Consider the following 57,671-nt stretch of genomic DNA (forward strand, 5'->3'; position numbering starts at 1 on the left):
CGCGAGCACAACAATGAAAACCTGTTCTCGATCGCCGACATCTTCAACGATCGCGGCTACCAGTCGGACTTCGTCTACGGTGGCTACGGCTACTTCGACAACATGAATTACTTCTTCAGCCACAACGGCTACAAAACGGTGGATCGTGGCGACATCCCGAAGGACGCGGTGATCCACAGCCAGAACGTGTGGGGTGTCTCCGACGAGGATCTGTACACGCTGGCGTTGAAGCAGATGGATGACGCGCAGGCCGCCGGCAAGCCGTTCTTCCTGCACATCATGACCACCTCGAACCATCGGCCGTATACCTACCCGGCCGGCCGGGTGTCGCAGATCGCGCCGTCACGTCCCGGCGCGGTGGCGTACACCGACTGGTCGATCAAGGACTTCATCCAGCGCGCGCGCAGCAAGCCGTATTTCGACAACACCGTGTTCGTGATCACCGCCGACCACTGCGCCTCCAGTGCCGGCAAGACTGCCATCCCGATCAACCATTACCATATCCCGCTGTGGATCTATTCACCGAAGAACTTCCCGCCGCAGCGTGTGCACACCTTGATGGGCCAGTTGGACATCCCGCCGACCCTGCTCGGCATGCTCAACTTCAGCTATCGCACGCGCTTCTTCGGCCAGGACGTGTTCCAGCTGCCAACAGGCGGCGGCCATGCCCTGCCCGGCACCTACGAGAAGCTCGGCTACCTGCGTGACAACGTGCTCACCGTGCTGGAACCACGCCGCAAGCTGGAGCAGTTCACGCCCGATTACACCACCGGGGATGCCACGCCGATCCAGCCGGTGAACCAGGCGATGGTCGATCAGGCGATCGCCTACTACCAGGTCTCCAGCGACCTGTTCAAACGTGGTCAGTTGGTGCGCCGCCCCAGCGACGCGACGCCGGTGCAGCCATTGCCGCTGCCGGCGCCTGCCGCGTCGGTACCGGCATCCGCCACTTCGGCACCAGCACCTAGGGGCTCGACAGCAGCGCCGGCAACGGCCGGCACAGCGGCAATCGCGCACTGAGCGAGTCTCTACCCGATGTCGTCAGCCGACGGCATCGGGTTACCAAGGACAGCTACAACCGGCCACCTTGGTCAGCAGCGAGCAGTTCCGCCGGAAGCGGCAACACGTCTAGGCCGCGGGCCAGCAACATCGCCTGGAAGCGTTCGCCCATCTGGTCGGGCAGCATCAAACGCTTCACCTGCTGCGCCAGCCGGTAACGGCTGTGCTCGTCGGCGATCTTCGCCTGCTCGCATTCGAAGATGTCCTGCAAGCCGGCACCGATCAGAAACTGCGCCTGCGGCAGATACGCGGCCACGCCGAAGCCCGCACTGTTGCCTGCTTCGGCCAGCGCGGTGAAATCGACCGAGGCGGTGAGGTCGTTCAGACCCGGCAGGTACAGTGGGTCGTTGTGTGCGTGATGACGGTAATGCGCCATCAAGGTGCCATCGTCGCGCTCGGGCAGATAGAACTCGCGGCGCACGTAACCGTAGTCGACGAACAGCATCAGGCCAGCGACCAGCGAACCGGCTATCGCCTGAATCCAGTACGGCAGCTGCGGCAGGATTTCCGAGCGGTAGCCCTCGCTGAAGTCGCTGCCGAGGTCGCGCTCGACATGACGCACCGCGCCGGCCACCAGCGCATCAGCCGGGCGATCGACGCGCATCAAACGACCTTCGCCATCCAGCGCCACATACTCCTCGTAGACCTCGCCGGCGCGCATCGCGAAGCGCGTGGCCGGCAACGCATCGATCACCTCGTTGGCAAACAGCACACCGCGCCAGTCCTGCTCGGGCGGGCGATCCAGCCATTGCACGCGGGCGTTGAGCTCGGCCGGGAGATTCGCGCGCAGGCGCTCGCGCTGACGTTCGCGCAGGTCGGCGCTGGGTTCGAGAATCAGGTACTGCCGCGGCAGCATGCCGCCAGCCGCCAGCGCCTTGAGCGCCACCTCGGCGAACGCGCCACTGCCGCCGCCAAGCTCCAGAAAATCCGCGTCGTCGCCCAGCATCGCCAGTACCGGCTGCACCGCATTGATCACGCAGCGCGCGAACAATTCGCCCAGTTCCGGCGCGGTGACGAAATCACCGGCTGCACCAAACTTGGTCTTGCCCGCGCTGTAGTAGCCGAGTCCCGGTGCGTACAGGCAACGCTCCATGTATTGCGAAAAAGGCAATGGCCCGTGCGAGGCGATCTGTTCGCGCAGCAACTGCAACAGGTGGTCGGAATGTGCGCGTTCGTCAGCGCTCGGTTCGGGGAGTTGCGATCGCATGGGTCTTGCCGGCAGCAAAAAATCGCCGCAAGCATAGCGGAAGGGACGCATCACGCGTCCCTCGCCGTGTTCCCGCAGAAGCGAACCGTGTTTCGATCAGAAATCTTTCTGCAGGCTCAGGTACAGGCCGCGGCGCGGGCCGTACTGCGGCGCGCCGACGCCGATGCCGGTGCCGTCACGCAGCTCGTAGGTGCGGTCCAATGCATTGATCAGCGCCAGTTGCGTGTGAAGCTGGCCGAAATGATCGAACGTGAAGTCGTGCGAGACGTTGAGGTTGAGCTGGAAGTAGTCCGGCAAGGTGCCACCGTTCGGCACGGTACCGTCCTTGCGCAGGCCGGTACCGAACAGGTAGTCGGCGCCCAGCTTGGTGGTATCGCCCAGCGCGTAATTGAAGCCGCCGGACGAGGTGTATTTCTGGTCGTGGTCGAGGTAGATGTAGTTGTTGGCGATGTAGGCCAGATCTTCCGGACTGAAATTGTACTGGCTGGTCATCACGTCCTTGCCCATCGCCTTGGTGTAGGAGAAGTTGAAATAGGCCGAGAACGGACCAGAGGTGTAGTTCGCCGTGAACTCGGCGCCACCGACACGGCCGTACTTGTAGTTGAAGGTGGAGTACACGAGTGCCGCGCCGAACTGGCCTTCGTCCTGCAGACGGCTCACCTTGCGGTAGTAGGTGTCCAGGCCCAGCGTCCAGTCGCTGCCGATGTTCTGCGAGACGCCGGCATCGAAGTAATTCGAGCGCTCGGCCAGCGGCGTGTTGTCGCCATAGTTCTTCACCGCGTTGGTGGTGCCGGCAAACGCAGCGAGATCCGTGGTGGAAATCAGCTCAGTGGCAGGCGGCGTGAAGTAGCGCGAGTAGCCGGCGTGCACGGTGGTGGTGCTGGTTGCCTGCCACACCATGCCCAGGCGCGGGCTCAACTGGCTGGCGGTGGTATTGAACGCCTGGTACTGGTCGCCGCGCAGGCCATAGTTCACCGTCCAGTTCTGGCCGATGTTCCACTCATCCTGCACATAGGCCGACCAGGTCCTGGCGGTGATCTGATCGCCGGTGAAGATGTTGAACGGCACCGTGCTGGCCTGAGTGCCGTCCGGATTGGCCGGGAACACCAGCGAATTAGTGTTCGTGGCAGCCTGGTCGAAAGAACCATAGAGACCGTAGCGCAAAGTATGGTTCTCGCCCCACGGCATCGAGAAGTCCGCCTGCAAGGTGCTGGCGCGATCGCTCTGGTTGATCGCGCCGGCGACACCGTTGAACATCAGGTCGCCGATGTCGTCCGGCAGGTATTGCAGGCCACTGAAGCGCTGGCCCAGCGAGACCTGGTAGTCGGTACTGCCGAACTTGCCCTGCAGCGCCAGCACGCCGAAGCGGGTCTGCTCGTTCTGGCGCTCGTCCAGGTTGGCGGAGTTGAAGTCGACCGTGTCCAGATAGCCGAACTGCGGTGTCTGATCCGGGTTGTTGGGGATCTGGAAGCGGTTGTTGGCCATGCCGAACAGGAAGCTCAGGCGCGTGTCGCTGTCGATCAGGTAACTGATGTCGCCAAACGCCTTGGTCTGGTTGGTGTGATCGTGGATCGGCGTGCGGCTGGCCGTCGGGTTCTCGATGCCGACATCGTTCTGCGTGTAGTTCGCCGTGAAGAACGCGCTCCACGGGCCGCTGCTGCCCCACAGCGAAACGTTGGGATTGAACGTGCCGAACGAACCGGCGGTCACGCCGACGCTGCCGCCATTGCCCAGTGCGCTGCCGCTCTTGGTGGTGATGTCGACCACCGCCGCGGTGCGCAGACCGTACTGTGCCGGCAGCGCGCCATCGAGCAGGCTGACACTCTGGATCGTGCGCGCGTCCAGGCTCTGGCCAAAGCCCGAGATCGACTCGGGAATGATCACGCCGTCGATGCGGTACTGCAGGTTGGCGTGGTCGCCGCGCACGTGCAGGCCGCCGTAGGAATCCTGCACCACGCCCGGCGCCTGCAACAGCACCTGGTTCATCGGCGTGGAGGCGCCCAGCGGCAAGGCCTGGATCGCCTTCTGGTCGATCACGTACTGGCTGCTGCCGGTATCCGGCGACAACGCGTTGCGCGCCTTGTCCAGCTTGGCCGACACCTCGATGGTGCTGAGATCCTTGGTCGTGGGCTGTGGGTTGCCGGTACCGTTATCCGCCGGCTCGTCCATGGCAGCAGTGGCCGTGGTCGCCGAGGGGGACGTATCGGTGGCATGAACGGCGGTCGTGGCCAGCGCAACGGCAAGACTCAGTGCAAGCAGGGAGGGTTTCATCATGAATTCCAGCAGGGACAAGAGAGGAATGGTCTATTTCGTAATGTTATAACATTACCAAGCATTCGTCTCGCCCACCTGCGCCAGAAGTCATGCCTGCAGACGTGGCATACCGGGGACCAGTTGTCGCCGGCCATTGAGTCCGGCTTCACACCGCTCCTCTAGACTGCGGACATACGCCTATTCACGGCGCGATCCTCTTACGGAGCCCCGCATGGCCAAGCACAGTGAGAACGTTCCGGCCGTCATCGCACCGGCCGATCACAACCGGGTGACCCAGGCCATCCTCGATTTCGTCAGCCGGGTGCCGGACAGCAAGGTCGGCAGCAGCAAGGATCCCGCCACCGAGGCGCGCCGGCTGGCCCAGCGCGCGGCCCAGCGCGCAGCACTCACCGCCGGTTCGCTGGCACTGCCGCCGGGACCGCTGGGCTGGCTGACCCTGCTGCCGGAGCTGATCGCGATCTGGAAGATCCAGGGCCAGATGGTCAGCGACATCGCCGCCGCCTACGGCCGCAATCACACCTTGGGCCGCGAACAGATGCTGTGGTGCCTGTTCCGGCATACCGCCGCGCAGGCCTTCCGCGACCTGGTCGTGCAGATGGGTGACCGCCTGGTATTCCGCCGCATGTCCTACACCGTCGCGCAACGCGTGGCCAAGCAGGTCGGCGTCAAGCTCACCCAGCGCACGGTGAGCGAAGGCCTGTCGCGCTGGCTGCCGGTGATCGGCGCGCTCGGCGTCGGCGCCTATGCGTATTACGACACCGGGCAAGTCGCCAGTACCGCGATTGCCCTGTTCAGCGGCGATGTCGTGATGACCGACGAGGGCAACGAAGAGGCCGCGGAAACCGTCAAACCGGTACCACGCAAAAAGGCTTCCACAGTGCGCCGCGCGATGGACAAACTGGTCGACAAAGCGATGACCGGCGCCGCGCGCAAGGTCGCCAGTGCTGCACGCAAGGCCGCCAGCAGGAAACCGCGCTCGCCGAAGGCGGACTGATCGCCTGCCAGCGGATGACGCACCGCATGCTTTGCGGCAAGCTGTCCGCTGGATTGCCGCAGGAGCCGATGCATGAAGCCACACCATGAGCGACCCGTCGCGCTGATCACCGGTACGGGGCGGCGTGTGGGCGCGGTGATCGCACGCACGCTGCACGCGGCTGGCTACGACCTGGCGCTGCACTACCGCCACTCCGTCGATGACGCTCGCACCCTGGCTGATGAACTGGAACAGAAGCGCACTGGCAGCACGTTGCTTTTGCAAGCCGAACTGGCCGACATCCCTGCTCTACCCGCGTTGATCGAGCAACTATTGGCGCATTACGGCCGGCTCGATGCGCTGGTCAACAATGCCTCTGCGTTCTATCCCACACCACTGGGCACGGCGACGCCAACGCAATGGAAGGAGTTGTTCGCCTCCAACGCGCAGGCACCGTTCTTCCTCTGCCAGGCGGCGATTCCCGCACTGCGCGAAGCACGCGGCGGCATCGTCAACCTGCTGGACATCTACGCCGAGCGTCCTTTGGCGCAGCACACGCTGTACTGCATGGCGAAGGCTGCACAGGCCGCGATGACGCGCTCGCTGGCACTGGAACTGGGCCCCGAGATACGCGTCAACGGTGTGGCTCCAGGCGCTGTGCTGTGGCCCAGCGACGGCAAACCCTATGCCGACCAGCAGGCGATGCTGGCGCGCACGCCATTGCAACGGGTCGGCACACCGGACGATGTCGCAGGCGCGGTGCTGTGGCTGCTGCGTGACGCGCCGTTCGTTACCGGCCAGACCATCCGCGTGGACGGCGGCCGCACGCTTTCCGTATGAGTGACCATCCCCGTACGCAAGGACGGTCACGGCATCACGCTTATTTCTGCTTGCTGCGGAAGGCCTGCTCCAGCAAGGCCGGATCGAAACCCACACTGGCTTCACCAGACTCCACGTAGCGATACAGCGCAGCGGCATAAATGCCGTGCAGGGAAGACTGGACCAGCCCGAGCAGGATGAAGCCAAGCACCACCACAACCACGGCAAACACGATCGCCACGATGGATTGCGATGCGACCGCGCCACCGATCAGCACGGCAGCCACCAGCGCGGCCAGCAACATCAGCAGGCTGAACACCACGCCGATGCCGCCATTGCCGATCAGGTTCTCGCCCCAGCTGCGCTTGAGCAGTTCCACGCTGCGCTTGACCGCATCCACCGGCCCCACGTCCTGGCTGGCCAGGATCGGCACCACCAGAAACGTCGCCACCGTCCAGGCCAACCCAAGGAACCCGATCACCAGCCGTCCGATCAGGCCGAGCCGTTCCTGGACCATCCGCAGTACCAGACCAACGGTGGCCGCAATCAGCGCATAACCGAAGATGTGCGGCAGCCGCGCACGTGCCAGCGCAAAACCCGCCGCCACGCTGGTAGGCTCACCACGCAGATGCATCAGCGCCACGCCGGTCAGTGCGGTCTGGAAGAAGATGATCACGAAGTACTGCACCAGATAGAACGCGAACATCAGCAGATACGCACCCAACGACATGCGCTGATGGAAATCCTGCCCGACATGTTCGCCACCGATCGCCATCACTGCGACCGGGATCAGGAAACTCGCGGCCACCAGCAGCGTGCACAGCCCCGACAGCATCGGAAACACCAGCAATGACTTGTCAGAGCGCAATACCGTCGCGCTCGCCTTCATCAAGGCCCAACTGCGTGCAAATTTTCCAGCCATGTACGTCGCCCCCGCGTCCGTGGATTGTGAAGGTGCCTTTCTAACACCAGTCATCAACGCGCGACAGTGCGGACACTCAGTCCGGCAACGACTCGACAATCAGTGGCTCGTGTTCCGCCGGAAACGCCGCCCACAGCTCGGTCATGCTGAGGCCGCTCAGCGGATGCCGGAACGTCGGCGCGATATCCGCGATCGGTCGCAGCACGAAGGCGTGCCTCAGCTCCTTGCGCGGAATCTGCAGATGCCCCGGTCCGTCGAGCACGAGTGCGCCATAGAACACGATGTCGATATCCAGCGTGCGGTCGGAATAGCGTGGTACATCCCGACGGCGACCGTGACGATCCTCCAGCGCATGCAACCAGTCGTTCAGCGCTTCGGGCGACAAGTCGGTATCCAGTCCCACCGCCAGATTGATGAAATCCGCGCCGTCGAAACCCACCGACTTGCTACGATACGCCGGCGATACCGAGATCGCGCCGAAGCGATCACGCAACGCAGTGATAGCCGCAGGCAGGTAGCGTCGCGGTTCGAGGTTGGAGCCCAGACTCAGGTAAACCTGCGCCATCAGTCCGGCCGCGTGCCGCGTTCGATCCGCACGCCGACCGCCTTCGCGCCGCGCACCGCACCGGGCTTGGACAGCTTCAGCCGCACCCAGCTGACCCCGAACTCCTCGCGAATGATAGCCACGCAACGCTCGGCCAGCGTCTCGACCAGACCGAAGCTCGATTCGCTCACATAGCCGATCAGGCGCTTGGAGACGTCCTTGTAGTTCAACGTGAGCGCGATGTCGTCGCCGGCTGCCGGAACCGTATTGTCGAACGCCATCTCGATATCGAACGACAGCGTCTGGCGTATGCGGCGCTCCCAGTCGTAGATGCCGATGACGGTTTCGATGCGCAGGTCTTCGATGAAAACGATATCCATGAGGCTGATCACTCGGGCTGTAACTGCACAGGGTCGACGGACTGGCACGCGGATGCAAGTCTTAGGGTCATGTGACGGCAATCACGCGGCACGCATAGATGGACGCCCCATTGCATTCAATGCTCAAACGCGTCTTGTCGAATCAATCAAACGCTAAGGTGAGCTTGCATCACTCGGCTGCGAGTTTCTTGCAAAGACTGGACCCATCAATAACCATGAGGTCCTGCTGTCACAAAATCCGGCACCACCACGGCAAAGTGAAGAAACCCTGATCTCCGGTGCTGCAGTCGTGCCCGCAAATACATAATGCACCGCCATGGCGTATTCCGAATCCATATCGGCAAATAACCACCATTCACGAACTATTCCTTGATTGTCGCGAATGGGGAAATTCTGGATTTTTCCACTCGGACTAAACCCTATCGGTTCGCGCAAGGCTGTCGATACAGCCAGCAGGGCATCATCAACCGAGGAATATGGTATTGCGTGAATGTCCAGTACAGAGCGCGCATGTATGTAGTTCGCTGGCCAATCCTTTGGCACCAGCCATTTGTCCACACTGAAGTTGACTGGGATGCGCGCGTAGCCCGACACCGCTAATCCATTCTTGCGCCCTGGAATGAAGTGCCACTGGCGCACTGCATTGATTGCAGCGTCATCAAGCTCGGGGTAGGCCGCATATTTATCGACCCTTGCATGTGCCACCTGACCGTCTGACTTCACCAATACCATTACAACAACGGTGCCCTGGATGCCGTAAATGGTATCAAATCCCGGGTACACCGGCTGAACCCGAGTACTCATGTCATAGGTTATGGCTCGGGTTGTCGGTTGCGTTTGCACCTGCTGTGTCATGGAAACAACTACCGGCTTGGCCGTATTGCTTACGGTATTCGTCGCGCAGTCAGATAGTGCCAACGCACTCATAACAGCCACGATCAGATTACGCATTGATCCCCCTTGATCAAATATTCACATAAGAGCATTGATTAACGTCGAACGAACAGGCACTAGCGAGCCCCGGACCGACCCTTTTTCCCGCAAGGTGTCGTGCGATGATATTGCATGACCGCCTTCAGCTCGCTCCCGCTCAAACCCGCCCTGCTCACCAGCATCGAGACGCTCGGCTACGCCACGATGACGCCGGTGCAGGCGCAGAGCCTGCCGCCGATGCTGGCAGGGCGTGACGTGATCGCGCAGGCGCAGACCGGCAGCGGCAAGACCGCGGCGTTCGGGCTGAGCCTGCTGCAGTCGCTGGATGTCGACACGATCCGGCTGCAGGCGCTGGTGCTGTGCCCGACCCGCGAGCTGGCCGACCAGGTCAGCAAGGCGATCCGCAAGCTCGCAGCGAACATCCCCAATGTGAAGCTGCTGACCCTGTGCGGCGGCATGCCGCTGGGGCCGCAGCTGGCCTCGCTCACGCACGATCCGCACATCGTGGTGGGCACGCCCGGTCGTGTGCAGGAGCATCTGAAGCGGGAAAGCCTGCACGGCGGCGGCATCAAGGTGCTGGTGCTGGACGAGGCCGACCGCATGCTCGATATGGGTTTCAGCGAGGCGATCGACGACATCGTCGGGCGCATCGCGAAACATCACCAGACGCTGCTGTTCTCGGCGACGTATCCGGACGAGATCCGCGCGGTGAGCCAGCGCGTGCAGAAGAATCCGGTCGTGGTCACGGTGGAGGCGCCAATCGAAGCTAAATCGGCGATCGAGCAGCAGTTCATCGAAGTGGAGCCGGCACAGAAGCCCGATGCGCTGGCCCAGTTGCTGAGCAGCGAACGCGGCGAGCACGCACTGGTGTTCTGCAATATGCGCCGCGAAGTGGACGCGGTGGCGCAGGAACTCGACCGCCGCGGCTTTTCGGCGCTGGCCCTGCATGGCGACATGGAGCAGCGTGATCGCGACGAAGTGCTGGTGCGCTTCGCCAACCGCAGCTGCGCGGTCCTGGTCGCCACCGACGTGGCCGCGCGCGGCCTCGACATCGCCGCATTGCCGCTGGTGGTGAGTTACGACATCGCGCACGACCCGGAGACGCATACGCACCGGATCGGCCGCACCGGCCGGGCCGGACAATCGGGCCTGGCGATCACGCTGTGCTCGTCGCGCGAGCGGTCGAAGGCCGCCAACATCGAGGAGTTGAGCGGCACGCCGTTGCCGTGGCGCCCGCTGAAGATCGCGCCGCAACGTGGCAAGACCCTGCACCTCGCGCCAATGAAGACCGTGGTGATCGACGCCGGTCGGCAGGACAAACTGCGCCCCGGTGACATCCTTGGCGCACTCACCGGCGACGCCGGACTGGAGGCCAAGGACATCGGCAAGATCGACGTGTTCGCCACCCGCGCCTACGTGGCGATCAGCCGCGCACTGGCGAACAAGGCGCTTGAGCGACTGCGCGCCGGCAAGATCAAGGGGCGCAACTTCCGCGTGCGCCCGCTAGGCTGACGCCGACCCGCTTTCCGCACATGTCGCCAGGGACTTCCATGTCAGACGATGAGAGGACACCGCAGCCTGATGCGCCGACGGTCATGATCGACTCACCCCGCCGGCAGGACATGGATGCGCTGGTCGAGCTCATCAACCAACACCATCACGCTGAGGCCGAGGCGCTGGCTCGCAGCCTGCTCGTCCGCTTTCCGGACAGCGGTTTCATCTGGAAGGCGCTGGGCGCATCGCTCAAACCGCAGGGCCGCATCGCCGACGCCGCAGTCGCCCAGCAACGAGCCGTCGCGCTGTTGCCGGGCGATGCCGGCGCGCATTTCAACCTGGGCAACAGCCTGATGGCATTGGGACGCCACGCCGATGCCGCCGACAGCTACCGGCATGCCACCATGCTCAAGCCGGACTCCGCCGAAGCCCACTGCAACCTTGGCCATGCGCTAGGCGCGCAGGAGCGACTGGCGGATGCCGCGAACAGCTACCGGAATGCATTGGCACTGCGCCCGGATTTCATCGAAGCACGCGCCACGCTAGGCCATATCCTGATGGCGATCGACCAAGCCAGTGAGGCCGAAACACATTTCCTGCGCGTGCTGGCGACACGACCGGACGACGCACAGGTGCACAACAGCCTGGGCATCGTGTATCGCAGTCAGGGGCGCATGGCAGAGGCGGAGGCCTGCCATCGCCGCGCGCTGGCGATCACCCCGGACTCCGCCGAGACACATGGCAATCTCGGCAATGTGCTGCACGAGCAGGGACGCATCGACGAAGCGGAGGCCAGCTATCGTCAGGCGCTCGCGCTCAATGGCGAACTGGCCGAAGCGCATTTCAATCTCGGCAACATCCTGCGTCACCGGCACCGGCAACTCGACGCCGAGCGCAGCTACCGACATGCGCTGGCGATCGAGCCAGCTCACCTGATGGCGCTCAACAACCTCGGCCTGTGCCTGAAGAAACAGGGCCGGCTGGAGGAAGCCAGCCAGTGTTTCGAGGCCGCGATAGCTATCAAGCCGGATTTCCTACAATCGCATTGCAACCTGGCGCCATTCAGGACGTATGCGTCCGACGACGCCCACCTCAACCTGTTCGAAGGCCAGCAACACCAGCTCCCGGCGTTGCCATTGAACGGGCGCATCAGCTACTGGTTCGCGCTGGGCAAGATGCGCGAGGATGCCGGCCGTTACGACGATGCGTTTGCCGCCTACGCGGAAGGCAATCGCCTCCAACAGGCGCAATTTCCGCACGACGAGGCACGCGAGGTCGCGCTGGTCGAGCGCCTGCAATCGGTGTTCAGCACGACCTTCTTCGCAAACCGGTCACGGACGAGCCATGCCGGCAAGGCACCGATCTTCATCGTCGGCATGCCGCGTTCGGGTACCACGCTGATCGAACAGATCCTGTCCACGCATCCGGGTATCTATGGCGCCGGCGAATTGACCGACCTGGACGAGGTAATTCACTCGCTCGACGCAAAATCAGGCGAACGCACAAGCGTCTATCCGGAGGTCGTCACCACGCTGTCGGCCGATGAATTCCACCGCCTCGGCGAAGCGTACGCGGAGCGCGCATGGCGACTGGCGCCGGAAGCCGAACGCATCACCGACAAGTTGCCGGCCAACTACCTGCACGTGGGCATGATCCACCTGATGCTGCCGCAGGCGAAGATCATCCATGCCATGCGCGACCCGATGGACTCGTGCTTCTCGTGCTACGCGCGCCTGTTCGAGGGCAATCATCTCGATTTCACCTATGACCTCGGCACCGTCGGTCGTTACTACCTGCGCTACATCCAGCTGATGCGGCACTGGCATCGCGTGCTACCGGCCGGCACCATGCTGGACCTGCGTTACGAAGACATGGTTGCCGATACCGAGGGCCAGGCGCGGCGCCTGCTCGATTATCTCGGGCTGCCCTGGGACGAACGCTGCCTCGACTTCCACCGGAACAAACGCGTTGTCAGGACCGCCAGCATCGCCCAGGTGCGCAAGCCGATTTACCGATCGTCGATTGCACGCTGGAAGCACTTCGAGGCACAGCTGGCGCCTCTGCTGGATATCGTGCGGGACTATCGATGAGTACGTGCAAAATATCCTTTCCTCCACTCTCACCAAGCATGCGCCCATGACCCGATGGCTCGCCTGGACACTCGCATTCGCCCTGCTCGCCTGCTCGCACACGACACGGGCGGCGGACATACCGGTCTACGGCTACAGGATCGTGCAGGTCTATCCGCACGATACCGGCGCCTATACCGAGGGCCTGTTCTACAAGGACGGCTATCTCTACGAGAGCACCGGCGAAACCGGCCAGTCGACCGTGCGCAAGGTGGAACTGAAGACCGGTGAAGTGGTGCAGCGCTACAACGTGCCGTCAGAGTATTTCGGCGAAGGGATCGTGGACTGGAAGGACAGGCTGGTGCAGCTCACCTGGCAAACCCAGATCGGCTTCGTCTACGACCTGGCCAGCTTCAAGCTGCAGCACACCTTCACCTATCCCGGCGAAGGCTGGGCACTCACCCGCGACAACCGGCATCTGTACATGAGCGACGGCTCGGCGGTGATACGCATCCTCGACCCGGAAACCCTGGCCACCACCGGCAGCATCATGGTGATGGCCGATGGCCAGCCGGTGACCAATCTCAACGAGCTGGAATGGGTCAAGGGCGAGATCTACGCCAACGTCTGGCTGACCAACCGGATCGCCAGGATCGATCCCGCCACCGGCCACGTGGTCGGCTGGATCGACCTGACCGGTCTGCTCGATATCAGCAAGCTGCCCGACCCTGGCAATGACGTGCTCAACGGCATCGCCTATGACGCCACGCACGACCGGCTGTTCGTCACCGGCAAGCGCTGGCCGAAGCTGTTCGAGATCCGGCTGGTGAAACAGCCGGCACGGTGACGCCGACGCAGCCGAGCATGCCGCCGGGATTCATCGGCAAGCGCCCGTGCTCAACGTTGAGCCGTCGATTTCCCCGAATCATCGAGTTCGCTGGCCGACCAGCCGCCGCCGATGTCACCGATCAGTGACACTGCATCGAGCAGGCGCTGCTGCTGCACGTTGAGCGCGCTCTCCTGTGTGCTCAACTCGGTAGCCCGGGCGGTGGCTGCGGTGGTGTAGTCGACGGTGCCGGCCTGGTATTCGTTGAACGCGATCTCGGCGCCACGGGTGGCGTCATGCACGGCGGCGTCCAGCACCTCGGCCTGCCGGGCCAGGATGCGCAGGCCGGAAAGGTCATCCTCCACGTTCTGGAACGCGGTCAGCACGGTGCCGCGGTAATTGGCGACCGTCGCCTCGTAGGTTGCCCTGGCAGCAGCAACCTCGCCATGGCGTGCGCCGAAGTCGAGCACGGTTTCGCTGACGTCGGCACCCAGCGACCAGACATGGTTGGCGATGTGCAGCAGGCCGGTGAGCGGCGATTGCGAGAAGCCATCTGCCGCCGACAGTGAAAGGCTTGGGTAATAAGCGGCGATGGCAACGCCGACGGCGGCGTTCTGCGCAGCCATCTGGCGCTCGGCGACGGCAATATCCGGTCGACGCTGCAGCAGGCTGGACGGTACCCCTGCTGGAACCGTGGGCAACGCCGGCAGCGTCGTGCTGTGCGGGATGTCGAGCTCTTCCGGGTTCTTGCCAACCAGCACCGCAATCGCGTGGGCATACTGCGCACGGGCGACGCCAAGGGCAAGCAGGCTGGACTGTGCGTTCTCCAGCTGGGTCCGCGCACTGATGACATCGGAGGGCGCGATGGTACCGGCGGTGTCCTGGTTGGAAATCACGCGCAGATATTCCTTGTATGCCGCGACGGTCTTCTGCAGCAGGTCGATGTTGGCATCGCTCACGCGCAATTCGATGACCGCGGTGGCCAAGGCGGTCTGCTCGGACAGGGTAGCGTTGGCGAGGGTCGCTGCGCCGGCCTGGGCAGTCGCCTTGTTTTCCTCGATCGTGCGGCGGACCTTGCCCCACAGATCCGGCGCCCAGCTCACGTTGCCCTCGAGTGAGCTCGCGGTGCTGATCGATGGCTTGCTGCCAAGGCTAAGTCCGCTGTTTCCGGCTGCGCTGCGCTCCTTGGTTGCCGAACCGGTGATGCCGATCGTGGGGAACAAGCTGCTGCGCGCCACCTGCACTTCGGCCAGCGCGGCCTGGTAATTGGCGTAATCCTGCCGCACGGTCTGGTTCGAGACGGACACCATTGGTTCGAGCTGGTTGAGCAGCGGATCGTTGAAACCGGTCCACCAGTCGCCTTTTGGCGCCTCGGCCGCCGGCGCTGCTGCCGTCCAGCCGGGCAGCTCCTTGTATTGCGGCGGTGTCGCCACCTGCGGGCGGTGGTAGTCGGGGCCGACCATGCAGCCGCCGAGCAACAGTGCCAAGGAGGCAGCCAGGGTGGTGTGGAGAATCTTCATGTTCATGCGCTCGCGTCCGATCTGTTCCACGGCAGGGTGGCGGACCACTTGGCGAGTCTGGCGCGCAAGCGGTCGAGATAGAGGTAGATCACTGGCGTGGTGTACAGCGTGAAGACCTGGCTGAAAATCAGGCCGCCCATGACGGTGATGCCCAGTGGCTGACGCAGCGACGCGCCCTGGCCGATGCCGATGGCCAGCGGCACTGCACCGAGCACGGCCGCGGCGGTGGTCATCATGATCGGCCGCAGGCGCACCACGGCCGCGTCGTGGATGGCCTTCATCGGTTCGTAACCTTCGTCGCGCTGCAAGTGGATGGCGACGTCGATCATCATGATCGCGTTCTTCTTGACGATGCCGATCAACAGGATGATGCCGATCATCGCGATCACCGAGAACGGCGTGCCGAAAATCAGCAGCGCCAGGGTGGCGCCGATGCCGGCCGATGGCAGGGTGGAGAGAATGGTGATCGGATGGACGGTGTTTTCGTAAAGGATGCCCAGCACGATATACACCGCCGCCAGTGCTGCCAGGATCAACAGCGGCATCGTCGACATCGACTGTGCGTAGACCTGCGCGGCACCGGCGAAACTGCCGTGGATCGAGGCAGGCAGGCCCAGCTGTTGCGAGGCCCGGTTGATCGCGTCCGTGGCCTTGCTCAGCGAACCGCCAGGCGGCAGGTTGAAGGAGATCGTGGCGGCCACCAGGCCGCCCTGATGGCTGACCTGGGTGGCGGTGTGGCTGCTGGTGTAGGTCGCCAGCTGCGGAAACGGCACCATGGTTTCGCTCGACGTACTGTCCGCGCTGCCGCTGGAGCTGCCGCCCTTGGCATTGGAGATGGCATTGGTAAGCTGGTTGGCCTCGGCGTCGGCGTTGAGTGCATTGGACGAGGACGCGGTGCCCTGCGTCGAATTGACCGCCGACACCGACGTGACCGGTTTGACCAGGCTGCTCGATATCTGCGTCTGCTGGGTGCCGCTCGCATTGCCGGCGGCGGTACTGAAGCGCATGCGATCGAGCATCTGCGGATACTGCCAATACTTCGGTGCGACCTCCATCACCACGTAATACTGGTTGAGCTGGTTGTAGACGGTCGACACGGTGCGCTGGCCGAAGGCGTCGTACAGCACGCTGTCGATCTGGTTTGGCGCAAAACCGTAGCGCGCGGACGTGGCGCGATTGAAGTTGACGTAGATCTGCAGGCCGTTCTGCTGCAGATCCGAGTTCACGTCGGTCATCTGGGTCCGGTCCTTGCCTAGTGCGGTCACCAGTTGCGGTACCCACTTGAACAGCGCGGTGGGATCGTCGCTGGTCAGCGTGTACTGGTACTCGGCGGCGGACGACCGACCGCCGATATGCAGATCCTGCGCGGCCTGCAGGAACAGCTTCGCACCGGACACGCCATTGAGCTTGGGCCGCAGGCGATCGACCACCTGCGCCGCGGACAGCTTGCGCACGGCCAGCGGCTTGAGTTCGATGAACACGTTGGCGGTATTGAGCGCACGGCCACCGGTGAAACCCGCCACCGAGGCGACCGCGGGATCCTTCTGCACGATCGCCTGCAACTGCGCGAGCTTCTGTTCCATCGCCTGAAACGAGATACTCTGGTCGGCAATGATCTGGCCCATCAGGATGCCGTTGTCCTGCTCCGGGAAGAAGGTCGAGGGCACCAGCTTGATCAGCAGGACGTTGAGCACGATCAGGCCGATCAGGGTCAGTCCGACCAGCAACGCGTGATCGAGCACGGTGGTGAGCGAACGGGAATACGCGTTCTTGAACCGCTCGAACTGCCGTTCGTACCATAGTGCCCAGCGCGCCCTGGAATGCAGCGTCTTGCGGCTGAGTACATAGGCCGCCATGGTTGGGGTGACCGTAAGCGAAATCACCAGCGAGAGCAGGATCGCGATCGACAGCGTCACCGCGAACTCGTGGAACAGCAGCCCGATGATGCCTGGCATCAGCAGGATCGGCAGGAACACCGCGATCAGTGACAGGCTCATCGAGATCACCGTGAAGCTGACTTCTGCGCTGCCTTGCAGCGCCGCCTCGTGCACGTCCATGCCGGATTCGACGTGGCGCACGATGTTCTCCAGCACCACCACCGCGTCGTCGACAACGAAGCCGGTACCGATGGTCAGCGCCATCAGCGAGAGGTTGTCGATGCTGTAGCCGAGCATGTACATCGGCCCGAACGTGCCGATGATCGACAGCGGCAATGCCACTGCCGGCACCAGGATCGCCCGTGGCGACTGCAGGAAGATGAAGACCACGCCGATCACCAGCAGCACGGCCATGAACAGGGTGCGCTCGGTGTCGTTCACCGCGGCGTTCACCGATTGCGAGCGATCGACGGCGATGCCGATGTGGACATTGTGCGGCAGCGTCGCCTCGATCGACGGCAGCACCTTGCGGATCTGCGCCACGGTCTTGACGATGTTGCCACCAGGCAGCGGATAGACGATGACGAGCACCGCATCCTTGCCGTTGTAGAGGCCGGCGTTGCGGATGTTTTCCGCGGAGTCCTCGACGTCGGCGACGTCGCGCAGCAGCACCGGTGCGTTGTTGCGATAGGCCACCACCAGGTCGCGATAAGGTGCCGCCTTGTTGATCTGGTCGTTCGAGGTGACCTCGAAGCGCTGGTCGCCCTGGTCGATGTGGCCCTTGGCGCTGTTGGCATTGGCCGAGCTGATCGCCGCGCGCACGTCCTCCAGGCCGATGCCGTAGCTGTTGAGCTGATCGGGCTCCAATTCCACACGCACCGACGGCAGCGCACTGCCGCCCAGGGTGATCTGGCCCACGCCATCGACCTGCGACAATTGTTGCTGGATCACCGAGTCGGCCGAATCGTAGAGCTGCGCACGAGTCAGTGTGTTCGACGTCAACGCCAGCACCATGATCGGCGAATCGGCCGGGTTGAACTCGCGGTAGTTCGGATTGCTGCGCAGCGTGGACGGCAGATCGGCGCGCGAGGCCTGGATCGCCGCCTGCACGTCGCGGGCGGCGCCATTGATGTCACGGCTCAGGCCGAACTGGATGACGATCTGCGCCGAACCGACCGAGCTGGTGGAGGTCAGCTCGCTGACGTCAGCGATTGTGCCCAGCCGCCGCTCCAGCGGCGCCGCCACGGTAGATGCCATGATGTCCGGGCTGGCGCCAGCCATGCTCGCCTGCACCACGATGACCGGATAGGTGACATTCGGCAGCGGCGCCACCGGCAGGTGGAAATACGCCAGCAACCCGGACAGCACGATGGCGACCGCCAGCAGCGTGGTCGCCACCGGTCGCCTGATGAATAGCCCGGGGATGTTCACGGCGCTTGCTCGGCTGCCTGCTCGGGACGCTTGCGTTGGAAGCGCTGTGCCAGGCGGTCAAAGAACAGATAGATCACCGGCGTGGTGAACAGGGTGAGTACCTGGCTAAACGCCAAACCGCCGATGATCGCCAGGCCGAGCGGCCGGCGCAGCTCCGAACCGGTGCCGGTACCCAGCAGCATCGGCAACGCACCGAGCATCGCCGCCAGCGTCGTCATCAGGATCGGCCGGAAGCGCAGCAGCGAAGCCTCGAAGATCGCCTCCGCTGGTGGCTTGCCGTGTTCGCGCTCGGCCTCGAGCGCGAAGTCCACGATCATGATCGCGTTCTTCTTGACGATGCCGATCAAGAGCACGATGCCGATGATGCCGATCACGTCCAGGTCGCTGCCCGCGATCATCAGCGCCAGCAGCGCACCGATGCCGGCCGAGGGCAAGGTCGAGAGAATCGTCACTGGATGGATGAAGCTCTCGTACAGCACGCCGAGCACGATGTAGACGGCGACCAGTGCGGCGATCAGCAGGTACACCTCGCTGGACAGCGAATCCTGGAATGCCTGCGCAGCACCCTGGAACGAGGAGGTGATCGAGGGCGGCAGCTGCACCGCCTGCTCGGCCTGGTTGATCTCGTCCACCGCCTTGCTCAGCGAAGCGTCCTTGGCCAGGTTGAACGAGATGGTGACTGCGGGGAACTGCGCCAGATGGCTGATCACCAGCGGTGACTTGGTGATCTTGATGGTGGCGATGCCTTTCAGTGGCACCTGACCACTGCTGCTGGTCTGGCTGGGCAGGTACAGGTCGCCGAGCGACTCGACCGTCGGCAGGCTCTCGGGCTTGGCGACCAGGATCACCCGGTACTGGCTGGACTGGTCGAAGATCGTCGAGACGATGCGCTGGCCCAGCGCGTCGTAGAGCGCGTTGTCGATCGTCGCCGCGGTGATGCCATAGCGTGCGGCCAGCTGACGATTCACCTCGACATCCACGCTGAGGCCATCGTTGTTCAGATCACTGGTGACGTCGGTGATCGAGGTGATCTGCTTCATGCGCGCGATCAGCGCGGGCACGTACTGCATGAAGGCCTGCTGGCTGGGTCCGCGCAGCACGAACTGGTACTGGTTCGGCGACACCGTGGTATCGAGGGTCAGGTCCTGCTCGGGCTGCAGGTACAGCTTGATGCCCGACACGTTCTCCACTTCGGTCTGCAGGCGTCTGGCGATTTCGGCCGCGGTCGACGAACGGTCGTCGCGTGCCTTCAGGTTGATCAGGAAGCGGCCGTTGTTGAGCGTGGTATTGGTGCCGTCGATGCCGACATACGAGGTCAGCCCGGTGACGTCCTGATCCTTCAGGATCGCCTCCGCGAGTGCCGCCTGGCGCTCCACCATCGCGCTGTACGACACCGAGTTGTCGGCGATGCTGATGCCCTGGATCACGCCCACGTCCTGGGTCGGAAACAGACCCTTGGGAATGATGATGTAGAGGAACAGGGTCAGCGCGACCGTAGCGGTGGCGATGACCAGGGTCAGGACCTGGTGGCGCAACACGAAGCGCAGGCCGCGTTCGTAGGCCGCCAGGGTCTTGTCGAACAGGCCTTCGCTGATCCGCTCGAAGCGGCTCGGATGCCGGTCGGCCTGCGCGCGCAGCAGGCGTGCGCACAGCATGGGCACCAAGGTCAGCGAGACGATACCCGAGAGCACGATGGTGATCGCCAGGGTCACCGCGAACTCGCTGAACAGGCGACCGATCACGCCACCCATGAACAGCAGCGGGATAAGCACCGCGATCAGCGAGACGGTCAGCGACACGATGGTGAAGCCGATCTGCCCGGCGCCGGTCAGGGCCGCCTCCAGCGGCGTCATGCCTTCCTCGAGATAGCGCACGATGTTCTCGATCATCACGATCGAGTCGTCGACGACGAAGCCGGTGGCGATGATCAGCGCCATCAGCGAGAGGTTGTCGATCGAGTAGTTCAGCTCGTACATCATCGCCAGCGTGCCGATCAGCGACACCGGCACGGAAATGCTCGGGATGATCGTGGCTGGTATGTTGCGCAGAAACACGAAGATCACCAGCACCACCAGCACGATCGCCAGCACCAGCTCGAACGCCGCATCGGTGACCGACGAACGGATCACGCCGGTGCTGTCGGACACCACCTCGACCTTCATCCCCGCCGGCAGCGTGGATTCCAGCTCGGGCAGCTCCTTCATGATCTGGTTGACGGTGGCGATCACGTTGGCGCCCGGCTGGCGCTGCACGTTGAGCACGATCGCCTGGGTCTTGTTGAACCAGGCACCCTGCTCGGTGTTCTGTGCGGACTGGGTGACCTTGGCGACGTCGCGCAGGTACACCGGCGCACCGTTCTGATAGGAGATCACCGTGGCCAGGTAATCCTGCGGATCCTGGATCTGGTCGTTGCCGTTGATCGTGTAGTCGAGCTTAGGGCCGTCGAAATTGCCCTTCGGCTGGCTCACGTTGACGTTCGCGATCAGCGAACGCAGGTCGTCGATATTGAGCCCGTAGGCGGCCAGCTTCTGCGGGTCCGCCTCGACCCTGACCGCCGGCACGTTGCCGCCGGAGGGTGTGACCAGGCCGACACCGGATACTTCGGAAATCTTCGCACCAAGCCGGTTGTTGGCGACGTCCTGCAGTTGCGGCAGCGACATCGAGTTGGAAGTGACCGCCAGGGTAAGGATCGGCTGGTCGGCCGGATTCACCTTGGCATACGTCGGCGGTGCCGGCAGACCGGTGGGCAGCAGGCTGTTGGAAGCGTTGATCGCCTCCTGCACGTTTTGCTCGGCGACGTCGAGGTTGAGCGCGAGATTGAACTGCAGCGTGATGACCGAGGCCCCGGCCGAGCTGTTCGAGGTCATCTGCTGCAGGCCGGGGATCTCGCCCAGTTGTACTTCCAGCGGTGCGGTCACCGTGGTCGCCATCACCGTCGGGCTGGCACCGGGGTAGAAGGTCTGCACCTGGATCGTCGGGTAGTCGACGCCCGGCAGCGACGACACCGGCAGGAAACGCACCGCGACCACACCCACCAGCACGAGGGCGATCATCAGCAGTGACGTTGCCACCGGCCTGAGTACGAACAGGCGGGAAATATTCATCGGGTCGCCGCCGCTTACGAAGCTTGTGAGGCGGAGGCAGAGGCGGTGCCGTGCGCCCGCTTCCTGCCCGGCTGCTGTGTGCTTGCCGCGGACGAAGCCGGCGCCGGTGCGTTGCCCGCCTCCGCCGGCTTGGCCGATTTCGCCGCGGCGAGCTTGACCTTGGCGCCATCACTCAAACGGTCCATGCCGTCGGTAACCACGATCTGGCCGGCGCTGAGGCCCGACAGGATGACCGTGTTCTTGCCGTCGCTGGGGCCCTGGGTCACCTTGTGCACGGACACCGTCTGGTCATCGTTGACCAGGTAGACGTAATCCCCCGGTGCACCGCTCTGCACTGCGGGCGTCGGCACCAGTACGGCGTTCTGCAAGGTGTCGACCAGCAACCTGACATTGACGAATTCGTTCGGGAACAATGCCTCGTCGTCGTTGGGCATGGTCGCGCGCAAGGTCACCGTACCGGTGCTGGTGGCCATCTGGTTGCCGAGTGCGTACAGCGTGCCGGCGCCGATCTGCTTGCTGTTGTCGCTGTCATAGACGGTGACCGGCAGCTTGGCGTTGGCACTGTTGAATCGCTGCAGCACCTTGGCCAGCGAGTTCTGCGGTACGGTGAACTGCACGGTGGTCGGCTTCATGGTGGTGATGGTCACGATGCCCGGCGAACTGGACTGCGTGACGTAGTTGCCAGGATCGACCAGGCGCAGGCCGACCCGCCCGGCGACCGGCGCGGTGATATGGCAATAGGCAAGATCGAGGTCGTACTGCGCGATGCTCGCCTGATCGGCCTTGACCGCAGCCTCCTCCTGCTGGACCGTGAACTGCTGGTCAGCATAGGTCTGCTCGGCAATCGACTTCTGCGCATGCAACTGCGTGTAACGGGCCAGATCGGAACGGGCCTGGGCCAGGGTCGCCTGGTCCTTGGCCAGTTGCGCCTGGGCCTGTTGCTTGTCGATCTCGTATTGACGCGGGTCGATCTGTGCCAGGAATTGCCCCTTGGTCACGTCCTGACCTTCCTGATAACCGACGGCGGTGAGGTAACCGCTCAGCTGCGGCAGCACGGTGACGGTGGCGACTGGAGTCACCGTGCCCAGTTCGCTCAGGATTTCCGGCATGCTGCCCAGACTGGCGGTGGCCGCGCTCACTACCTGCGGCGGTGAACCGGTCTTGGCTTTCTTGCTGCCAAGGAGATGGATCAGGATCAGGATGATCACCGCAACTATGACGACCACAGCGATCAGCAGGCCGCGTCTCTTGTGAAAGGGTCGGGCTGCTTGCGGGGTGTCGGCACTCATGGGCATCTCCAGATTTTCATTGCCCTGCTTGCAGGGGCCGTTGCATGGACCGGGACATCCTCACCTCGCGCGGTAGCGCCGTCTGCGGCCAGATTGTCAGCGTGCATTCGACGATCCATGGTTCTCGCGGTGGCAGGACTGGTTCCAGTGCTGGTGTTTTGCACCCGTCACGACTTTGCTCAGGCAAGACGCACGGACAGGACGATGGGCTCGGAAATGGGCCGCAATTCGGGGCCGGAAGCCAGCGCACGGGAGACCGCACGAACCCGTCGCTGAAAGCTGGCGTCTTGGCTCGCGCCACGTTATTCCTGCATATGTATTTTTACCGTGCTTTCGGACATCCTCGGCTGCACCTGGATGTGCGCACACGAACTGGGATGAACGCTTCACGTGGCCATGCGTTGACCTGCCGCCTGCAAGCCATCTTCGAGGCATAGCATGTGGCGTCATGTGGCGGTGGAGCGGGTCCAGACCTCTTCGGCCCGGTGCCGATCGAGCGCGGTGGGCACCCGCCTGCATCGGCTACTACTCCAGCCAGCGCGCCGCACCACGACCGGCCAGCAGGCCGCTCGCGAAGCAGGCAGTCAACAGATAACCGCCGGTCGGTGCCTCCCAGTCGAGCATTTCGCCGGCACAGAAGACACCAGGGCGCGCACGTACCATCAGGTTGTCATCCAGCGCTTCAAGCCGAACGCCACCTGCCGTGCTGATCGCCTCCGCAACCGGTCGTGGCGCACGCAGGCGCAACGGCATCGCCTTGAGCTGCGCCGCCAGCGCGAGCGAATCGGCCAGGGTCGATTTCGCCGTCAATTCGAACACCAGCGCGCACTTGGCTGCATCGAGCCCGGCCCGCCGGCGCAGCCAGTCACCCATGCTGTGCTTGCCTCTCGCTGCCGCAAGGCGTTCGGCCAGTACCGGCTCGCTGTAGCCCGGCACCAGATCCAGCCGCAGCATGGCCTCGCCACGCTCGGCCAGTTGTTCGCGCAATTCGGCGCCGACCGCATAGATGAGACTGCCCTCGATACCGTATTCGCTGAGCACGCACTCGCCCTGTCGCGCATGGGCCACGCCGCGACGATCGGTCCAGTACGCGACAACCGCCTTGAGCGGTGCGCCGGCAAAACGGCTGGACAGGTGCTCGCTCCACGCCAGCTCGAACCCGCAATTCGCCGGTTGCAGCGGTGCCGCGTCGATCCCGGCCTGCTGCAACGGCACCATCCATGCGCCATCGGAACCGAGCTGCGGCCAGCTGGCGCCTCCGAGTGCAAGCACCACTGCATCGGTCGGCACGGCGCGCTCACCCTGCGGTGTGGCGAAGTGCAGCGCGCCATGCGCCTGCCAACCCAGCCAGCGGTGATGCATGTGGAATGTCACGCCGGATTCGCGCAGGCGCCGCAACCAGCCCCGCAGCAACGGCGCAGCCTTGAGGTCGGCGGGGAACACCCGGCCCGAACTGCCCGCAAAGGTCTCCACGCCCAATCCACGTGCCCAGACACGCAACGCATCCGCATCAAACGCGTCGAGCCAGCGCGCGATCTCGACCTGACGCGCGCCATAGCGTTGCACGAAGCGTGCGCGTGGTTCGCCATGGGTCAGGTTCAACCCACCCTTGCCGGCCAACAGGAATTTGCGGCCGACCGAACCCATCGTGTCATACAGATCGACCTTCACACCGGCTTTGCACGCGGCTTCCGCGGCCATCAGGCCGGCCGGGCCACCGCCAATGATGGCCAGCTGCGGGAGAGTTGTTCGGGTCATCCGTGCATGGTCGCATGCCGCCTGAACGGAATGAACCGGCACTGGGTAATCCTGCCGTGGCCGCACAGGCATCCATCTATCCGGTGGCCTTCGTAGCGTTCGGACCGGATCAACTGAATTGAAAATAAACCAGGTCAATCGCATTACATGGATTATCGAGGCGTCAATCAAGCGGGAATCATGCAAAATATTGCGCAGGCTATTGGATTAATATCGTTCCAAACGCATTTAATTGCGAATTCGTCAAAAATCTCGCACCATCGCGTAACCGATTTCATTGCCCGTCCGGAATCGCACGCGAGCATCGACACCAAGCGCCCGCATGTGTCGCCTATTCACCTGATTCGAAACATGAAAAGCAACGCGCAGCCCGTTCGCCCGACCGCGGACGAACGTGTTTCCGCGGGAACGCCGCGGCGCCACGATTACTGAAAATATTTGCGGCGCAGGCATACCGACGCAATTAATAGATTATGTGACCGCAGTCACCGACCACTTCAAAAAGTCCTATTGACCGGTTTCATCTGCAACTCCTACCGTCGAGGAATTCGCCAATTGGGAGTTTGGCGAATGATCCTGTCACCACATCTGCAAAATCATTTCAAATCTCTGTGTTCGACCCTGAGGGAAACCTGGGGGAGGGTTGGGCACGAGGCACGGGATCGCAGGGCAATCCAAGAAAACTCGTCGTGTCGTGTCTGTCCACGGCACTAAATCATGAGGTCCACGGGTCTCACAGGCTTCGTTTGGCCTCGAAAAATATTCTGGGAGCTCTAAATGCCAAACCATTTTCGTCTCAAGATGCTGGTAGCCGCCATCGGCATGGCTGCCACCGCATCGGCCTTCGCCGCGCCTACCTCGTTCGTCGCGTTGACGCAGCCGCACCACGCCACCAGCCTGCGCAACGGTGATGTTGCCCAGGGTCCGCTTGCGTTCTCGCAGCCGATGCATGTGGTGATCTCGCTGAAGCTGCAGAACAAGTCGCAGCTGGATGCCTATGTGGCCGATCCCAAGCACAAGGCACTCACACCGGCAGAATTCACCGCGCTGTATGCGCCGACCGAGGCACAGGCGCAGGCAGTCGCGAATTATCTGAAGCAGTCCGGCTTCACCAACGTCACGATCGCGCCCAACCGCATGCTGGTCGAGGCCGATGGTCATGCCGACACAGTGCAGTCGTCTTTCCATACCTCGATGGTGCACGTGCGCACGCATGACGGACGCGATGCCTACGCCAACTCCAACGACGTGATGATCCCGGCCGAGTTGCAGAACACGGTCCAGTCCGTGCTCGGCCTCGAGAATGTGCACATGTCGCACATCTTCGCGCAGCGCGTGCGTGCCAACGCCGTGCACCCGGATGCGACGGCCGGCACGGCAGTCGGCCACAACCCGCTCGACTTCCCGAAGATCTACGGCGCCAGCAGCCTTCCCGCCGCCACGTCGATCACGGTCGGCAACGTGGTGTCGGGCCAGATGAGCGATGTGCTGAGCGACATCAAGTCCTTCGAGAGCACCAATGGCCTGACCTCGCTCGTCCCGACCATCGAGGGCACCGGCAATACCGGTTCCGTCTCGGCCAGCGGCGACGGCGAATGGGATCTGGACACCCAGGACATCATTGCGATGTCGGGTGGCCTGAAAAGCCTGATCCTTTACGATGCGGCCTCGCTCTCCGATGCCGCGCTCACCACGGACTACAACCTGGCGGTAACCGACGACAAGGCGGTTGCCATCAACGTCTCGCTGGGCGAGTGCGAAACCGATGCGAAGTCGGCGGGCACCACCACCACTGAAGACGCGATCTTCGAACAGGCCGTCGCGCAGGGCCAGACCTTCTCGGTCTCCGCGGGCGACTCCGGCGCCAACGAATGCACCAGCGGCATCACCCCGAGCTGGCCGGCCAGCTCGCAGTATGTGGTCGCGGCTGGCGGCACCGAGCTGTACACCACCAGCACCACCACCTGGACCAGCGAGACGGTGTGGAACAACCTCAGCGAGAATGAGGGTGCCACCGGCGGCAGCCCGAGCACCTTCGAGCCGATTCCGAGCTGGCAGGTGGGCGTGGGCCAGAACGGCACTTCCAAGTATCGCGGCGTGCCCGACATCGCCTTCGACGCCAGCCCGGATTCCGGCGCACTGGTCATCGTCGACGGTAAGTCGAACCAGCAGATCGGCGGTACCAGCCTCGCCTCGCCGCTGAACGTTGGCGCATGGGCGCGCATCCAGGGCGCCAATGGCGGCGCACTCGGCTTTGAGGCTCCGCTGCTGTACAAGGCCGCTGCTGCCAACTATGCAACGGACTTCCACGACATCACCTCGGGCAACAACAGCGGTGAGACGGCCGCCACTGGCTGGGACTACACCACCGGCTGGGGCAGCATCATCGTCAGCGGGCTGTCCAGCAATGTCGGCGGCAGCGGCAGCACCGGCGGCACACCGACCGCCAGCTTCACCGATACGACCAGCGGCCTGACGGCGACCTTCACCAACACCTCCACCGATTCGGGTGGCACCATCGGCACGTATGCGTGGACCTTCGGTGACGGCAGCACATCCGCTGTCGCCAGCCCGAGCCACACCTACTCCGCCGCCGGTACCTACAGCGTCACCGAAACGGTCACCGACAGTGTCAGCGGCAAGACCAGCTCCTCGACGCAATCGGTGACGGTCTCCAGTGGCGCCACGGGTGGTACGCCGACGGCCAACTTCACCGACACCACCAGCGGCCTGACCGCCAACTTCACCGACAGCTCCACCGATTCGGGTGGCACCATCGGCACGTACGCCTGGACCTTCGGCGATGGCAGCACCTCGGCCGTGGCCAGCCCGAGCCACACCTACGCTGCCGCCGGCACCTACAGCGTCACCGAGACGGTGACCGACAGCGTCGATGGCAAGACCAGCTCCAAGACGGCATCGGTGACGGTCTCCAGCGGTGGCACTCCGACCCAGCTGCTCACCAACACCGGCTTCGAGACCGGCAAGGCGACGCCGTGGACGATGAGCTCAGGCACGCTGTGCAGCACCAGCAGCTCCTCGTCGAGCTACTGCGGCAGCGGCGAGACCTCGCATGCGGGTACCTGGTTCGCATGGCTTGACGGCTATGGCACTTCGCACACCGATACGGTTTCGCAATCGGTAGCGATTCCGAGCGGCAAGACGACGGCGACCCTGCAGTACTACCTGCATATCGACTCGACCAAGAGCACGGCGGTCGATACCTTGACCGTGCAGGTGCTGAACTCGTCGGGTACGGTGCTGGGCACGGTGGGTTCGTTCACCAGCAAGAACACGAACACCGGCTATGCAGTGGAAACCGCCAATCTGTCCGCCTACATCGGCCAGACGGTGACCCTGAAGTTCACCGGCAAGGAGACCTCGTCCTCGGGCAACACCGACTTCACGATCGATGATGTCACCCTGACCGTGCAGTAAGTCCAGAAGACGAAACGGCGCACACGGATGTGTGCCTTGTCCCTGCTCTTGCCGGGACGCAGGAGAACGTAGATCAAGCACGTTCGCATGCTTCACTATCAGGTACCCAAGGCCCGATCGGCAACGATCGGGCCTTTCTTGTTTCGATGCCCTCGTCGGAGCTCGACCAGTCACCCGAACCATCCAGGCGTTGTATCGTCCCCATTTTGTCGCCCAGGATCCCGACGATGCTGCAAGCCACGCGACTGCTCTTCCTCTCCCTGCTGACTGTTGCCAGCGCCAGTCAGGCAACATCCGGGGCACCCGCCGTTCCGCGCGAACAGTCAGCACTGCACGCCCTCGTCGGCGCGCCCAGCCAGGCCGAACTGCGCGCCACCATCACCCGTCTGGTCGGCTTCGGCACCCGGCACACCATGTCCGATACCCGGTCCGACAAGCGCGGTATCGGTGCTGCACGGCGCTGGGTGAAGTCGCGCTTCGAGGCGATCTCGCACGATTGCGGTGGCTGCATCGAAGTCGTCACGCCATCGCAGACGTTCACCGGCAAGCGACTTCCGACACCGATGGAAGTGATGGACGTGGTTGCGATCAAGCGCGGCAAGGGCGATCCGAAGCGGGTCATCGTGATGACCGGTCATCTCGATTCGCGCGTCACCGATGTGATGAACAATCGCGGTGACGCGCCCGGCGCGAACGACGATGCCTCCGGCGTCGCTGCGCTGATGGAAGCGGTACGTCTGCTCTCGAAGGAGGACAACGACGCCACCCTGGTTTTCGCCGCCTTGTCCGGCGAGGAGCAGGGCCTTTACGGCGGCAAGGTGCTGTCCGATTACGCGGTGGCACAGGGCTGGCACGTCGAGGCCGATCTCAACAACGACATCGTCGGCAACAGCCGCGGCCAGAACGGTGTGGTCGACAACACCACGGTACGCGTGTTCTCCGAAGGCACCAAGAGCAACGAGACCGGCAAACAGGCGGACTATCGTCGCTACCACGGTGGCGAGGTCGACTCGCCTTCGCGCAACCTGGCCCGCTACATGGCGTCCATCGCCGACGAATACATGCCGGATTTCCATGTGAAGATGGTCTATCGCACTGACCGTTACGCTCGCGGCGGCGACCAGGTACCGTTCCTCGAAGCCGGCTTTCCCGCCGTGCGGGTGACCGAGGCGCACGAGGACTACACCCGCCAGCACCAGGATCTGCGCATCGGACATACCGACAAGGATCGGGGCGTGCATTACGGCGACACCATCGACGGGATCGATTTCCGCTACCTCGCCCGCGTCACCGCATTGAACACGCTGGCCATGGCCGCACTCAGCCGCGCACCGGCGCCGCCGACCGGCGTCGACATTGAAGGCGCGCTGGCCACCGACACCACGGTGAAATGGACCCGGGTACCTGGCGCCGCGGGCTACCGCGTCCACTGGCGCGACACCACCGCCCCGCGGTGGCAATACGCCCGTGCGGTGGGCGACGTCGATCAGGCGGTATTGAAGGATGTGGTGATCGACGATTGGTTCTTCGGCGTGTCTTCGGTTTCGGCCGATGGCTATGAAAGCCCGGTGGTGTTTCCCGGCTTCGCCGGCAGCTTCGAGCAGTCGCCGTCCTCCGCCGGTCGCAGCGGAACACCCTGAAGCCATCACATCCATGCCAATGAAAGAGTCCGGCAGGCCGGGCTCTCCATGGAGAGATCATCCGGGCTGAAACCGGTATTGCCCCCGAAGTCGGCTTCGCAATATCCCAACCCATTCAAGTGCGCCCTGCAGCCGGCAGGCCATGCATGACTGCGTGGCCTGCCGATGCAGACTGACTATGAGGGCTGATCAGTGACCGAGATCCTGCAGGAACCGTTTGGTGTACTGCAGTGCCGTGGTGCCGCTGACCGAGTTGCAGGTCGGCGATGCGGAACCGGTATTGCTCGCACACGGCGTATCGCGATCGAGTGACCAGAAATGCACACCTGCCATGCCCTGGCTCGCCGCATAACTGCTGACGGTATCGACATTGGCCATGGTGAACGTCTCGCTGGTGTTGTCGTTCAGGCCGATCATCGGAGTCAGCTCGATGTGGCTGGCCGGAATACCATAGGTGTGCTCAAGATTGAGCGCGGCCTGGATCGCCGACTGGCCCATGTCGCACTGGCCATTGGCCACCACACAGACGCCCGGACCGGCAGTGCCGAAATCCATCACCATCAGGTTGATCGTGTAGTTCGGCAGGTTGGCCGCCAGGACCGCCTTGACCACCATGTCGCCCAGCGAATTCACGCCGCCGTAGCTGCCGTCCGACGCCGCCAGCGTGGCCAGGGTGAACGAGAAGCGCAGGTTCGGATAAAGGGTTTCGGCATAGGCGGCGTTCGAGACCAGACTGTTGATCTGCGCCTGGGTCTGGCCGCCCTCGATGTCGAAGTCCACGCCCACCAGCTGCGGTGACATGTAGCGCGCGAGGAACTGGGCCATGCCGGCCGGGGTGGAGCAGGTAAACGTGCCGGCCTGGCCTCCGGTGGATACAACGTAGTCGATACCGGCACTGGCCAGCGGCTGGATATTGGCGCTGGCAAAACTGTCGGCGGGAATGCCACCCCAGTTTTCACTGCCACACTCGCCCGATGCAAAGGCCAGCGTGATCGCACCCAGGTTGGGCAGGGCGGTCGAAACCAGGCTGCCGCTGCCCACCACCGGAATCGGCGTACCGGTCACCGCGGTGCGCATGATGTCGGTATTCCAGTCCAGATTGATGGTCACATCCTTGTAGGGACTGAACAGCAGGCCGCTGACCGAGCCCGAACCGCCGCCTGTTCCGCCACCCGTTCCACCACCTGTTCCCCCGCCGGTGCCACCGCTGCTGCCACCGGTACACGAGCCGAGCACCGTCCACGGCTGCCCGCTGCCGGTCGGACCGCTGGCGGTGGCCGGGTCATTGCCCTGGGTCCACCAGTTGGCGGAGTAGTTGATGCCGTTCTCGCTGACCTCGGCACCGCCGTTGTAGGGCGTCGTGGCGTTCCAGGCGGCGTCGCAGGTGCCGCCGGAGCCGGAGCCCGACCCGCTCGAACCGGTGCCGCCCGAGCTGCCGCCGGACGATCCGCCACAGGCGCCTTGCGAAGTCCACGGCTGGCCGCTGCCGGTCGGACCACTGTCGGTGGCCGGGTCGTTGCCCTGGGTCCACCAGTTCGCCAGATAGTTGATGCCGTTTTCACTGGCGGTATTGCCACCGCTGTAGGCCGTCGTCGCATTCCACGCCGCGGCACAGGCCGGAACCGATTGCGCCTGCACCGACTGGATCGGCACCGCCGCAAGAAGAGTCACGGACATGGCTGTCCCCATTGCACTGCCCAACGCACTCAAGGCCAGACCGGACCACACAGCTGATCGCTTCACAAACATGGAATTCTCCTGATTGATGTGACATCGCTACTGGTGAGTTGTCAGGACGAGTTTCGGCCGCGTTCCATGCAGCCCCGTGGGGACTTCCATCGCCTGATGGCTTCCTGCGTTTACCGGTTGTGCTAGTTGTAATTGTCCTGTCTTAGATAAAAATGACAACGTTGTCTATATGACCTTTCCCAAACTGTGACGTCCGCCCGCAAGCTGGCAGGGCGTCATGCAGGGCCCACAGGCAAACCGCTGAACGACGCCCGATATCGGACTTCATGCCCTTGCGGATGGACTTCCAGAGCGGCTCCAGGGGGGCGACCCGGTCATGCCACTCTTCTTGGTTATCTCTCCATGGACAGCATCCACCGACGCCGACTCGTGCAGCAGAGCGCGCGCTGTGTTGCGCGACCGAAAGCCATCACGGACACACACGCTCAGCCAGCATCGATCGGCCGGACCGATGGGTGACATCGTTGTCGATCAGAGATCAAGTGGCACTGCAACGGGCTGCAGTCGCAGCCTTCAAGGCGGGACGCGGCTGGCTTTCGATGATCGGCTGCGACCGGCCTTGTGCTCCGCCAGGGAATACTCAAGCAGAGTTCGACACGCCTCTGAGCCGGTGGCGCGCAATCCGACGCCGGCGATCGTACTCGCGCCCGAAGGCATCTTCATTGAGTCCGCGCAGCCCCGCGGCGCATGGCGACCGGGAAGCCGGCACGACGGCCATCCGCGGCTCCACAACTCAACGAACTGAAACACCGTTATCAATCGAGCGATACGCCCAACGCGCCGAGCCGACGCAGGCCATCGGCGCTGGGCTGCAGGGCACGGCCCCGCGGCAGTCGGCGCAGCCAGTCGGCCTCGAACATCGCCGAGGTCAGCGCCACGCCCAGCGGCCCGCCCAGATGCATGCGGCGCTCGGTCCAGTCCAGGCAGCTGCGGCCATACAATGGCGCTGCGTCGTCCACTGCCAGCCCGCTCGAGCGCAGCACCTCGATGCCGGCGGGTCGCAAGCACAGTCCGCGTGTATCGATCTGCAGCCAGTCGCGATCCAGCAGCGTGGCGCAGAACGCCACGCCGAGGGCACCAGCCAGATGCCGGTAGCAGCAACGTGCGCGGCGCAGTTGTGCATCGCCCTTGGCCGGCATGGCGTGCAGCGCCGGCACACGCGCCAATGCAAGCGACTCCAGCATGGCCGCAACACGCTCGTCTGCCAGCCGGTAATAGCGATGCCGCCCCTGCACCTGCAGCGCCAGCAGGCCGCCAGCAAGCAGCCGGTGCAGATGCGCGCTGGCGGTGGCCGGGGTAATGCCCGCCGCCTGCGCCAGTTCACCGGCCGGGCGCGATGTTCCATCGGTGAGCGCCAGCAGCATCGCCGCCCGCGCCGGCTCGGCCAGCAGACTGCCGAGTTCGGCCAGCTGGTAGCGGTTGAGCGGCGCAGCATCGTTCATGCACGCAGTCTAGCCACGCTGCCGTGCGGACGCTTCGCCACGCAGCGAAACATTCGTCGTCGGCACACGTCGACACTGTCGGCATGGACATGCATTGCACTCCCGACTCTGTCGTCATCCGACCTTCGATCCTGTACTTCGGCACGCCGATCATCCTGATCACCACGCGCAATCCGGACGGATCGACCGACATCACACCGATGTCCTCTGCCTGGGCGCTGGCCGATCGCGTGGTGATCGGCCTCACCAGCGACGGCCAGGGCCTGGCCAATCTGCTGCGCGAACGCGAATGCGTACTTAATCTCGCCGACACGGCTCAGCATGAATCGATCGAACGACTGGCGCCCACCACGGGTCGCGATCCGGTTCCAGCCTGGAAACGCGATATCGGTTACCGGCACGAACCCGACAAGTTCGCACTGGCCTGCTGGCATGCCCTGCCTTCGTCGACCGTGGCTGCACCACGCATTGCCGAATCCCCGCTGCAACTGGAGGCACGCCTGAGCCATGCGCTGGCCTGCCAACTCGACGCCTGGCGCGGGCAGGCTGGCGGCTACGTGATCCTGGAACTGGAGGTGCTGCGTGTTCACGCCCATGCGGAAATCGTGATTCCCGGCACGCAGCACATCGACCCGGCGCGTTATCACCCGCTGTTCTATGTGTTCCGGCATTACTTTGGCCGTGGGTCGCGGCTGGGCCGCACCTTCAAGGCCGAAGTGTGAGTACTCAGGTACCTCGCGGTTTCGCCCGGTGCGTCGGCGTGGCGGTCCATGGATCGTCCGGCCACGGATGGCGCGGATAGCGTCCTTTCAGCTCCTTGCGCACTTCCGGATAGGTACGCTCCCAGAAGCCCTTCAGATCCTGCGTGACCTGGATCGGGCGGCCAGCTGGTGACAACAGGTGCAGGGTGACAGGAATACGTCCGCCGCCGACGCGCGGCGTGTCGGCGAGACCGAACAGCTCCTGCAGCTTGACCGCCAGCACCGGCGGTTCACCTTCGGCATATTCCAGCCGCCGTTGCTGGCCGCTCGGCACGATGAGGCTTTCCGGTGCCTGCGTGTCGAGCATCCGGCGCTGCTCGTAATCGAACAGTGCCGCCAGTGCCTGCGACAGCTCTTCTGCCGCAAGCGCGTCGAGCCGGCGCTTGCCTTCGAGATACGGTGCCAGCCACTCATCGAGCGCGGCGAGCAGCGCGGCATCCGAAACATCGGGCAGGCCCAGCTCCGGCATCCACGCGCGCAGCGCCTGCATGCGCGCGCGCAGTCGTTGCGCGCGGGCGCTCCACGGCAACACGCCAAGGCCTTTCGTACGCACGGCCGCCAGCATCGCCGGCAACGCATCTTCCGGCCGTACCGGCACGCTGCGACGCTCCAGCACGATCGCGCCGAAGCGGCGCTCGTCGAAGGCCTCGGCCGCCGCACGTTCGTCGTTCCAGCGCAGCGTGCGTTCGCGGGTGAACTGCAACGGGAAGTCGCGCTCCAGCACGCGCGGATCGAGCGGAGCGGCGGCGAGGATCAGGCTGTCGCGTGCCTCGAAGCGCAGGTCCAGCGTGACCAGCCACGGCTCGCCCAGCAGAGCGGTGTTTTCATGCAGGCGGGCACCGCGGCCATTCGCCAGCGTATAGCGCAACGGGTTGTTGTCGTCGCGTCGCGCGATGCGATCGGGAAACGCATGCAGCAGCAGATCGCCGACCGCATGACTGTCCGGCACGCCACTGGCTGCAGTACGCACGTCCAGACGCCGCCGCCAGCCCTTGCTGGCCTGCTCGATCGCGGCCAGTGCGCCACGGTCGACATCGCCGCCGCCGGCCGTGCCGCGGCGATCGCGCCATGCATGCAGGGCTGCGACACGCGCGCGGAAATCATCACTGCGAGCATGCGTGCCATGCAGTGGCGAACGCGCTTCCATCAAGGCCAGCAGATCGGCGATCAGCGGACGCAGTGCCACCGGCACACGCAGCGCGGCGGCGCCGAGGCGCGGTGTGGCGCCGAGTTCAAGCATCTGCCGACCGAGCGCGGTGATGCGACCGTCCGGTGCCAGCGCGGCGAGATTCGCCAGCAGCTCGCGCGCCTGGGCCAGCGCGCCGAACGGCGGCGGATCGAGCCACGGCAGGTCGGTCCAGCTGCCCGCCGTGATCCCCCAGGCCGCCAGTTCAAGCGCCAGCGCGGACAGCTCGGCCTGGGCGATTTCGGCGCCGCGCGCCGGGTCCAGCCGCCTGCTCTGCGGCCACAGCCGATATGCCACACCTGCCGCCACACGGCCGGCACGGCCGGCGCGCTGATCGGCCGAGGCCTGCGAGATGGTGACGGTCTCCAGCCGGGTGAAGCCGGAGTTCGGATCGAAGCGTGGCTCGCGCGCAAGCCCGGTATCGACCACCGCGCGGATGCCCGGCAGGGTGATGCTGGATTCGGCGACATTGGTTGCCAGCACGATCCGGCGCGTGTCCGGCAGCGCCGGACTCAACGCGGCCTGCTGCTCCGCCAGTGAAAGCTCGCCATGCAGTGCGACAACCTCCACGGCCGCGGTTGGCGGAAGTGTCTCCACGAGCAGCTTCTGTACCCGTGCGATCTCGCGGCGCCCCGGCAGGAACGCCAGCACGTCGCCTTCGTTCTCCTCGATCGCCTGGCGCGTCACCCTCGCGAGATGGTGCTCGACGCTTTCCTGCGTGCGTGCCGGCGGGTGTTCGATGCGCACCGGGAAACTGCGGCCCGGGCTGCTCAGTCGCGGCGCGTCCAGCCAGGACGCGATGCGTTCGCCGTCGAGCGTCGCCGACATCACCAGCAGGCGCAGTTCCGGTCGCAAGGTAGCCTGCGCGTCCAGCACCAGCGCGGCGCCGAGGTCACCGGCGAGATGGCGTTCATGGAATTCGTCGAACACGATCGCGCCGATGCCGGTCAGCTCCGGATCGTGCTGGATCAGGCGGGTCAGGATGCCTTCGGTGATTACTTCGATCCGCGTCGTCGCGCCCACCTTTGATTCGAAGCGGATGCGGTAACCGACCGTCTGACCGACCTCTTCGCCGAGCTGTCGCGCCATGAACTGTGCCGCGGCGCGCGCGGCAATCCGGCGCGGCTCCAGCATCACGATCTTCTGCCCGTCCAGCCATGCCGCATCGAGCAACGCCAGCGGCACCTGGGTCGTCTTGCCGGCGCCGGGCGGCGCCTCCAGCACCAGCCGCGGGTGCGCGGCAAGCGACGCGCAAATCTCCGGCAACAACGGGGTGATCGGAAAGGTAGGCACGGATGAAGTCATCCGCGCCGATGATAACGGCTGCCGCGCATCGCCTCACACAAAACCCGCGACAGGCCTTCCGTGGCCTCTGTCATTGCGAACCCTATCCGAGACGGCGACTACGGCGAGGCCGCCGGCTGCAGGCATGCCGCCTCCTGCCTGCGCGCCGCATCGACACTGCCCAGCGCATGGCCATGCTGGCGCGCCTGCACGATCACCTGCCAGTTGCGTTCGCACAAATTGCCGTGCCGCGAACCCTGTCGCCAGGATTGCATCGCCAGATCCTGCGCGTTGGCATAGTCGGCCTGGCGCAGGGCATCCTCGGCATGCTGCTGCAGTTGCTCCGGCCAGCTTGCCGCCGGCGCAGATGCTGCCGGCAAAGGCACGATCGCGGCGGGTGCTGCGCTGATGCTGGTGCCCGCTGCACGCAGCGGGGCCAGCGACTCGAACTTGCTTTGGTAATCGTCGGTGATCTGCTTGGCATCCTGGGCACCGCGAATCACCCGTGGCGTGATCAGCACGATCAGCTCGGTGCGGTCCTTGTTGCGGCTGGTGGTGCCGAACAGACGACCCAGCCAGGGAATGTCGTTCAGCCCCGGAATGCCGGTATTTGTCGTGCTTTCGTCCTGCTGGATCAGGCCGCCGAGCAGCACGGTCTGTCCGCTCTGCACCGCGACCTGGGTCGCTACATCACGTTGCGCGATAGTGAAGTTGCCCTGCGCATTGGCCGCGCCGAGGGTCGAACTGACCTGCTGGTGCACATTGAGATAGACCAGACCACCCGGATTCACCCGCGGCTGCACATCGAGAATCACGCCAGTCGGCAGATAGGTCACGCTGCTGGCCGTCGCATCCGTGGTGGTGGTCGCCCCCAGGCCGATGATCGAGGTCTGGTTGACCGGGATCTGGTTACCCACCTGGATATGCGCGATCTGGTTGTTGAGCACGACCATCGACGGTGCCGACAGCGTCTTGGTGTTGGCGTTGGTCTCCATCGCACTGAGTGCGACCTGCATCTTGCTGTTGATGAAGGAGTAGAACAGCGAGTCACTGCTGTTGTAGGTGTTGCCACCGCCACCCAGCGCAGCCGCCCGATGGCGATACGGCTGGCCGGGCGTGACGCTGCCGTCGCTGTTGGTGGTGCTGCCGGTCAGTCCCTGCAGGTACCACTGCACGCCGAAGGCGAAGTCGCCGGTCAGCGTCACCTCCATGATGCGCGTCTCGATCTGCACCTGCAGCGGCACGTTGTCCAGCTTGGCGATCGCCCCCTTGATCTCCTCCCACTGCGACGGTCGCGCACGCACCATCAACTGGTTGCTGCTGTCGACCGAGCTGATCCGCACGCTGCCATCGCTGGAGGAGTACTGCTGGTCGCCCGATCCACCGTTGCCACCGGCATCGCCTGCGGCGCCACTGCCGGCAGCAAAACTCTTTCCAGTGCCGCTTCCAGTGCTGCCGAAGCCACTGGATGTGCTGCTTCCGAAACCGCCACTGGTGCCGCTAGTGCCTCCAGTGCTGCCCAAACCACCCAGGCCGGTCGAACCGCCTGTGCCAGTCGAGCCGAACGCACTGGTCGAGCCGCCGGCCGAACTGCCAAAGCTGCCGGCGGTGCTGCCCATGCTGGTCCCGCCATTGCTGTTGTCGGCACTGCCCAGCGTCGCACTGCTCAGGCCCGGCCCCACCTTGCCGCCGCTATCGCCATTGCCGGCGCCGTTGGTGTAGATCTGGGCCAGGTACTTGGCCAGATCCGAGGCCTTGATATTGCGCACGTCGTAGACGAACAACTGCGGTTCGTTGCCACCGCCGCGATCGATGCGGGTAATCCAGTCGCCGACTTCCTGCAGGTATTCGGGCTGGGTGCTGATCACCACCATGGCATTCGTTCGCTCGATCGGAATGAAGCGCAACATGCCGGCCAGCGGCGTGTTTCCCTTTGCGCCGAACATGTCATCCAGTTTCGGCATCAGCTCCGTGACATTGGCGTACTGCAGGTTGAACACGCCCACTGACATGCCGCGCAGCCAGTCGACGTCGAAGGTACGCACCATGCTCTGGTAGTTGGCCAGTTCCTCCGGCGTACCGGACATCACCAGCAGGTTGCGCGCCGGATCCACCAGCAACACCGCATCCGCTCGCGCGAACGGCTTGATCAGCTTCTGCATCTCGGTAGCGGAGATGTAGTGCAGCGGGAACAGGCGCGACTGCAGGCCGCCAGTGGGTGCGCTGGCGCCGAGGCTCGGCACCATGTTGCCGGCCACGGCTTCTTTCTCGGGCAGTACCACGTAGCCGCCACTACGCTTCACCAGCGCATTGTGGGTCCACGACAGCAGGGTTTCCAGGATCGGCAGGGCCTGCTCCGCGTCGACCGGTTCGGCAGTGGAGAACGAGATATTGCCCTGCACGCCGGGCACGATCGTGTAGTTCTGCTTGAGCAGGTCGCCGAGGATCGCCTTGACCACCGCCTGCACAGGCTGGTTCTCGAAATTGAAGGTCACCGATCCGTTGCCACTGGCTGCCGGCTTCGGTTGATTCAGTGCCGTGGGCCGGATGAACTGCCCGCTGCCCTGGCTTATCTCGGATGGGGCCACGGCCGCACTGTTGTCCGATACTCCGTTGTTCAACGGCAATGGTGCGGGCACCGGATTCTGCGTGCCGGCCATCGCCTCGCGCTGCAGCGCGCCGTCGTCATGCGGTTGCGATGCTGGCTGCAGGCTGGCGCAGCCTGCCAGCCATACGGCACATGCCAGCGCGCCAGCGCGCAGGGTTTGCTGAGTGAGTTTGCGAAACATGGATCAACGTACTCCTGCGTTGGCCGCGGCGGCAGCAGCGGCACGACGTTTCTGAATATTTTCCCTGAGTCGCTCAAGGGCTTTTTGTTGCTGCGACGAATTCGCTGGCGGAGCCTGGTCATTGCCGCCGCGAATTACCGGACCGCCAGGATCATGGGGCTGGACATTCATTATTGGGCCTGCAGGAACACCCGGGCTGACCGGAGCTTCAGCCATGCCAGGCTTGGGGACGTCGATGAGCGCGCCGGCCGGCAACTTCAATTCGGTCTGGCCCGCGGATGTCGCGAATACCGCCGAGCGCGGATGCACTTCCAGCAAGGTCACACTTCCATCGGGCAGTGACGCTCCCTCGCGCAAGCGCACTTCACGATGATCAGGATTCTTGTCGCGCAGCAACGCCATGCGCAGCGTGGGGGTGAGGATGATGCCGGTCAGCTCGAGATCGCCGAGGCCCACACCCGCGCTGGCCATGCGTGCCACCGGCTTGCGGTCGGGACTGAACAACGGTTTCTGCCAGACCACCGCGAACTGCTCCAGCGGCAACGGTGTCGGTGGATTGGCTGCATTGTCCATCGGCGACAGCGGCGGTAGCGGTCGCGGTGCTTTCCAGTGCACACCGTTGCCCACCCCACCGAGCAGCAACAGCAGCAGCGAGGCGAGCACGACCGCGGTCACCACGAGCACCGGGGTCAGGCTGCGCTGGTGTGCGGCGTTCATGGCGCGCCTCCCTGACCGGGTGACTGCATCTCGGGCGATCCATTCGCCGGATTTCCGTGCGCCGGCCGCAGGTAACCGGACAACGTGAACTGCACCTCCAGCGTCGCAGCGTGACTCTGCTGTGCCGCCACCGGATTGCGATAGATGCTGAGATCGTCGATGAAGACGTACGGCATGCCCTGTTCGAGCTCATGCAGGACGCTCGCCAGCGATTCGATGTCGCAACTCAGGTTGATGTTCACGGCGGCCTTGCGGTAGGGCTCGCCAGGTGTCACCGGCGGATTCGGCAACGGCATCTTCTGGCTTACTTCGCAGGTGCCACCACGGGTGCTGTTGCCCACCACGTCGACCACACGCTGCATCAGATCGGCGGCAGCGGTATTCGGATCATCGTCGGCCAGGAACGCACGGCTGGCCGCCTGGCCGGCACCCAGTGTCGCGAGGCGTTGCTCCAGCATCGGCTTTTCGGCGATCGCCGCCGCGTAACGGCTATGCGTGTCGCGCAGGTCGGCCATCTCGTTGTCGATCTGCCGCAACGGTGCCACGAACCACCAATGCAGCAGCACGAAGTAACCGAGCAGCAGCACCAGCAACAGCAGCAGGATCGCCGCGATGCGGCTGTCGCGCGGATTGAGCGCAGCCAGCTTCATGGCGCACCCCCATCGCCTGCCGGCACCGCGGCAGCGGGCTTGACCCTGGCCGTCGCCAGCTGTGCCGTCAGGTAGAAACGTTCCTTGCCACTGGTGGGATCAGGCTGGATGCTGCCCTGGAAGCTGGCGTTGGTGATCAGCCGCGAGTCCTTCAGCACATCGAGCAGTTTCACCGCCTGCTGACTCTGCCCTTGCATGCCCACCTGGCCGGTATTGTCCACGTTGAAACGCTCAAGCCATGCGCTGTCCGGCAGCCGCTGCGTGATGTCCTGCAGTACGCCGAGCATCGAGCTGGTGTCCTTCTTGCGCCGGACCAGAAAGCTGGCCGCGCCCGTGTTGTCCTGCAATTGCGTGCGCAGCGCGGCCACCTGCTGTGCATCGCCACGCATGCTCTCGACCTCGCTGCGCATCTGCTCGAGTGCCGCCTGCCGGTTGTGCAGCCATTGCCCGAGCACCATCACCAGCAACAGCACACACCCCCCTGCCAGCGCCAGATTCAGCCGTCGCCGCGGCCGCACGTGGCGCGGCGTCTGTTCCGTCGGCAGCAGGTTGACGCCGAGGCGGTCCTGGCCGACGGCCAGATCCACCGCATCGATCGAGACACCCAGTTCGCGCAGACGCAGCAGCAGGGGATCGAGCGTGTCGCGCGTGACCACCACCAGCTCCGCCTGGAAGCGACCACCGGCCGGCGCGCTCAGTTCGCGCACCGCGTAATACACCTGTGCCGCGCTGAAGGGAGTCTGCCGGTCCATCTCGAACGCCATCACCTGCTGCAGGTTGTCGCGTGCAGCCGTCGGGAGTGCCAGCGTGCGCCGCAGCACCGTTGCCGATGGCAGCAGCAAGGCCAGCCGCAGATCCTCGCGATCGACTTTCTGCAAGGCGGCCTTCAATACCATCTGCCCGTCGCCGACGGCCGGCGTCTCGGCGCCGTCATCCCACCGGGCCAGCACCTCACCATGACCGGCGCGGCGCAGCGTCCACTGCATGCCCGTGCGTTGCAGCAGATGCCAGTCGGCGCCGCCACCGAACCAGTGACGCCAGCGCAGCGGCAGCAGCCCACGCAATTCACCGCCCCACCAGCCGAGAAAGGGCGGCAACGGCGAAGCACGCCAGCCACGACGCAGACGATCCATCAGCGGCCGCAGTGATTGCGTTGCCGTATTACTCATTCCGCATTTCCCTCCTGCCAGCGCAACACCGTATACGGTTGTGCGCCGGGCTGTCTCCCCTGTACACGAATCGTGGCACGCAATACGGCACGCGTTCCATCGGCCAGCGTCGCCTCCGACCTGATACTTTGCGTGGTTCCGTTGTTGAGAACCAGACCCGGATCGCTCACATTCCGCAGCCGTGTGGCCTGGAGCGCACTCTGTTGCTGTGGTGTCATTCCCGGAATCGCTGCCAGGGCCAGCGGCGGTGCCGTATTCGCATCCGGACTCGGGTTGCCTGACCAGATCGTGACCGCCGGCGCCACCAGCTGATACACCGCCGGCGTCATGCCCAGCACCATCTGCAGTTCCTCGATACTCGCGAATGGCCCGTGGCGCGGGCCGTAGTCGCGGCCGGCCGCCGCATAGGCAGCGCGCTGGGCGGTCGCCGCGCTCTCGAGGCCGGCCTGGCCACGCCAGTCCACCACGTTGCCAGCCAGCGCCTTGGCATGTTCCGGGTCCATCCCGGCAGCCTGGAAAAAGGCCTGCAGCACGTCGGGTGTGGCGCTGTTGAGATCCACCTTGCCGCCTTCGTCGATCGCCGACACCATCACCGTGGCATGGTCATAACGGAACGGATAAACACGTCCGTCGCCGACCCAGCGCTGCTTGATGTCAGGGTTCTGCAACCCGTAAACCGCACGCATCAGGCCTGCCTCGGCGGCGTAGTGCGCCTGGGCCTGTGAAAATTCATAGTGCGCCTGCAAACCTTCGGTGCGAGCCAGTGCGGCATAACCACCCAGCAGGATCGCCAGCAGGGTGCATGCCCACAGCACCAGCAGCAGGGCCACGCCACGCTGGGCGCTGCGTCGGGCCAGCAGCCTCATGGCTGACTCCCGCCACCCAGGGTCGCTCGCAACACGCCAGGCGGCCCGTTGCTGTTCAGCGGATTGGCGCGCAGTGGCACGTCGAGCTGCGGCCACCCCTGATTGCCTTCCGGGTGCAGTTGAATGCGTACCAGCTGCGGCAGCATCCGGCCGTCCGCCCACGTGCCGGACCACGGCACGGCCTGTCCCTGCCCGTCGACGCCGCGATAGCCGAAGCTGCCGTCCTTGATGTGGTCGAGCAATACCTGCGGATCGCCCAGGGGTTTCGGTGGCTGGCCATCCGGTGGCAGCATGGCCAGGCTCAGTTCCAGCCGCAGTCCGCCGCTGCCGTCATCGACCAGCTGCAGCCGCTGCAATTGCGGACCGAGCTTGCCGAGATAACCAGGCAGCGGGGCGACATAGCGCATCTCGCGCGCCGTGCCCTCGAAATAGATCGCCTCGCCATGCTCGTTGTGGCTGATCGGCTGAATCAGGCTCTGCGCCAGTTCGCGCCGCAGGAAGTCCTCGGCGGCACGTACCTGGTCGATCCGCTCGATCGCGGCGGTGCCCGAGCGCACGCTATCGGTGGCGGTGCGAATGCCCGAATACACGCCGACCAGCAGCAATGCCAGCAGCACCAGCGAGGCCAGCACTTCCAGCAGGGTGAACCCGGCGGCGTGCTTCATCGGTCGACCTGCTGACTGCCGGCACTGGCGACCGGCGGACCGGCCAGCCGCAACGTGCGGAAATGCGCCTCGCGCGGATGCGCCAGCGGCCCCCATTGCACGTCAAGATCGAGCTGGTACAGATGCAGCGTCGCTGTGGGTGGCGCCACGCCGACCTGATTCCACGGCGACACGTCGAGCCGCCAGCGGAACTGATGATCGAACTGGCCGGAACGGCTGCCTGTCTGCAGCGGTTCGCCGACATACGCGCTGTCCAGCATGCTGCGTGCCCACATCGCCGCCTCGCTGTGTTCCGCCGCGTTGCGGTTCAGGCTGATCGAGGCACCGGCCACCTTCATCAGGGCAGTGAACGCGATCGCCAGCAGCATGATCGCGGCGATCACCTCGAGCAGGCTGAAGCCACGCTGCGAACGTGGCAAGGGTCGATGCAGGCAAGTCATCGCGCCGCCACCGTATCGACCACGCGTACTTCACCAGTCAACCAGGACACGTTGACATGCCATTGCCGCTTGCCGCTCTGCAAGGTGATGCGGCCGCCGGTGGAGCTGCCATCGGGAAAGAAGCGGATGCGCCCGACGTGATCGCTCGGCTGGTCCTCTTTCGCGCTGGTGATGCTTATGCGCAATCCCTTGGGCAGGCGCACATCCTGCTCGTGCACATTGCGATAGGTGTTGGCGCGGGTGTCCACGTCGAAGTTCTGTTCCTGTCCGCGCACGATGGCTTGCGCACGCGTCGCCCGCAACGCGCCAGCCAGCTCGCTGCTGGCCGCACGCACGCGCGCACTGGCCAGCCCCTGCGTCACTGCGACCGATACCGCAGCCGCCGCGATGCCGATCAGCAGGATCACCGCCAGCATCTCGAGCAGGGTGAAGCCGTGGGTGCGCGCAGCCCTCATGTCCTATTGCCAGTTACCCACGTCCTGGCTGTAACCATCACCGCCAGGCTTGCCGTCCTGGCCGTAGAAGATCAGGTCGAAGTTGCCGTGCTGGCCCGGATACTGATAACCGAAAGCGTGACCCCACGGATCCTTCAGATCCGACTCCTTCGCATACGGCCCCTGCCAGTTCGATGCATTGGCCGGTTTCACCACCAGATCCTCCAACTGCTGCGGCGGCGAGCCGTTGTCCAGCGCGTAGTTCTCGATCTTCTGGCTCAGCGTCAGCAATTGGGCCTTGCCGGCACCGTACTTGCCCTTGTCGACGTTCTTGCCGACCTGGGTCACCACCACTGCACCGATGATGCCGATCAGCACGATCACCGCCAGCATTTCGAGCAGGGTGAAACCGGCCTGCAAGCCGAGTCGTCGTGGTTGTCTGTACTGCATGTGGGTCACCTCAGGGTTTGCGAAGGTTTGCATCTACTGGATATTGCTGGTCAGGCTGAGCAGCGGCAGCAGGATCGCCGCCATGATGATTGCCACCATCACCGTCATCACGATGGTCAGCGCCGGCACCAGTGCCGCCAGCAGACGATCGATTGCACGCTTGGACTCAAGCTCAAAGGTGTCGGCCACTTTCAGCAACATGGTGTCGAGCTGGCCGGCTTCCTCGCCGACCTGCACCATCTGCATCGCCAGCCGCGGGAACAGCTTCGACTGCCCCAAGGCGAGGCTGAGACCGCCACCGCCCTTGACCTGCTCATGGGCCTCGCTCAAAGCCTTGTCCAGCGCACGATTGGCCGTGACCTGGCGCGCAATGGTCAATGCGCTCAACAGCGGCACACCGTTCTTCAGCAGAGTGCCCAGCGTGCGGGCGATCCGTGCGGTCTCCACCTTCAGCAGCAGCGGACCGACCAGCCGCATCGTCAACAGCCGCGTGTGCCAGGCCAGCCGCATCTGCGGATCGCGCAGGCGCGCGCGCCAGACGAACAAGCCTCCACCAAGCACCAGCAGGATCAGCCACCACCAGGTCTGCAAGGTATTGCCGATCACCAGCACCGCCTGGGTGATCCACGGGATCGGCACCTGCATGTCCTCGAAGATCGGCACGAACTGCGGCACCACGTAGGCCAGCAGCAGCACCAACGAACCGAGCACACCCACCATCAGGAACGCCGGATAGATCAGTGCGTTGACGATGCTGCCGCGCAGCTGCTGGGCACGCTCCAGATAGTCGGCGAGCCGGCGCAGGGTTTCTTCCAGCGAGCCACCCGCCTCGCCGGCGCGCACCAGGCTGACATACAGCTTGGGGAATACGCCGTGTTCCTCGTCCAGCGCAGACGACAGCGTATTGCCGCCACGCACGCGGTCACGCACGCGTTCGATCAGCTTCTTCGCACTCTCGCCTTCAGGCAGGTCGAGCAGGATGCCGAGCGCGCGATCCAGCGGCTGGCCCGCACCGAGCAGCGTCGCCAACTGGTGCGTGAACTGCGCCAGCTGGTCACCGCTGAACGGACCGCGCTTGAACAGGGCCGCCAGCCCGCTGGCTCCACCGGCAGCGTCGGCAGGCTGGGCCTCCAGCGGCGTATGGCCCTGATCCTGCAGTCGACCGATGACCTCGTCGACACTGCCAGCCTCCATCTGTCCATGCAGTATCTCGCCGGCATCGCTGACCGCCTTGTATCGGAACTGCGCCACGTCAGCCTTCCTGCGTCACGCGCAGGACCTCTTCCAGCGTGGTGATGCCGGCCACGGCCTTGGCGATACCGTCCTCGTACATCGTGCGCATGCCTTCGGCGCGCGCCTGCTTCTCGATCTCGCCGGCATCGGCGCGCTGCATCACCAGCCGGCGCAGCGGGTCGCTCATGGTGAGGAATTCCATGATCGCGCGACGCCCCCGGTAACCGGTAGGATTGGCCGCGCTGCTGCCCGGTTTCCACAACCGGATCGGCCGCTCTTCGGTGTACTTCTCCAGTTCGAACTGCGCGATCACCTCGGGCAGCGCCTCATACGGAATGGCTGTTTCCGGATCGAGCCGGCGCACCAGCCGCTGCGCGAGAATGCCGTTGATGGTGGAACCGAGCAGATAATCCTCGACGCCCATGTCGAGCAGGCGCGTGACGCCGCCGGCGGCCGAGTTGGTATGCAGGGTGGACAGCACCAGATGGCCGGTAAGCGCGGACTGGATCGCGATGCGGCAGGTTTCCAGATCGCGCATCTCGCCGATCATGATCACGTCCGGATCCTGGCGCATGATCGAGCGCAGCGCGCCGGAGAAATCCAGCCCGATCTGCGGCTTCACCTGGATCTGGTTGATGCCTTCGAGCTGGTACTCGACCGGATCCTCGACCGTGATGATCTTCACGTCATTGGTGTTGATCTGCGATAACGCCGTGTAAAGCGTGGTGGTCTTGCCGGAACCCGTGGGACCGGTCACCAGCAGGATGCCATGCGGACGTTGCAGTACGTCGACAAAACGTTGCTGGAAGCTGTCGGTGAAACCGAGCGAGGCGAAATCGAACACCACCGATTCGCGATCGAGGATACGCATCACCACCGACTCGCCGAAGCTGGTGGGCACGGTGGATACACGCAGGTCGAGCTCCTTGCCCTGCACGCGCAGCTGGATGCGGCCGTCCTGCGGCAGCCGGCGCTCGGCGATGTTCAGCCGCGCCATGATCTTCACGCGCGAGATCACCGCTGCCGTCGATGACGATGGCGGCGCTTCCACTTCATGCAGCACACCGTCGATGCGGTAACGCACCTTCAGCCGGTTTTCGAACGGTTCGATATGCACGTCCGAAGCGCGCTGCTCGACCGCACGCTGCAGGATCAGGTTCACCAGCCGGATCACCGGCGCTTCGGACGCCAGATCGCGCAGGTGCTCGACGTCATCCTCTTCCGCCGCACTGCCGTCGAGGTTCTCGACAATCGTGCCCATCGCCGAGCGGCCGCTGCCGTAATAACGTTCGATCAGGCCATCGATTTCCGAGCGCAGACCAACCCGCAAGGCGACCGGCCGACCGGCGGCCAACTCGACCGCCTGGAGCGGATACGGATCGGCCGGATCGGCCACCAGCAGGGCCAATCCAACCTCGGCGTCCTGCACCGGCACCACATGCTGTTGCTTCAGGAAGCGCAGCGACAGCTCGAGATCGGCCGGCGGCAATTCCGGCGCATCGCGCGCGGCCAGCAATGGCACCCGCAGCAGCTCCGCCCAGGCCTCGGCCAGATCGCGTTCGGACACCAGTCCGAGCCGAGCCATCAAGGTGGTCAGCGTGCCTTCCGCCGACTCTTCGTGCAGCCGGCGCGCACGACCCAGATCGCTGTCTTTCAGACGACCGCGCGCAACAAGCCACGCGCAGACTTCCGCCTCGCGGTCAACCTCAGCCATGTGATCTCCATCAACCGACGGCTGGGTAGCTGTTGTCGACATACAAACCCCGAGGCGCGGAAACGCCATGAAACACTATGATCCGAAAAATCTTACCCGCCCACCCCGACCGTCATAGGTAACACAATCAAAGGCCATCATGCGAGCCTTGACTCTTCAAAAAAAATGAAGATCAAGCAACCTCGTCCAGCTTATTCAGACAATTGGATCAGCACTCGAGTTCGGCGCTTGCCACTGCCATGCAGGGCATTGTGCAGATCGTTATCAACGACGCGCACCTCCGGCCGGCGCCATCCATGACCCGGCACCCACTGACGTGGAGTTGGAATCTTCTGCGACAGATCGATCGCGCCATCGTTACTGACCGTGTACGTACCGGATAAGTTAAGTAAAGCTGGCCGCGCAATCTAACGATAAGTTGCGCAAATTGATGCGACTGTGCTCACTGCAGAAGGTCCGATCGAAACCATTTCACTCATTCATATGCTCTGATCTATCTATATGGCTTGAATGGACGCACTGAAGAATATTCACTTGGGTTGCAATCGCCATGGTCGTTCAGATCGGCCACGCTATGCGGGCAGCGCATCCACAGCCTTGGCTATGGCGACGGGCAAGTAGATATGGAAGGTGGTACCTGCACCAAATGCACTACTCACTTCTATGTGACCTCCGGCTCGATCGATCAGGCTATAGACAATGGCAAGCCCGAGACCGGTGCCACTGCCCGAAGGTTTGGTAGTGAAGAATGGTTCGAAGATTCGCATTCTGACGTCCTTGGACATACCGACACCGGTGTCGTGTATCGATAACACCATGGTCGAAGAGTCCTTTTGCGCAACCGCAATCGAGCACTCGCCACCGTTTGGCATGGCATCACGTGCGTTGGCTGCAAGATTGAGCAGCGCGAGCTCGAACTGACTGCGATCAAAGTTGATTACCAGCGGCATATCGGGCACATCGATACTCAGACGTACTGTGGGCGGCAGTGACTGGCGTAGCAGCGGCTGAAGCTCACGCAAGGCATCCGTGGCATCGAAGGATTCGACATGGGTAACGTCGCTGCGACTGAAGCTGAGTAATTTTCGGCAGATACTGGAACCGCGACGAGCAGCCAATTCGATCCCATCCAGGGCATCGGCGAGTACCAGGGCATCCTTCATCAGCGCGTCCTTGTTGCGCTCAGTCACGGAGTCATCGATACGATCCCGTTCGGTAGTAAAGCCAAGAATGATCTCGAGCACGTTGTTCAAGTCGTGCGCTATGCCACTAGCAAGCCTTCCTACAGCATCCATTTTTTGCGCGTGCAACAACTGTTCCTGGGCACGCTCGCGTTCGGTCATTTCATGTTGAAGCTGGCGACGGTGTGCGTTCGACTCAGCGAGACCTTTACGCAGGCTGGTAACGCTAAGGTCAAGAATCACGACTATCTGCACGTAATCCAGCGCCAAAGATGGAAGTTCACCGTAGGGGCCGGCCGTGACATACATCGCACGACTAAAAATGTAGTTCGACGTCATCCCAACGATGAAGGTCAGCATGATCATCATGTAGCTCATCCACAGAGCCTTGCGCCCAAGCATGAGCGCCGCCAACGCCAGCACCACGATCAGTATCTGGTCCGAAGATGCGCCCAGGGAAAATCCGAACGCGGCATAAGCGATGATTCCGGATCCGAGCAGAACCGCGAGATACTCCCCCACCGCCAGATGAAAGCGGCCCAAACGAATCAGATACAGCCCCAACCATGCTGCAATGGTCATCGCCACGTCTGTTCCCAGATCGATGACGACCGCCATTCCAGGTGACAGCTTGGCTTGGTCGTAATAAGTACTTTGAAGATATGACCAATCGAACAACAACATGTAGATCTTGTTGAGCGGCGTACGAAACCCTTCGAACACGAACAACCATTGCATGAACACCGCATTGCGACGGTCAACGGGATCGTTGATCGGAATACGCCCAGACCAACCCAGCAATCGTTCAAACATTTTTTCCCCTGACGCGTCGAGGTGTGTCGGTTGCCGATGATCGGAACGTCCTGTTCACTCACGTTTCGCGGTAGACGAGAAATGCTTACGATCGTGGGGCCGTCCAAACCCCCCACCTTGGAATTCCTGAACATGGCGGAAATGCAATGAACGTGCTGAATACCAGAGCGACTACCTCAAGACCGCTGGAAGTCCTTGGTATCGATGAGATGCAAGAGCGCATTTATCGCGTTCTTCTGGCTCATCGCATGGCCACCACCGAAGATATAGCAAAGATGCTTTCCCTGTCGCCACGCAAGACCCAGCGACTGCTCGACAGCATCGAGTCCAAGGGCTTGGCAACCCACTCGCCAGAACAGCCACGGCGCTACATCGCCGCACCGCCGGAGCTTGCCGTCGAAGCGTTGGCCAGCCAACGCCGGGCAGATATTGAACGAGCATGTTCCACGATACCCGAGCTGAAAAAGGAGGCCACAAGCACGGCGAACAATCAGGGGAATGAACAGGTTGTGGAGATCATCACCAGCCACGCCGCCTTGGGCCAAATCGTGACGCACCTTCATCAAACCGTTCAGAGCGAAGTCTTTGGCTTCCAGAGCGGCCCGAGTTTGAATCCCGATAGTCACCAACAAGGGCAGCGACCGGGCGTGCGCATTCGAAGCATCTCGGATATGGCCCATCTCGAAGCGCCCGGCTCGATGAATTCCCTTCGTCGCGTGATGCAACTGGGCGAGGAGGCAAGGGTCTTTCCGACCCTGCCCGTCACCATGTTCGTTGCCGACCGGCGCATAGGCCTGATTTTGAATGCCAAAAACCCTGCAAGTGGCCCAACGCTGCTGGTTCGAGCGTGCCCATTGCTCGACGCACTTTGCGCATTCTTCGAGCTCATCTGGGAACGGGCGACGCCCATCACGTTTACTCAAGCCGGGCAGCTGGAGACCGGCAAGCCCAACGCTCAATTGACCGAAGCAACTGAGCTGCTCCTCCCACTGCTGGCTGCAGGCCTCAACGACAAAGCGATCGCCCACGAAGCTGGAATATCCGACACCACACTCACCAGGCGTATCTCCGAACTGATGAAGTGCTTCGATACCCGAACCCGTTTCCAGCTTGGCTGGCGTGCCGCCTTGAATGCATTTCCGAATGACTTGACGGTCAGCACCACCACCGCCAAGCCACCTTCGACGGCACGCTGACCGAAGCACTCGAAGTCCTTCAGGCAATAACGGCGATCTGCCGTTACCTGCTCCGAACACACCGAAGATTGGCGACTTTCCCCCATGAAGGAAAGACGGCAGCATTTCCCATTGCGCGCACCTCCTGGCCAAGCCGATACTCAGGTTCAACCACGATCAGTCAACGGCTGAACAGAGGCTGGCCTTCACTGCTCGCGCAGAATTGCTCTGAGGTTTGCGTATCTATCGCTTTTTTGAGTGCACGGAAGAATTTTCGGGCCACGCTGCGTACTGGCATTTCGCCGATGGCGATGCCATGGATGCGCGCGCCTAAAGATTCAGGGTAATCGCAGAGTTCGCCATCATTGTGTGTGCCGATGCCGTAAGCCTACCCGGACGTGGTCGGCCGCTTGAAATTCCTCGATCAACACGTAAGGAGCATTGACTCGCGTAAATTTTTTTGCGCGACGGCGAACAGTGCTCTTCATTTAACACCCTTGATCCCACTGCTTGGTTGCATTCAACTACGTTATCGCAACGGATGTTTAGACGTCTAAATTATTAAATATCATTTAGACGTCTAAATGGTGCAATGCAGCTTGCAACGATGATGGCAACAGCAGACGTTACGCACCGGGCTGCTTCTGAATGGGATAGGCAGCAGCCGTTACGGATCAGGCACTGATCTGAAACTTCTACTTGAGAGGGTGGGGAAACATGATTTTCAAATCGAGCACATGGCTCGCCATGGCAGGCATGCTCATAGGTGGAACACTTCCGCTTGGAGCATTTGCCGCGAGCGCAGCCCAGCAGGCACCTGGCTACTATCCAAGCTTCACGCCAGACACTTCACACATAACTGCATCCATCAATAACTCAGCGCTGATTGCTGTAAAAAACAGCGAGCTTAGTCAGAGTCTGGCCAAGTACGACAGCGGAGTCCTGCTGTCCACAAAACAGATTTCAAGCATGACATTGCTGCTCAAGCGCAGCCCCGAGAAACAACAGCAATTCCAGAGTTACCTCAGCGAACTGACCAACCCGAACTCGCCATACTTCCATCACTGGCTGACGACCAAGCAGATCGGCACGATGTTCGGTCCGTCATCGACAGACCTTGCCAAGGTAACGCAGTGGCTGACCTCGCAGGGAATGAGCGTCAAGCGCGTCACTCCCGATGGCATGACCATTCGCTTTGCCGGTACGGCAGCGGCCGTCAACCAGGCCTTTCACGTGCAGCTGCACAGTTTCAATGTGAACGGTGAAGCTCATTTCGGCCATCTGGCTGCACAGCAAATTCCTACCGCGCTGACACCGGTCGTGGATCGTGTTGTCTCATTGAACAACTTCTTTCCCAAGCCACAACATACCGATGTCGGAGTCGTGTCCAGGAACAAGCAGACCGGAAAGTGGCAGACGGCATCCAGGACCGGGGCGACGCCACAATTCACGGTCCCTGGTGGCACGGTCGACACCAATACGACCTACGACGTTGCACCCGCTGATTTCAATCAGATCTATAACGTCAATCCGTTGTGGAACCGAGGCACGCCCAACCGCGGCGCCGGCCAGACCATCGTGGTGCTGGAACGCACCGACGTAAATCCTGCCGACATCGCCGCATTCCGCGCAGCCTTCTTGCCGGCCGATGCCAAGGGCACCGTGACGTATGTCCATCCGGATGACGGCCTCGGCGATGGCCCATGCCCGGATCCTGGCATGAACGGAGACGAGGGCGAGGCCGCCTTGGATGCCGAGTGGGCCGGTGCAGCGGCTCCGGATGCGAACATCGAGGTCGCATCGTGTGCCGACTCCGGCACCAGCTTCGGTCCGTTCACGGCAGCAGCAACATTGCTCGAACCAGGTATTCATGGGGTAGGCACGTTACCGCCACCCATCTGGAGCCTGAGCTACGGCGCATGCGAGCTTGAAGACAGCGGCGATGCCTATCTTGCCGATGTTTTCTGGTCCGAGGCCGCCGCGCAGGGCGTCACAGTGTTTGTGTCCACAGGCGATGCCGGTTCGGCTGGCTGTGATCAAGGCGCGTTGTTTGCCGCGACCTACGGGTCGGCCGTCAACGGGATGGCCTCCTCCACCTCGGACGTTGCTGTGGGTGGTACCGATTTCAACGACTTCAACAACTACGGCCAATACTGGGCACCCACCAACCTGGCATTGGACCAATCGGCCCTCGGCTATATCCCGGAGCAAACCTGGAACGATTCCTGCGCCAGCAGCCAGCTCGATGCCTTGCTGGGTTACTCCAACGGCCTCACCGCCTGTAACGACAGTAGTGGCAGGGGGCAAGACTTTCTCTCGATCGGCGGCGGCGGTGGTGGTGCCAGCACACTCTACACTCAGCCCGAATGGCAGATCGGTGTCTATGGTTCGGTCAATCACAACTCCCGCACTCTACCGGACGTCTCGCTCTTTGCAGCGAACGGTCTGTACGGCCATGCACTGGTCTACTGCATGTCCGATGCGAACGAAAACGGTACAGCTTGCGATTACACCAACCCGGACGATGTCTACTACAACAGCGCAGGCGGCACCTCGTTCGCGGCGCCCGCCATGGCTGGCATCCAGGCGCTGATCAACCAGGCCACTGGGGGGCCGAACGGCAACATCTCGCCAACCCTTTACGGCGTTGCGAGCAAGGAATACGGCACGAATGGCTCGCCGAACAACGCCATGCTGGCCAGCTGCAACTCGTCCAATGGCGCCAACGTCGGCAGTCAATGCGTGTTCAACGACGTCACTGTGGGCGACATCATCCAGCCATGCTGGGCAGGGTCCATCAATTGCTACTCGGGAAGCTCGGGCAGTAATCAGTTTGGTACGACGGTGGGCGGTACCGGCAGCTCGCTGACCTTGTTGCCAGCCTGGCAGACCAATGTTGGCTATGACATGGCTACCGGCCTTGGCAGCATCAATGCAGCAAATCTGGTCGATGCGGTCGTGAAATACCTGCAGCCGATTCAGCATACCGGCTATGCCGCACCGTACGATTTCCTGTCGTACAGCGAATTTGCGAACGACGGGTACAGCGACATCGCCCTGGTAGATCCTGTGAAGGGAACACTGGCTTCGCTGGCCATGAAGGGCAGCGTCGTGATGTACAGCGTTCCCCAACAGATTGCACCGGGTTATTCCATCGGTGCCGAGGGCGCAAATCTCGTTCCGCAGTTTGTTCCACTTGGCCTCAAATCCGGCGCCATGGCATGGACAGGGCCGGACAACCGTCTCTACCTCTGGTTCTCCGACGCGCTCGGCGGCTACTTCCCGTACAGCGTCGCTTCCTACCCCGCCGGCTGGAAGCTGCTTGGAGAAGGCGTCAATGACAGCAGCGGTACGCAGCAATTGTTCTGGTTCAATGCCACGACCTCCCAGTTTGGCTGGTGGACGCTCGGCGTCGACGGGAACTACAACCCGATTGTCCAGACCATTTCACCGTTGACTACCGTCGCGCCGGGTTATGTACCCACGTTGGCTGATGTCGACGGCGATGGCTATACCGACATCGTGTGGACCAGCACAGCCAACAACAGTGTCTACGTATGGATCAGCAATCATAATGGTGGCTATGTTGCACATAGCATCGCCGATCATCCAGCCGGCTTCACCTTGTTCGGTGCGGGCGATATCAACGGCGATGGCAAAACGGATCTGATCTGGACCAATCCAGCAACCAACCAGATGGCATGGTGGCTGATGAACGGCTTTACCGTGACCGATCAGGAGACCCGCAGCGTGCCACCAGGCTACACGATGGCCAGCATTGCGGACTACAACGGCGATGGCCTGGCCGACATCCTGTGGGCGGGCACGGCTGGTGATGCCTATGAGTGGCAGAGCACTGGAAGTGGCTTCCAGTCGTTCCGGGTAGCAGATCCTTCGGGCAATCCGCTGGTCATTCCGGCAGGGGCCCAGGTGCAAGTCAATCGCCTGCAAGGCTCTACCTTTGTGCCGAGTCCGTAATACATCCGCACCCTGAGATGATGGTTTGATGCGAGGCCGGGCATTGATGCCCGGCCTCTTTCATTGAAGTGATTGTGTTGGCAGCGGCGCAGACAAAGCAAACTTTCGGAATGCCTTCGGCCCGATGCACGATGACGTGATTCATCCTTTGCCAAACCACGATCTCGTTGTGGCAACTCACGCATCATTGTGAGATTTCAGTGAGATTGTGGTCAGTAAGCGGTGCGTGACGCACCGTATCCAAATCGGTACAACTTCGAGCTGTTTGAAACTTTGCATGGAGCTTCAGATTTCAGGGAAGTCGTACGGCGTGATAGGCCACTTCAGAACTTCAAGCTTTAGGGGAAAATCAATGATGCCGATCTACAAACGCTTTTCGTGGCTCGCTGGGACGGGCCTGCTACTAGGATGTGTCATGCCGCTATGGGCGCAGACAGCACCAGCTCATCCAGCAAATTACTATCCCACTTTCACGCCGGACACGGCACGCATTACGACAACCTTGAACAGCTCAAAGCTGGTGGCCGTGAATGGAAGCCAGATCTCTTCCCGGCTGGCTGCATATGACACCGGAGCACTGCCATCAGCGCAACCGATTCGTAACGTGACGCTGCTGCTGACACGCAGTAATGCCAAGCAGCAACAGTTTGACAATTACCTGCAGCAGCTGACCAACCCCAGTTCACCCTACTTCCACCACTGGCTGACAGCCGCGCAGATTGGCACGATGTTCGGTCCCGCGCAGTCCGACATCAGCATAGTGACGCAGTGGCTTCATTCGCAGGGCCTGAAGGTAGATGCGGTCTCGCCGACGGGGATGACGATTCGCTTCTCGGGCACGGCAGCAACTGTCGGCCAGGCCTTCCATACCTCCTTGCACAGCTACGCTGTGAACGGTGAGCGGCACTTCGCCAATACCAGTGTGGAGCAAATCCCGGCAGCCCTGGCTACTGTGGTTAAGGGGACTGCCTCACTGGGCAACTTCTTTCCCAAACCGCAATATCGCGATGTGGGGACGGTGACGAAGGACAAGAAGACGGGCAAGTGGAAGACCGTGACGAAGGCGCCTTCGGCACCGCAGTTCACAGTGCCGCCGGGCACCATAGATACGAACATCACTTATGACGTCGCACCGGCCGACTTCAACACGATCTACAACGTCAAGCCGCTATGGAGCAAGAGCACGCCGATTCGTGGCGCTGGGCAGACCGTGGCCGTGCTGGAGCGCACGGATGTACTGCCTGCGGACGTTCAGACCTTCCGCAGCGGATTCCTGCCAACCGATGCGCAAGGCACGGTGAGTTATGTGAACCCGGTGGCTTACGCGGGCGATACCAGTTGTCCAGATCCGGGCACAAATGGGGATGAGGGTGAGGCGGCGCTGGATACCGAATGGATCGGCGCAGCGGATCCTGACGCGGCAATCGTGTTCGCCTCGTGCGATGACAGTCAAAGTGCCACTTTCGGCCCGTTTACTGCTGCACAGAATTTGCTTGAAGGTGCTGCACCACTGCCCTCTATCTTCAGCCTGAGCTACGGCGAATGCGAAGCCGACGGATTCGTCGACGGAATCGCGAATGAAGCGGGTGATCTCTGGTCGCAAGCAGCTGCCGAAGGCGTGACGGTATTCGTATCCACCGGAGATTCGGGCTCCGCCGGCTGCAATCAGAATCAGCTAGCGGCCTACCAGGGCATAGCGGTCAACAGCATGGGCTCGACACCGTACAACGTCGCGGTAGGCGGCACCGACTTCAACGATTTCAATAATTACAGTCAGTACTGGACCTCGAGCAACCTGCCACTGGATCTGTCGGCAGTAGGCTACATTCCTGAGATGACCTGGAACGATTCCTGTGCCAGCAGTGTGCTTTACGGTCTACTCGGATACAGCAACGGCGTGGACGCCTGCAACAGCGCCAGTGGCCAGAACTACCTCAGCACGGCAGGCGGCAGCGGCGGCCCCAGTACCAATTGGTTTCAGCCTTCGTGGCAAGCCGGCATCTACGGCTCCTCGAATTACGGTACGCGCATGCTGCCGGACGTGTCTCTGTTCGCGGCCAACGGCTTGTACGGCCACGCACTGGTGTACTGCATGTCGGATGAGAGTGAAAACGGCACCCCCTGCGACTACACCGATCCCGACAAAGTCTTGTTCAACAGCGCAGGTGGCACCTCGTTTGCGGCACCGTCAATGGCGGGCGTGCAAGCACTTATCAACCAGGCGACAGGGCAATACAACGGCAACATCCTGCCGGCGTTTTATAGCATCGGGACGAAAGAATACGGCACCAACGGCTCGCCAAATACGGCGATGCTGAACAATTGCAATTCGTCCAACGGAGCTGGCATCGGCAGCAGCTGCGTATTCAACAATGTAACGGCGGGCGACATCGACGTACCTTGCTATGCGGGAACCCTTTCGTGTTTCTCGGGTAACGGTGTGCAGTCCTACGGCGTGGTCAGTGCCGGTGGCTCGTCCAACCTGGCCCCGGCATGGCTGACGAATGCCGGTTACAGCATGGCCACGGGATTGGGTAGCATCAACGCCACGAATCTGGTCAACGCGGTAGTGCAGTTCTACCAGCCATTCCAGCGCGGCTATGTTGCTCCGAGTGACTTCCTGACGACTTATGAGGAAGGTTATGGAGATGGATTCAGCGATATCGCCATGGTCGACCCGAGCAAAGGCATATTCTCGACGCTGGGGATGAAAGGCAGCGTATCGTTGTCGAATGCCACCCAGTCGATCTCCAGTGGCTATACGATCGGGTCAATCGGCAATTTCTTCACCGACTCGGTGCTCCTGGGTACCGGCCGATATATTGCTGACTTGGCTTGGACGGGTCCGGACAATCAGCTATACATCTGGCTCTCCGACGGTGTCGGTGGTGCGACCAATTATTCGCCACATCCCGTAGGAAGCCCCTTTCCGGCTGGTTGGAAATTGATGGGGGCTGCCAATTTCGATGGCACCGCCGCTGCGACCGGCAATCCAGACGAATTGTTCTGGTGGAACAGCAGCACCGGTCAAGTTGGCTGGTGGAAGCTGCATGCATTTGTGCTTTATATCCTGGGTCGGGCCTCGTATCACTTCAGCGTTACCATTTCACCGACCATCAATGTTGCACAGGGTTACGTACCGACCTTGGCTGACGTGAATGGCGATGGCTATGCCGACATCGTATGGACCAATCCGAACAACAACAGCGTCTACGTATGGATCAACAATCAGAACGGTGGCTTTGTACCGCGCCAAATTGCCGACCATGCATCCGGGTTCAGCCTGTTCGGTGCCGGTGATGTCAACGGCGACGGCAAAACGGATCTGATATGGACCAATCCAGAGACGAACCAGATGGCATGGTGGGTCATGGATGGCTATAACGTGACCGATCAGGAGGTCCGCAACGTGGCGCCG

At 62.9% G+C, this 57,671-nt stretch carries 39 protein-coding genes (2 of these 39 only partly in view); 13 read left to right on the plus strand and 26 right to left on the minus strand.

What is annotated here, in order from left to right:
- Window positions 1-1,020, plus strand: partial view of an LTA synthase family protein gene (locus B0E50_RS05350; protein WP_254427184.1) — the final stretch only. The gene continues 1,215 nt to the left of window position 1, outside the view; 1,020 of the gene's 2,235 nt are visible here — the last part of the coding sequence; the start codon falls outside the window, past its left edge; the stop codon is at window positions 1,018-1,020.
- 52 nt (window positions 1,021-1,072) lie between these two features.
- On the opposite strand, the gene B0E50_RS05355 is transcribed toward B0E50_RS05350, so the two are convergent.
- Both B0E50_RS05355 and B0E50_RS05360 read right to left on the minus strand, forming a co-directional pair.
- Window positions 1,073-2,266, minus strand: coding sequence for an SAM-dependent methyltransferase (locus tag B0E50_RS05355; RefSeq protein WP_077440154.1), 1,194 nt, complete (start codon window positions 2,264-2,266; stop codon window positions 1,073-1,075).
- A 96-nt stretch (window positions 2,267-2,362) separates the two neighbouring features.
- Window positions 2,363-4,537: a TonB-dependent receptor gene (locus tag B0E50_RS05360; RefSeq protein WP_077440289.1), complete on the minus strand. Its 2,175-nt coding sequence runs from the start codon at window positions 4,535-4,537 to the stop codon at window positions 2,363-2,365.
- Between the two features lie 214 nt (window positions 4,538-4,751).
- Here B0E50_RS05360 and B0E50_RS05365 point away from each other — a divergent pair, with 214 nt between their 5' ends.
- Window positions 4,752-5,534 (plus strand): hypothetical protein, encoded by a 783-nt coding sequence (locus B0E50_RS05365; protein WP_077440155.1) that lies wholly within the window; start codon window positions 4,752-4,754, stop codon window positions 5,532-5,534.
- A 72-nt stretch (window positions 5,535-5,606) separates the two neighbouring features.
- Window positions 5,607-6,353, plus strand: coding sequence for a pteridine reductase (locus tag B0E50_RS05370; protein WP_077440156.1), 747 nt, complete (start codon window positions 5,607-5,609; stop codon window positions 6,351-6,353).
- Between the two features lie 40 nt (window positions 6,354-6,393).
- Here B0E50_RS05370 and B0E50_RS05375 read toward each other — a convergent pair whose 3' ends face one another.
- From B0E50_RS05375 to B0E50_RS05390, 4 genes are all read right to left on the minus strand, one after another.
- Complete coding sequence (locus tag B0E50_RS05375; protein WP_077440157.1) at window positions 6,394-7,254, minus strand: DUF6159 family protein; 861 nt, start codon at window positions 7,252-7,254, stop codon at window positions 6,394-6,396.
- Window positions 7,255-7,330: 76 nt separating this feature from the next.
- A complete protein-coding gene (gene folK / locus B0E50_RS05380; protein ID WP_077440158.1) occupies window positions 7,331-7,819 on the minus strand; it encodes a 2-amino-4-hydroxy-6-hydroxymethyldihydropteridine diphosphokinase in 489 nt (162 codons plus the stop codon).
- A complete protein-coding gene (folB, locus tag B0E50_RS05385; protein WP_077440159.1) occupies window positions 7,819-8,178 on the minus strand; it encodes a dihydroneopterin aldolase in 360 nt (119 codons plus the stop codon). Before folB ends, folK begins: the two co-directional genes overlap by 1 nt.
- Window positions 8,179-8,331: 153 nt before the next feature.
- Window positions 8,332-9,129 (minus strand): energy transducer TonB, encoded by a 798-nt coding sequence (locus tag B0E50_RS05390; RefSeq protein ID WP_077440160.1) that lies wholly within the window; start codon window positions 9,127-9,129, stop codon window positions 8,332-8,334.
- A 114-nt stretch (window positions 9,130-9,243) separates the two neighbouring features.
- On the opposite strand from B0E50_RS05390, the gene dbpA reads away from it, so the two are divergent.
- From dbpA to B0E50_RS05405, 3 genes are all read left to right on the plus strand, one after another.
- The gene (dbpA, locus tag B0E50_RS05395; RefSeq protein WP_077440161.1) at window positions 9,244-10,623 is read left to right on the plus strand and encodes an ATP-dependent RNA helicase DbpA; all 1,380 of its coding nucleotides are present in this window, start codon (window positions 9,244-9,246) and stop codon (window positions 10,621-10,623) included.
- A gap of 83 nt (window positions 10,624-10,706) precedes the next feature.
- Window positions 10,707-12,695 (plus strand): tetratricopeptide repeat-containing sulfotransferase family protein, encoded by a 1,989-nt coding sequence (locus B0E50_RS05400; RefSeq protein ID WP_168170815.1) that lies wholly within the window; start codon window positions 10,707-10,709, stop codon window positions 12,693-12,695.
- A 46-nt stretch (window positions 12,696-12,741) separates the two neighbouring features.
- On the plus strand, window positions 12,742-13,521 hold the full coding sequence (locus B0E50_RS05405; RefSeq protein WP_077440163.1) for a glutaminyl-peptide cyclotransferase: 780 nt from the start codon (window positions 12,742-12,744) through the stop codon (window positions 13,519-13,521).
- Window positions 13,522-13,571: 50 nt separating this feature from the next.
- Here B0E50_RS05405 and B0E50_RS05410 read toward each other — a convergent pair whose 3' ends face one another.
- The 5 genes from B0E50_RS05410 to B0E50_RS05430 form a co-directional block, all read right to left on the minus strand.
- Complete coding sequence (locus B0E50_RS05410; RefSeq protein ID WP_077440164.1) at window positions 13,572-15,020, minus strand: efflux transporter outer membrane subunit; 1,449 nt, start codon at window positions 15,018-15,020, stop codon at window positions 13,572-13,574.
- A 2-nt stretch (window positions 15,021-15,022) separates the two neighbouring features.
- Window positions 15,023-18,328 (minus strand): efflux RND transporter permease subunit, encoded by a 3,306-nt coding sequence (locus tag B0E50_RS05415; RefSeq protein ID WP_077440165.1) that lies wholly within the window; start codon window positions 18,326-18,328, stop codon window positions 15,023-15,025.
- On the minus strand, window positions 18,325-21,432 hold the full coding sequence (locus tag B0E50_RS05420) for an efflux RND transporter permease subunit (RefSeq protein WP_077440166.1): 3,108 nt from the start codon (window positions 21,430-21,432) through the stop codon (window positions 18,325-18,327). Before B0E50_RS05420 ends, B0E50_RS05415 begins: the two co-directional genes overlap by 4 nt.
- A 14-nt stretch (window positions 21,433-21,446) precedes the next feature.
- Window positions 21,447-22,721 (minus strand): efflux RND transporter periplasmic adaptor subunit, encoded by a 1,275-nt coding sequence (locus B0E50_RS05425; protein WP_077440167.1) that lies wholly within the window; start codon window positions 22,719-22,721, stop codon window positions 21,447-21,449.
- 525 nt (window positions 22,722-23,246) lie between these two features.
- The gene (locus tag B0E50_RS05430) at window positions 23,247-24,479 is read right to left on the minus strand and encodes a TIGR03862 family flavoprotein (RefSeq protein ID WP_077440168.1); all 1,233 of its coding nucleotides are present in this window, start codon (window positions 24,477-24,479) and stop codon (window positions 23,247-23,249) included.
- 147 nt (window positions 24,480-24,626) lie between these two features.
- On the opposite strand from B0E50_RS05430, the gene B0E50_RS17865 reads away from it, so the two are divergent.
- The 3 genes from B0E50_RS17865 to B0E50_RS05440 all read left to right on the plus strand — a co-directional run bounded on the left by B0E50_RS17865 (window position 24,627) and on the right by B0E50_RS05440 (window position 29,557).
- Window positions 24,627-24,911 carry a hypothetical protein gene (locus tag B0E50_RS17865; RefSeq protein WP_139350756.1) on the plus strand — a complete coding sequence of 95 codons (285 nt, stop codon included), beginning with the start codon at window positions 24,627-24,629 and terminating at the stop codon, window positions 24,909-24,911.
- A 345-nt stretch (window positions 24,912-25,256) separates the two neighbouring features.
- Window positions 25,257-27,917 (plus strand): PKD domain-containing protein, encoded by a 2,661-nt coding sequence (locus B0E50_RS05435; protein WP_077440169.1) that lies wholly within the window; start codon window positions 25,257-25,259, stop codon window positions 27,915-27,917.
- Window positions 27,918-28,144: 227 nt separating this feature from the next.
- Window positions 28,145-29,557, plus strand: a complete 1,413-nt coding sequence (locus B0E50_RS05440) for a M20/M25/M40 family metallo-hydrolase (protein ID WP_077440170.1) — start codon at window positions 28,145-28,147, stop codon at window positions 29,555-29,557.
- A gap of 189 nt (window positions 29,558-29,746) precedes the next feature.
- On the opposite strand, the gene B0E50_RS18225 is transcribed toward B0E50_RS05440, so the two are convergent.
- Together B0E50_RS18225 and B0E50_RS05450 are read right to left on the minus strand one after the other, a co-directional pair.
- On the minus strand, window positions 29,747-31,234 hold the full coding sequence (locus B0E50_RS18225; protein ID WP_254427185.1) for a carbohydrate-binding protein: 1,488 nt from the start codon (window positions 31,232-31,234) through the stop codon (window positions 29,747-29,749).
- Window positions 31,235-32,061: 827 nt separating this feature from the next.
- Window positions 32,062-32,748, minus strand: coding sequence for a helix-turn-helix transcriptional regulator (locus B0E50_RS05450; RefSeq protein ID WP_077440171.1), 687 nt, complete (start codon window positions 32,746-32,748; stop codon window positions 32,062-32,064).
- Between the two features lie 89 nt (window positions 32,749-32,837).
- Between B0E50_RS05450 and B0E50_RS05455 the strand changes: the two genes are divergently transcribed.
- Window positions 32,838-33,470 carry a flavin reductase family protein gene (locus B0E50_RS05455; RefSeq protein WP_254427186.1) on the plus strand — a complete coding sequence of 211 codons (633 nt, stop codon included), beginning with the start codon at window positions 32,838-32,840 and terminating at the stop codon, window positions 33,468-33,470.
- Window positions 33,471-33,474: 4 nt separating this feature from the next.
- Here the strand turns inward: B0E50_RS05455 and hrpB are convergent, their stop codons facing one another.
- The 13 genes from hrpB to B0E50_RS05520 all read right to left on the minus strand — a co-directional run bounded on the left by hrpB (window position 33,475) and on the right by B0E50_RS05520 (window position 49,100).
- Window positions 33,475-36,000: an ATP-dependent helicase HrpB gene (gene hrpB / locus B0E50_RS05460; RefSeq protein ID WP_077440173.1), complete on the minus strand. Its 2,526-nt coding sequence runs from the start codon at window positions 35,998-36,000 to the stop codon at window positions 33,475-33,477.
- Between the two features lie 98 nt (window positions 36,001-36,098).
- Window positions 36,099-38,768, minus strand: coding sequence for a type II secretion system secretin GspD (gene gspD, locus B0E50_RS05465; protein WP_077440174.1), 2,670 nt, complete (start codon window positions 38,766-38,768; stop codon window positions 36,099-36,101).
- Between the two features lie 3 nt (window positions 38,769-38,771).
- The gene (locus tag B0E50_RS05470) at window positions 38,772-39,485 is read right to left on the minus strand and encodes a general secretion pathway protein GspN (RefSeq protein WP_077440175.1); all 714 of its coding nucleotides are present in this window, start codon (window positions 39,483-39,485) and stop codon (window positions 38,772-38,774) included.
- Window positions 39,482-40,135 (minus strand): type II secretion system protein GspM, encoded by a 654-nt coding sequence (gene gspM / locus B0E50_RS05475; protein WP_077440176.1) that lies wholly within the window; start codon window positions 40,133-40,135, stop codon window positions 39,482-39,484. The genes B0E50_RS05470 and gspM overlap by 4 nt, the downstream gene beginning before the upstream one ends.
- Window positions 40,132-41,304 (minus strand): type II secretion system protein GspL, encoded by a 1,173-nt coding sequence (locus B0E50_RS05480; RefSeq protein ID WP_077440177.1) that lies wholly within the window; start codon window positions 41,302-41,304, stop codon window positions 40,132-40,134. Before B0E50_RS05480 ends, gspM begins: the two co-directional genes overlap by 4 nt.
- Window positions 41,301-42,170 carry a type II secretion system protein GspK gene (locus B0E50_RS05485; RefSeq protein ID WP_077440178.1) on the minus strand — a complete coding sequence of 290 codons (870 nt, stop codon included), beginning with the start codon at window positions 42,168-42,170 and terminating at the stop codon, window positions 41,301-41,303. Before B0E50_RS05485 ends, B0E50_RS05480 begins: the two co-directional genes overlap by 4 nt.
- The gene (locus B0E50_RS05490) at window positions 42,167-42,835 is read right to left on the minus strand and encodes a prepilin-type N-terminal cleavage/methylation domain-containing protein (RefSeq protein WP_077440179.1); all 669 of its coding nucleotides are present in this window, start codon (window positions 42,833-42,835) and stop codon (window positions 42,167-42,169) included. The genes B0E50_RS05485 and B0E50_RS05490 overlap by 4 nt, the downstream gene beginning before the upstream one ends.
- Window positions 42,832-43,254: a prepilin-type N-terminal cleavage/methylation domain-containing protein gene (locus B0E50_RS05495; protein ID WP_343124514.1), complete on the minus strand. Its 423-nt coding sequence runs from the start codon at window positions 43,252-43,254 to the stop codon at window positions 42,832-42,834. Before B0E50_RS05495 ends, B0E50_RS05490 begins: the two co-directional genes overlap by 4 nt.
- A 17-nt stretch (window positions 43,255-43,271) precedes the next feature.
- Window positions 43,272-43,730, minus strand: a complete 459-nt coding sequence (locus B0E50_RS05500) for a GspH/FimT family pseudopilin (RefSeq protein ID WP_077440181.1) — start codon at window positions 43,728-43,730, stop codon at window positions 43,272-43,274.
- A gap of 3 nt (window positions 43,731-43,733) precedes the next feature.
- Complete coding sequence (gene gspG, locus B0E50_RS05505) at window positions 43,734-44,159, minus strand: type II secretion system major pseudopilin GspG (RefSeq protein WP_077440182.1); 426 nt, start codon at window positions 44,157-44,159, stop codon at window positions 43,734-43,736.
- 33 nt (window positions 44,160-44,192) lie between these two features.
- The gene (gene gspF / locus B0E50_RS05510) at window positions 44,193-45,410 is read right to left on the minus strand and encodes a type II secretion system inner membrane protein GspF (protein ID WP_077440183.1); all 1,218 of its coding nucleotides are present in this window, start codon (window positions 45,408-45,410) and stop codon (window positions 44,193-44,195) included.
- Between the two features lies 1 nt (window position 45,411).
- Window positions 45,412-47,106, minus strand: coding sequence for a type II secretion system ATPase GspE (gene gspE, locus B0E50_RS05515; RefSeq protein ID WP_139350757.1), 1,695 nt, complete (start codon window positions 47,104-47,106; stop codon window positions 45,412-45,414).
- A 572-nt stretch (window positions 47,107-47,678) separates the two neighbouring features.
- Complete coding sequence (locus B0E50_RS05520) at window positions 47,679-49,100, minus strand: ATP-binding protein (RefSeq protein WP_077440185.1); 1,422 nt, start codon at window positions 49,098-49,100, stop codon at window positions 47,679-47,681.
- 146 nt (window positions 49,101-49,246) lie between these two features.
- Here B0E50_RS05520 and B0E50_RS05525 point away from each other — a divergent pair, with 146 nt between their 5' ends.
- The 3 genes from B0E50_RS05525 to B0E50_RS05535 form a co-directional block, all read left to right on the plus strand.
- The gene (locus tag B0E50_RS05525; protein ID WP_077440186.1) at window positions 49,247-50,296 is read left to right on the plus strand and encodes a helix-turn-helix domain-containing protein; all 1,050 of its coding nucleotides are present in this window, start codon (window positions 49,247-49,249) and stop codon (window positions 50,294-50,296) included.
- 726 nt (window positions 50,297-51,022) lie between these two features.
- On the plus strand, window positions 51,023-54,253 hold the full coding sequence (locus tag B0E50_RS05530; RefSeq protein ID WP_217343222.1) for a protease pro-enzyme activation domain-containing protein: 3,231 nt from the start codon (window positions 51,023-51,025) through the stop codon (window positions 54,251-54,253).
- Between the two features lie 352 nt (window positions 54,254-54,605).
- Window positions 54,606-57,671, plus strand: the 5' portion of a protein-coding gene (locus B0E50_RS05535; protein ID WP_168170816.1) for a protease pro-enzyme activation domain-containing protein. It continues 240 nt past the right edge of the window; only the first 3,066 of its 3,306 coding nucleotides appear in the window; it begins with the start codon at window positions 54,606-54,608; its stop codon lies beyond the right edge, outside the window.

It is taken from the genome of Rhodanobacter sp. C01 (assembly GCF_002001045.1).
In the GTDB taxonomy this organism is placed as follows: Bacteria; Pseudomonadota; Gammaproteobacteria; order Xanthomonadales; family Rhodanobacteraceae; genus Rhodanobacter.

What these genes read in the sequence shown, in the direction of transcription:
- B0E50_RS05355 (WP_077440154.1), bottom strand. Translation starts at nt 2,266, where the DNA reads ATGCGATCGCAACTCCCCGAACCGAGCGCTGACGAACGCGCACATTCC.
- B0E50_RS05360 (WP_077440289.1), bottom strand. Translation starts at nt 4,537, where the DNA reads ATGAAACCCTCCCTGCTTGCACTGAGTCTTGCCGTTGCGCTGGCCACG.
- B0E50_RS05365 (WP_077440155.1), top strand. Translation starts at nt 4,752, where the DNA reads ATGGCCAAGCACAGTGAGAACGTTCCGGCCGTCATCGCACCGGCCGAT.
- B0E50_RS05370 (WP_077440156.1), top strand. Translation starts at nt 5,607, where the DNA reads ATGAAGCCACACCATGAGCGACCCGTCGCGCTGATCACCGGTACGGGG.
- B0E50_RS05375 (WP_077440157.1), bottom strand. Translation starts at nt 7,254, where the DNA reads ATGGCTGGAAAATTTGCACGCAGTTGGGCCTTGATGAAGGCGAGCGCG.
- folK (WP_077440158.1), bottom strand. Translation starts at nt 7,819, where the DNA reads ATGGCGCAGGTTTACCTGAGTCTGGGCTCCAACCTCGAACCGCGACGC.
- folB (WP_077440159.1), bottom strand. Translation starts at nt 8,178, where the DNA reads ATGGATATCGTTTTCATCGAAGACCTGCGCATCGAAACCGTCATCGGC.
- B0E50_RS05390 (WP_077440160.1), bottom strand. Translation starts at nt 9,129, where the DNA reads ATGCGTAATCTGATCGTGGCTGTTATGAGTGCGTTGGCACTATCTGAC.
- dbpA (WP_077440161.1), top strand. Translation starts at nt 9,244, where the DNA reads ATGACCGCCTTCAGCTCGCTCCCGCTCAAACCCGCCCTGCTCACCAGC.
- B0E50_RS05400 (WP_168170815.1), top strand. Translation starts at nt 10,707, where the DNA reads ATGATCGACTCACCCCGCCGGCAGGACATGGATGCGCTGGTCGAGCTC.
- B0E50_RS05405 (WP_077440163.1), top strand. Translation starts at nt 12,742, where the DNA reads ATGACCCGATGGCTCGCCTGGACACTCGCATTCGCCCTGCTCGCCTGC.
- B0E50_RS05410 (WP_077440164.1), bottom strand. Translation starts at nt 15,020, where the DNA reads ATGAAGATTCTCCACACCACCCTGGCTGCCTCCTTGGCACTGTTGCTC.
- B0E50_RS05420 (WP_077440166.1), bottom strand. Translation starts at nt 21,432, where the DNA reads ATGAATATTTCCCGCCTGTTCGTACTCAGGCCGGTGGCAACGTCACTG.
- B0E50_RS05425 (WP_077440167.1), bottom strand. Translation starts at nt 22,721, where the DNA reads ATGAGTGCCGACACCCCGCAAGCAGCCCGACCCTTTCACAAGAGACGC.
- B0E50_RS05430 (WP_077440168.1), bottom strand. Translation starts at nt 24,479, where the DNA reads ATGACCCGAACAACTCTCCCGCAGCTGGCCATCATTGGCGGTGGCCCG.
- B0E50_RS17865 (WP_139350756.1), top strand. Translation starts at nt 24,627, where the DNA reads ATGGATTATCGAGGCGTCAATCAAGCGGGAATCATGCAAAATATTGCG.
- B0E50_RS05435 (WP_077440169.1), top strand. Translation starts at nt 25,257, where the DNA reads ATGCCAAACCATTTTCGTCTCAAGATGCTGGTAGCCGCCATCGGCATG.
- B0E50_RS05440 (WP_077440170.1), top strand. Translation starts at nt 28,145, where the DNA reads ATGCTGCAAGCCACGCGACTGCTCTTCCTCTCCCTGCTGACTGTTGCC.
- B0E50_RS18225 (WP_254427185.1), bottom strand. Translation starts at nt 31,234, where the DNA reads ATGTCCGTGACTCTTCTTGCGGCGGTGCCGATCCAGTCGGTGCAGGCG.
- B0E50_RS05450 (WP_077440171.1), bottom strand. Translation starts at nt 32,748, where the DNA reads ATGAACGATGCTGCGCCGCTCAACCGCTACCAGCTGGCCGAACTCGGC.
- B0E50_RS05455 (WP_254427186.1), top strand. Translation starts at nt 32,838, where the DNA reads ATGCATTGCACTCCCGACTCTGTCGTCATCCGACCTTCGATCCTGTAC.
- hrpB (WP_077440173.1), bottom strand. Translation starts at nt 36,000, where the DNA reads ATGACTTCATCCGTGCCTACCTTTCCGATCACCCCGTTGTTGCCGGAG.
- gspD (WP_077440174.1), bottom strand. Translation starts at nt 38,768, where the DNA reads ATGTTTCGCAAACTCACTCAGCAAACCCTGCGCGCTGGCGCGCTGGCA.
- B0E50_RS05470 (WP_077440175.1), bottom strand. Translation starts at nt 39,485, where the DNA reads ATGAACGCCGCACACCAGCGCAGCCTGACCCCGGTGCTCGTGGTGACC.
- gspM (WP_077440176.1), bottom strand. Translation starts at nt 40,135, where the DNA reads ATGAAGCTGGCTGCGCTCAATCCGCGCGACAGCCGCATCGCGGCGATC.
- B0E50_RS05480 (WP_077440177.1), bottom strand. Translation starts at nt 41,304, where the DNA reads ATGAGTAATACGGCAACGCAATCACTGCGGCCGCTGATGGATCGTCTG.
- B0E50_RS05485 (WP_077440178.1), bottom strand. Translation starts at nt 42,170, where the DNA reads ATGAGGCTGCTGGCCCGACGCAGCGCCCAGCGTGGCGTGGCCCTGCTG.
- B0E50_RS05490 (WP_077440179.1), bottom strand. Translation starts at nt 42,835, where the DNA reads ATGAAGCACGCCGCCGGGTTCACCCTGCTGGAAGTGCTGGCCTCGCTG.
- B0E50_RS05500 (WP_077440181.1), bottom strand. Translation starts at nt 43,730, where the DNA reads ATGAGGGCTGCGCGCACCCACGGCTTCACCCTGCTCGAGATGCTGGCG.
- gspG (WP_077440182.1), bottom strand. Translation starts at nt 44,159, where the DNA reads ATGCAGTACAGACAACCACGACGACTCGGCTTGCAGGCCGGTTTCACC.
- gspE (WP_139350757.1), bottom strand. Translation starts at nt 47,106, where the DNA reads ATGGCTGAGGTTGACCGCGAGGCGGAAGTCTGCGCGTGGCTTGTTGCG.
- B0E50_RS05520 (WP_077440185.1), bottom strand. Translation starts at nt 49,100, where the DNA reads ATGTTTGAACGATTGCTGGGTTGGTCTGGGCGTATTCCGATCAACGAT.
- B0E50_RS05525 (WP_077440186.1), top strand. Translation starts at nt 49,247, where the DNA reads ATGAACGTGCTGAATACCAGAGCGACTACCTCAAGACCGCTGGAAGTC.
- B0E50_RS05530 (WP_217343222.1), top strand. Translation starts at nt 51,023, where the DNA reads ATGGCAGGCATGCTCATAGGTGGAACACTTCCGCTTGGAGCATTTGCC.